Origin of the sequence: Streptomyces sp. NPDC058470 (assembly GCF_042721055.1) — a bacterium.
Classification (GTDB): domain Bacteria; phylum Actinomycetota; class Actinomycetes; order Streptomycetales; family Streptomycetaceae; genus Streptomyces.
Genome location: NZ_JBHXMF010000029.1, coordinates 1 through 55778 on the forward strand (window position 1 = coordinate 1; position 55778 = coordinate 55778).

Here is a 55778-nt window from a genome sequence, read left to right on the forward strand (position 1 = left end):
GAGGTGGCACGTTCGCTGGGGATGAGTACCGCCACCGTGTTCCACCTGGCGTGGGGGCGTGTACTGGCCGCGATCAGCGGTCGGGACGACGTGGTGTTCGGCACAGTGCTGTTCGGCCGAATGAACGCCGGTACCGGGTCGGACCGCGTCCCGGGTCTGTTCCTCAACACGCTGCCGGTACGGGTCCGGGTGGACTCGACGGGTGTGAAGGACTCCCTGTCCGGCCTGCGGGACCAACTGGCGGAGCTGCTGGTGCACGAGCATGCGCCGTTGGCGGTGGCGCAGCAGGCCAGTGGGGTGCCCGGGGGCAGTCCGCTGTTCACCTCCCTCTTCAACTACCGGCACAACGAGCGGACTTCGCCGCCGGCGGCGCGGCAAGGCGGCGCCGGTGCCTTCGAAGGCATCAGGACGATGCACAGCCGGCAGGCGACCAACTACCCGGTGACCGTGGCCGTCGACGACGAGGGAAACGGGTTCGGGCTGACCGTGGACGCCGTGGCCACCGCGGACGCGGAGCGTATCGCCAAGTTGCTGCACACCTGCCTCGACCATCTGGTCACCGCCCTGCTGCACGATCCCGGCAGTGCGATCGGAGCCGTGGGCGTGCTCGACCCGGAGCAGCGTCGCGACGTACTCACCGTGTGGAACGACACGGAGGCGGAGCTCGTCCGGGGGACGATCACGGAGCTGTTCGAGGCGCAGGTGGCGCGCGCCGCCGACGCGGTCGCCGTGGTGGCCGAGGACGCCGAACTGTCGTACGCGGAGCTGGACGCCCGCGCGAACCGGCTGGCACGGTATCTGGTCGCTCTCGGCGTCGGCCCGGAGTCGCTGGTCGGGGTCTGCCTGGAACGGGGTGCCGGCCTGCTGGTGGCGCTGCTGGGCGTCCTGAAGGCCGGTGGCGCGTATGTGCCGTTGGATCCGGAGTACCCGGCCGAACGGCTGGCCTATGTGGTGCGGGACGCGCGGGTGGGGATCGTGCTGACCTCCGCCGTTCTGCACGAGGTCGTGCCTGACGGTGTCTCACGGGTGGTGGTCGACGACGCGGCCGTAGCCTGGGAGGTCGCAGCGCTCGACTCCGCCACGCTGAGCGTCGCGGAGCGCGGTGTTCTGCGGCCCGAGAACCCCGCGTACGTGATCTACACCTCGGGTTCGACGGGCCGGCCGAAGGGCGTGCTCGTCTCCCACGTGGGCGTGGCGAGTCTGATCGAGGGCCATGTACGGAATCTGGGGGTGAGCCCCGGGGCACGGGTGGCGCAGTTCGCGTCGGCGGCGTTCGACACCTTCGGCTGGGAGTGGATGATGGCCCTGCTGACCGGGGCCGCGCTGGTCGTCGTACCGGCCGACCGGCGGCTCGGAGTCGCCCTGCCGCGCTTTCTGTCGGAGCGGGGCGTGACCCACGCGACCCTGCCGCCGGCCGTGCTGGCGACACTCGACGAGGAGTCGCTCGGCTCGGAGACGGTGCTCGTGGTGGCGGGGGAGGCGTGCCCGCCGGAGGTGATGGCGCGCTGGTCCAGGGACAGGGTGATGTTCAACTCGTACGGCCCGACGGAGACCACCGTGGACGCCACGCTGTGGCGCTGCGACACGGAGGCGGAGGTGGTGGCCATCGGTGCGCCGGTGGTGAACACCCGGGTGTACGTGCTGGACGAGCGCCTGGAGCCGGTCTCGGTGGGCGTTGCCGGTGAGCTGTATGTCGCGGGCGCGGGACTGGCTCGCGGTTACGTCGGCCGTGCGGGCCTGACCGCGGAACGGTTCGTGGCGAACCCGTACGCCACGGACGGCTCCCGAATGTACCGGACCGGGGACCGGGCCCGCTGGACGGCCGACGGCCAACTGCTGTTCGCGGGGCGGGCGGACGACCAGGTGAAGATCCGGGGATTCCGGATCGAGCCGGGCGAGATCGAGGCGGTGCTCGCCACGCAGGCGCAGTTGAGTCAGGCCGCGGTCGTCGTGCGGGAGGACACGCTGGGCGACAAGCGGCTGGTCGCGTACGTCGTCCCGTCCGGCGGCGGCGCCGTCGAACCGGCCGTACTCGCCGGAGCTGTGCGGGAGTTCGCGGCGGAGTGGCTGCCGCCGTACATGGTGCCGTCCGCGGTGGTGGTGCTCGACGCGCTGCCGCTCACGGTGAACGGCAAACTCGACCGCAGGGCGCTGCCCGCGCCTCAGCACCTGCCGGGGCCGGCCGCCGGGGAGGCGCGTGGCCGCGGACCCGCCGGGGTGCTCGAGGAGGCGGTGTGCGAGGCGTACGCCGAAGTGCTGGGCGTGCCCTCGGTCGGTGTGGACGACGACTTCTTCGTGCTGGGCGGGCACTCGTTGCTGGCGGTCACCCTGATGGAGCGGCTGCGTGCCCGGGGTGTGTCGGTCTCGATGCGGGAGCTGATCGCGAACCCGACGCCCGCCCGGCTGATGGGCACCCTGAACCTGTCGTCCGTCCAGGACGCGCTCGGCGGGCTCCTGCCGATCCGGACCACGGGCAGCGATCCGGCCTTCTTCTTCATCCACCCCGGTGGCGGCCTGAGTTGGTGCTATCTGCCCTTCGCCAGGTACATCCCGGAGGGACATCCGCTGTACGGGCTCCAGGCGCGTGGTCTCGACGGCACGAGTGAAGTGGCGCACTCCGTCGCGGAGATGGCGGCGGAGTACGTCCAACAGCTGCGCACCGTGCAGGAGTCGGGGCCGTACCACCTCGTCGGATGGTCGTTCGGTGGTACCCCCGCGCACGAGATCGCGGTGCGGTTGCGGGCCGAGGGCGAGGAGGTGTCGCTGATCCTCATGGATGCCTATCCTCCGCTCCCGGCGGCCGGTGCTCCTGCCGACGACGCTTCGGCGGTACCGGCCGGGCCCGCCGTGTCGGCGCACGGTGTCGATGCCGGACTGGTGAGCAGGATCCGCGCCGAACTGGGCCATCTGCTCGCGGGTTTCTCGGACGAGGAGCTCATGCTCATGGCGCGCATCTACCGCAACAACACGGAGATCAGGGCCGAGCACGAGTTCGGCCGGTTCGACGGCGACACGCTGCTCCTCGTCGCGGAGGAGGGAAAGCCGACGGACTTCTCCCCGACGGCGCTGTGGGAGCCGTATCTCAGTGGCGCGGTCTCCTCCGTCGGCCTGCCTTGCGAGCACTCCGACATGGCGCGGCCCGAAGTGCTGGGGCTGGCGTGGGACGCCGTGTCCGCGTGGCTGCGTTCGCGACGGGCTGCGGGGGAGTGACCCCGACGGCTCGCTGAACGTGGGGAGGCGCTGGTCCGGGTGACGGGGTCCCGTCCGATCGTGACGATCGGACGGGACCTTCCGCGTGGGCGCTTCCACGGGGCTCTACTCGGCGCGCAGGGCCGTGGCGGTACGGGTCCGGGCGGCCCAGCCGGCCGGCATCAGCGAGCCGAGGACGGCGATGAGCAGACCGCCGAGACCGAGCAGGACCAGTTCCGGCGCGTGGTAGATGGCGATGACGGAGTCGGGCAGGTTCAGGCCGGCGCTGCGCCCCATGGCCGGCATCACCGCGCCGTGCAGGGCCATACCGAGCGGCACCCCCAGCGCGCCGCCGATGAGTCCGGCGATGACGACCGACGTGACGACCAACGAGATGGTCTGACGGGGTGTCATGCCGAGTGCCTTGTGGATACCGAGGTCACGGATGCGTTCGTGGGTGTCGAGGACGACACCGTTGAGGACACCCAGCCCCGCCACGGCGACCAGCATCAGAGTGAGGATCGCGGTCAGCGAGTTGAGGATGACGACGGTGTCGCTCTCGCTCTCGTTCTTGGCGCTCGTCGAACTGACACCCAGCGGCTGCAGCTTCTGGTTCAGTTCGGAGACGTAACTGCTCAGCGAGGTACCGGACGTCACCGCGATGTACTGGCTGGTGGCCTGCAGGCCCGGTTCGACGTTCTCGACTGTCGCGGCGTCGGTGTAGACCTGCATGCCGCCGTTGCGGGTGTCGAGGACCTCGCCCACGATCTTGACCGTGACCGATTTGCCGTTTGCGTTGAGCGTGACGGTGTCCCCGACCTTCGTGTCGGTGGCGGTCATGAACGGCGTCGGCACGACGGCCTCGCCCGCCTTGCTCATCCAGTGTCCCGAGACCATCGTGTAGCCGCCCCAGGAGGCGTCGCCGTCGAACGCGACGACGTTGGTGTACCCGGCCACGCCCGAGACGGTCGCCTCGGTCGTGGCGCTTCCGTAGTGCTTCGCGGTTCCGGGCTGCGCCTCGATCGCCGCGTCGACGGCGGCGGCGTCGGGTGTCGCCTGGCTCCCGCCGGGAGGGCCACCGGGTCCGGCCTGCGGGCCGACGACGCCGATGGTGACATCGGCGGCGTTGTGGTCCCTCGCGGTGACCACCTCGCTGAGCGAGGACGCCAGGCCGGTGGCGAAGGTGACGGCCGTGGCGCCGAACAGGACCGCCGCGATCATCGAGGCCGTACGGGCGGGGCGGGCGAACGGACGGGCCAGACCGAGGCTGACGGGACGGGGGAGGGGCAGCCGGGCGGCCACATGGGCCGCCCGGCGCCCTCGGCCGGGCGCGGGGGTTCGCCCGACGGCCAGTGCGTCGACGGTCCGCAGTCGGCCGGCACGCCAGGCGCTCAGACAGGCGGCGACTGCCACCACGCCCAACGCCCCGGCGACCACTGCGATGTCGACCCAAGGTTCTACGGTCAGGCCCGTGGTGCCGTACGCGTCCGCGGTCTCGGACAGCACCGGAACGGCCAGGAGGTTTCCGATCACGACGCCGGCCGCGGTCCCGATCGCCGCCGGCAGCAGGGCCTGGCCCACATAGGCGCGTACGACCTGGGCCGGGGTGAATCCGATGGCCTTGAGAACGCCGATCCGCCGCAGCCCCGTACCCACCGTGCCGGCGACCACGTTCCCGACGATCAGCACCGACATGACCAGGCCCAGGACGCCGAACGCGACGAGGAAGGGCACGAACAGCGACGTGTCGCGCGCGGAGACCTTCTTGAGGGCGAGCCAGGACTGCGAACCCGCCATCGACCCCGCGGGAGCGGCCGCCGTGACCGCGGCCCGCCCTTTGCCGATCTCCGCGGCGGTGTCCGCCTTGGTGAAGCGGTAGAGCATCTGGTAACCACCGGTCGCGCCGGTCGGCGTCAACGCGGTGATCTCGGACGGCACCACCCAGGCATCGGCGGTACGGCTGACCGTACGTGCCATGCCGACCACCTTCAGCGTTGGACTGCCGGGCAGGTCCGAGAACTGGAGCTCCAGGCCCATCCGTGCCAGGAGGCCGGAATCGGCCGACAGGACGATCTCGCCGGGGCCCTTGACCCAACGGCCCTCGGTCAGCGAGATCTTGTCGACGTCCCCGCCGGGCTTCGCACGGCCCACGACCGACAACGGCGCGACGGACATGCCGTTGACCTGCGGATTGATCGTCGTGGTGGGGTACGGGCCCGAGGCGGCGTCGACGCCCGGGGCGTCCGCGGACGCGGCCAGCTGCGCGCTTGTCGCCTTGTCGGCCTTGAACTGCGCGGTGAGATGCGAACCGTGCTGCCGGACGAAAGCCTTGTCGAACGGCGCGTCGGACGCCACCAGCAGGGAACCGCCGAGCACCGACGCGGTCACCGCCATCATGACGGCCAGTCCGATCACCAGCGTCTGCACGCGGCGGCGCGCCACACCCGAGCGGACGACGCGGCCCAGGGCGCTCATCGGGCGACCCCCGCGTTCACATCGGCGGTGATCCGGCCGTCGACGAGCTGCACGGTGCGCTTCGTGCAGGACTGCGCCAGGGACAGGTCGTGGGTGACGATGACGATCGTCTGACCCTCGGCGTTGAGCTCCCTGAGCAGCTCGCTCACGTCCTCGCCGGACGCGGAGTCCAGCGCGCCGGTCGGCTCGTCCGCCAGGAGGAGCGGCGGGCGGTTCATCAAGGCTCTTGCCACCGCGACGCGTTGACGCTGCCCGCCGGACAGCCGGCCCGGGAAGGCGCCGCCGTGCCGGGCGATACCGAGCGACTCCAGCAGGTCCGCCGCGCGGCGGTTCGCCTCGCGCCGTCCCATTCCGGCCAGTTGCGCGGGCAGGACGACATTGTCGGCGACGGTCAGATCGTCGAGCAGGTTGAAGAACTGGAAGACCATGCCGATCTTCGAGCGTCGGTAGCGGGCGGAGCCGGCCTCGCCGAGCTGGTCCACGCGTACGCCGTCCACCGTGACGGTTCCGGTGTCGGGCCGGTCCAGGCCCGCGATCAGGTTGAGCATGGTGGACTTCCCGCTGCCGGACGGACCCAGGATCGCGACGGCTTCACCGGCCTGCACGGTCATCGACGCGTTCTGCAGGGCCGGTGGCCCGGCATCGTAGCGGCGGCTCACTTCGCGCAGTTCGATCACCGGTGTGGTCATGGACGCTCCCTCGTTGCTCACATCTGATGGGTGTGACGCTAGGGGCGCGGCCCTGGGGAGCACGACGGTCGGCAGGGGTAATTCCCGTACCGCGTTGGGCTGATGCCGGTCGGTGTCATCCCTGAGATGTAGTCGACCGGTGTATCCGAGAGGCCCTCCGTGTGGATGCCGGTGATGTGGGCCATCGGTGACAATGGCCCGGTGATGGACCGCGTGCGACAGGGAGCCAGGGCGCTGACGCGCCCCAGCGGCCCCACCCCGAGCCCCACCCGGCGGAACAAGGCCTTCGACGCGGCACTCGCGCTGTGCCTCGGTGTCGCCGCGGCCCAATACGTCCTCGACAACCTGCACGGATGGGACAGCCGGCAGGACCGTCCCGTTCCGATCGGCTACCCGACCCGGGCGGTCGACTGGGTCGCCCTGCTGGGCCTGGCGCTTCTGGCCTCCGCACCCTTGGCGCTGCGCCGCCGGTATCCACTGGCCGTGCTGTGGATCGTCATGGGCGCCACCCTGTTCACGCCCGGTGACGCGGCGCGGCTCACGTTCTACGCCTGCGTGATCGCCGCCTACAGTGCCGCCGCCTACAGCCCCTACCGGGTGGCGACGCTGGCCAGCCTGCCCGTCGCGGTCCTCCTGGTCGCCACGGTCGGGGATCCGGGGGCACCCACCGTGCCCACGCAGTACGTTCCCCTGCTGATCGCGGTGCCGCTCGTCGTGGCGGCCAACGGGCTGCGGGCATGGAAGCTCCGGGCCGACGAGAGCAGTGCGCGGCTGTCCGCCGTGGAACGTGAACAGGCGGAGGCGCTGCGCCGGGCGGTCGAGCACGAACGCGCCAGGATCGCCCGCGAACTGCACGACGTGGTGACGCACAACGTCAGCATGATGGTCATCCAGGCCGGAGCCGCCCGCAAGGTCATGAAAGCGGCCCCCGACCAGGCATCCGAGGCGCTGCTCGCGGTGGAGGCCGGCGGCCGGTCCGCGATGAGCGAGCTGCGCCACGTCATGGGGCTGCTCACGATGAACGCGGACGGATCCGAGTCGGCCGACCCCGAAGAGCTCGAGCCACAACCGGGACTCGACCAGCTGGACACGCTGATCGCGCGCATGCGGAGCGCCGGAGTGTCGGTGGAACTGGACGTCTCCGGGACACCGCGCCGCGTATCGGCCGGCGTGGAACTCGCCGCCTACCGCGTGGTGCAGGAGGCGTTGACCAACACGGTGAAACACGCAGTCGGGGCGACCGCGAGAGTGAAGGTCGACTACGGTGGCGACGATCTACGGGTGGAGGTCACCGACTCCGGCGGCAGCCCGAGCCCATCCGCGGCGACCGGCAACGGTCATGGGCTCATCGGCCTCCGCGAGCGACTGGCCGTCTACGGCGGCACCCTGCGAACCGGCCCGTGCCCGCTCGGCGGTTACCGCGTCCATGCACTGATTCCTTTGGAGGAAGCGTGACCGAACCGCTGCGTGTCGTGGTCGCCGACGACCAGGCGCTGGTACGCACCGGTTTCCGGATGATCCTCACCGCCGAGGGCATCGAGGTGGTCGCCGAGGCGACCAACGGCGTCGAGGCCGTCGACGCGGTCCGGCGCACCCGGCCCGACGTGGTGCTGATGGACATCCGGATGCCGGAGATGGACGGCCTGGAGGCCACGCGGCGTATCCTCACCGGCGCCGCGGACGAACCACGGGTCGTCATGCTGACGACGTTCGACCTCGACCACTACGTCTACGCGGCGCTGTCCGCCGGGGCCAGCGGCTTCCTCCTCAAGGACGTCACGCCCGAACATCTCGTCGCCGCCGTCCGCACGGTCCGCTCCGGCGACGCGCTCCTCGCCCCCGTCATCACCCGCCGCCTCGTCGAGCGGTTCGCGCGCCGAACCCCCGACACGACCGCCCTCCATCGCGACCTCGCTGCCCTCACACCACGCGAGTTGGAGGTACTGCGCCGCCTCGCCCAGGGCCTGAGCAACGCCGAACTCGCCGACCGGCTCCACCTGTCGGAGGCGACGGTGAAGACCCATGTCTCCCGCATCCTCGCCAAACTCTCCCTACGCGACCGCGCCCAGGCCGTCGTCATCGCCTACGAGACGGGCCTGGTCAGCCGCGGCGAACGCGAGGACCCGCTGTGCTCCGCCGACCACGAGTAGACACGGGAGGCGCGAGGCGACCGGTGCCGTCGCGCCGACTGCGCCACGGAGAAAGCCGCGTGCCCGGCCGGTCGGTGACCGCGAACTGACGGGATGCCGCACTGGGGCACTTGAGACTCCCGCGGCTGGAGGGTCCAGGATCTCTCCTATGGACTGCGAACCCCCGACGTGCTCACCATCGGCCGGCTCGCACAGCGCACCGGACTCTCTGCGCGCACCAGGCACTTCTGGTCGGACGAGGGAGCGGTACCGCCCGTGGCCCGCTCCAAGAGCCGCTGCCGCCTGTACGACGCCGGGTCTGTGGCCCGCGTCGAACTGGTCCGCACGCTGCGGGAACTGCGGTTCGCGATGGAATAATTCCGCGGAGTCCATGCGCAGGTGTCAAACTACCATCGGTGCCTCATGCTGAAATCGTGCCACTAACGGTGGACCAAGTGGGCATTTTGGCTAATGCTGTACAGCGCCGATATCGCGCCCTGGTTATCCTGGGCGCGGGCACCGGTCTCCGCCCTGGAGGGCTTTTTGGGCTGAAAGTGAAGCATATCGACTTCACTCACCGCATGGTCAAGGTGGAGCAGCAGATTCAGCGAGTTCCGGGTGAAAAGGGGGTTCACGTGTGTCCTCCGAAGACGAGAAGGTCTCATCGCAGGGTCCCGCTGTCCGGCATTATCGCGACATCACTCAGGGGGCATCTCGACAATTTCCCTGCCCATAGGGAAGATTTTCTGTTTCGGAATGAAAAGGGCGAGCCAATCCACTCGTCCCGCTTCTACGAGCAGATCTGGCGTCCAGCCATCGCCAAGGCCAAGCTCCCCAATGGCACCGGACCCCACGCCCTACGGCATGCCTACGCATCTCTGCTGATCGCCGCGGAGGAGTCCGTTAAGGTCGTGGCGGAGCGACTGGGGCATACCAACGCTGCGATGACCTGAACGTGTACAGCCATCTCTTCCTTGAGTCGGAGGAACGGACCAGGGTCGCGGTGGACCGGGCATTCGGTGCCCTGACGGGGGAATGTGCCCCGGATGTGCCCTCTCCGCCGGAGGACTGAGAGAACGTGCAGGTCAGAGATGCCATGGGGGCATAGTGAGATTGAGAGTGGAGTTCACGACCGAGCCCTTCGACCTCGACGAGGCGCCGCCGCACGCGCTGGTCGCCCGTGAGGTCATCGAGGCCGCCGAGCTGGACGCCGTGGATGTCGGCCCGTTCGGCAACACCGCGGAGGGTGGTGCGGACGCGGTCCTTGGCGCGGTCGACGCGCTGCTGCGCAAGACCCTGGCGGCGGGCGCCACCCGGGTCTCGTTGCAGGTGAACGTCGTCGGCGCCGTCGAGGAGGGCGATAAGTGACCGGTTTCGGGGACGACCCTTTCGTCTCGGCCGTCAAGCCGCTCGTCGACGCCATGGGGGGCGAGATGCTGCCGGTGGACCAGGCGGGCGCCGATGACGTCGTGCTGTCCTGGGAGGGCGCGGACGTCGTCGCCGTACGCCTGCCCCAGCTCGCCGACTCCCTCGACCACATCCTGGCCGCCCTGGAGCGCAAGCGGGGCAGGCCGCTGGCCGACCTCGACCGCAAGGCCAAGCAGGAGGTCGTACGGATACTGGAGGCGCGCGGCGCCTTCTCCGTGCGGCACGGCGTGGAGACGGTGGCGAGCGCCCTCGGGGTGAGCCGCTTCACCGTCTACAACTATCTGAACCGGGAGAAGGACTCCTGACCTGGGGATATGTCGTAGGCCTCGCTGAAGGCCTCCCGGTTGTGACCCGCCGCCGTCCGGACGATCCGGGCGGCGGCTTTTGTTACCCGAAGTTTTCAACAAAGTGTTGACGTGAAGTTTCCGAGGGCGTTAGCTATCCGCAGCCCGTCCAGCAACAAGGCCACGGAGGCTCCCGTGACTTCGAGTTCCTCGACACCGGGCCTCGCCCGGTTCAACGCCCTGGAGGAGCATGCGGCAGCCGCCGCCCTCCACGAGGCGTGCGCCTCGTCAGCATGGGGGAGCGGTCTGCTCGCCCGCCGCCCCTTCGCAAGTCTCGCCGACCTCCTCGCTGCCAGCGACGCCGCCATGGCCGACCTGACCACCGCAGACCTGGCGGAGGCGATGGCCGGGCATCCGCCGATCGGCCGGCCCAAGCCGGGGGACCCGACCTCCTCTCGGGAGCAGCGCGGCATGGCCGGCGCCTCCGAGGAGCTCAAGGAGGAGATGCTCGAACTGAACCTGGCCTACCAGGAGAGGTTCGGCCACGTCTTCCTGATCTGCGCCACCGGCAGGACCGGCGAGCAGATGCGCGACGCGGTCAAGGAACGGATCGGCAACGCGCCGGGGCAGGAGCGCGAGACCGTCCGCGCCGAGCTCGGCAAGATCAACCGCATCCGTCTGGCCAATCTCGTACAGCAGGAAGATGACGTATGAGCACCGACAGCACAGCTTCCGTGTCCACGCACATCCTGGACACCAGCGTCGGGCGCCCCGCCGGGGGTGTCGCGGTTCAGCTCGCGGCCCGCTCCGGGCGTGACGCGCACTGGCAGGCACTCGGCGGCTCCGCGACCGACGCGGACGGCCGGTGCAAGGACCTTCCGGCGCTGCCGGAGGGGACGACCCACGTACGGCTCGACTTCGCGGTCGAGGAGTACCAAGAGAAGAAGCAAGCCGATGCGCAGCAGGACGCCCCCGCGAATCGGGACAGCGGTGCGACCGGAGTGTTCTTCCCCGAGGTGATCATCACCTTCGCCGTCAGGCCGGGCGAGCACTACCACGTACCGCTGCTGCTCAACCCGTTCGGCTACTCCGTTTACCGAGGGAGCTAGCAGACATGACCGACAATGCCCGTCCTGCCCGTCCTGTGATCCTGGGGCAGAACCAGTACGGCAAGGCCGAGAACCGCGTCGTCAAGATCACGCGGGACGGCGACACCCATCACATCAAGGACCTGAACGTGTCGGTCGCGCTGAGCGGCGACATGGAGGAGGTCCACTACTCGGGCTCCAACGCGAACGTCCTTCCGACGGACACCACCAAGAACACGGTGTACGCCTTCGCCAAGGAGCACGGCATCGAGTCCGCCGAGCAGTTCGGCATCCACCTCGCCCGGCACTTCGTGACGAGCCAGGAGCCGATCAGGACGGCGCGGATCCGGATCGAGGAGTACTCCTGGGAGCGCATCGAGACCTCGGACGCCGACTCGAAGTTCATCGGCGCCGACGAGGTCAAGCACTCCTTCGTGCGCAAGGGCCAGGAGACCCGGGTCAGCCAGATCACGTATGACGGTTCGTCGTGGGAGATCATCTCGGGGCTGGAGGACCTCGTCGTGATGAACTCGACGAACTCCGAGTTCTGGGGTTACGTCAAGGACAAGTACACGACGCTGCCCGAGGCGTACGACCGCATCCTGGCCACCCAGGTCGCCGCCCGCTGGCGCTTCAACTGGTCGGCCGACGACCAGCAGATGCCCAACTGGGAGAAGTCCTACGACAAGGTCAGGAAGCACATGCTCCAGGCCTTCGCGGAGACCTACTCGCTCTCCCTTCAGCAGACCCTGTACCAAATGGGTTCGCGGATCATCGACAACCGCAGCGAGATCGACGAGGTCCGCTTCTCGCTCCCGAACAAGCATCACTTCCTGGTGGACCTGAAGCCGTTCGGCCTTGAGAACGACAATGAGGTCTACTTCGCGGCGGACCGCCCGTACGGGCTCATCGAGGCCACCGTCATCCGCGACGGCGTCGAGCCGCGGATCCCGGTGGACCTCACCAATCTCTGATCCCTGCCCGGTGTCCTCGTCCGGCCGGCCGGGGGCACCCCCTCCTTCGGCACCCGTGGCCTCCCCGCCGCGGTACTCAAACCTCCTAGGGTCCTGCCGTGCCCACCCCCGGATAGGAAGAAGGACGCACCATGGCAGCATCGGCGGAAGTCCAGCGGATCGTCATCGAGAACTGTGCGATCGCGACGGTGGACGCGGATGACACCGCGTACACGTCGGGCCACATCGTCGTCGCGGGCAACCTCATCGAGTCTCTCGGTGCGGGCAGGGCCCCGCAGGGCCTGGAGAACGTCGTGCGCCGCATCGACGGCACCGGGCACCTGGTGACCCCGGGCCTGGTCAACACCCACCACCACTTCTACCAGTGGATCACCCGGGGTCTGGCCACCGACCACAACCTCTTCAACTGGCTCGTCGCGCTCTACCCGACCTGGGCGCGCATCGACGAGCAGATGACGTACGCGGCAGCGCAGGGCTCCCTCGCCATGATGGCCCGCGGCGGCGTCACCACTGCCATGGACCACCACTACGTCTTCCCGAAGGGGTCCGGCGACCTGTCCGGCGCGATCATCCGGGCCGCGCGGGAGACGGGCGTCCGCTTCACCCTGGCCCGCGGCTCGATGGACCGCAGCGAGAAGGACGGCGGGCTGCCGCCGGACTTCGCCGTCGAGACACTGGAAGGGGCCCTCGCCGCGACCGAGGCGACGGTCGACGAGCACCACGACGCCTCCTTCGGCGCGATGACGCAGGTGGCCGTCGCGCCCTGCTCACCGTTCTCCGTGTCCACCGAACTGATGCGGCAGGGCGCCGAGTTGGCCCGCCGTAAGGGCGTACGGCTGCACACGCACGGCTCGGAGACCGTGGAGGAGGAGCAGTTCTGCAAGGAACTGTTCGGCATGGGCCCGACCGAGTACTTCGAGTCGACGGGCTGGCTCGGCGAGGACGTGTGGATGGCGCACTGCGTCCACATGAACGACTCCGACATCGCCGCCTTCGCCCGTACGAAGACGGGTGTCGCCCACTGCCCGTCCTCCAACGCCCGTCTGGCGGCCGGGATCGCGCGCGTCCCCGACATGCTCGCGGCCGGCGTCCCGGTCGGCCTCGGCGTCGACGGCACCGCGTCGAACGAGTCCGGCGAACTCCACACCGAACTGCGCAACGCGCTCCTCATCAACCGCCTCGGCGCACACCGCGAGGCCGCCCTCAACGCCCGTCAGGCGCTGCGTCTCGGCACCTTCGGTGGCGCCCAAGTCCTGGGCAGGGCTGCGGAGATCGGCTCCCTGGAGCCAGGCAAGCTCGCCGACCTCGTGCTGTGGAAGCTGGACACCCTGGCCCACGCCTCGATCGCCGACCCGGTGACCGCGCTGGTCTTCGGCGCGGCGGCCCCGGTCACCCTCTCCCTGGTCAACGGCCGGCCGGTCGTCGAGGACAGCCGGCTCCTGCACGTCGACGAGGACGCCATCGCCCGCTCCACACGGGACCAGGCACAGCGCCTCGCGCGCATCGCCGCGCGGGCCTGACGGTTCGGCTCGACGCACACCGCCGTACAGGCCCGAACAACCGAAGATCTCCGGCCGAGGGGGACGGCCCCCGGCCGGTAGCCGTGGACCCGAGCGGGGTCCATGGCGGCCGTGTCCGGGGCGTGCGTGGACGTGCGCGCCCCGGAGCGGTCTCCGTTCCCTCAGGCGGTCTCCGTTCCTCCCGAACGATGTCTGTTACCCCCGCCCGCGAACGGTCTCCGTCCCGGTCCCGCACGACCGCGCACCACCTCCCTGAACCCCGCGTCAACGCCGACGTGTAACCGACCGGAGGAGCCGCCGTGGCCGCCCAGCAGCCCGAGCCCAGCACCGACGCACAACCAACTGGCCAGCAGAAGCACCCGGTTGACGAGAAACTCCCGCCCCTGAAGATGGCGACCAGTGGCCTCCAGCACGTCGCCGCCATGTACGCCGGAGTCGTCGCGCCGCCCCTGATCGTCGGTGCCGCCGTCGGTCTGAGCGCCACCGAGCTGACCTTCCTCACCGGCGCCTGTCTGTTCACGGCGGGCCTCGCCACCTTCCTGCAGACGATCGGCTTCTGGAAGATCGGCGCCAGGCTGCCGTTCGTCAACGGCGTCACCTTCGCGGGTGTCGCCCCGATGACCGCGGTCGTCGCCTCCACCAAGGACAAGAGCGATGCACTGCCCGTCATCTTCGGCGCGGTCATCGTCGCGGGCGTCCTCGGCTTCATGGCCGCCCCGTTCTTCAGCAAGGCGGTCCGCTTCTTCCCGCCCGTCGTCACCGGCACCGTCATCACACTCATCGGCGTCTCGCTGCTGCCGGTCGCCTTCGGCTGGGCGCAGGGGCCCAACCCCGGGGCGGACGACTACGGTTCGACGACCTATCTGGGCCTGGCCGCCGCCACGCTCCTCATCGTGCTGCTGCTGCGCCGCTTCACCCGCGGCTTCGTCAAGCAGATCGCCGTACTGCTCGGCCTCGTCATCGGCACGCTCGTCGCGATCCCCTTCGGCGTCACGGACTTCGGACCGGTGGCTGACGCGGACGTCGTCGGCTTCCCGTCGCCGTTCCACTTCGGTGCACCACAGTTCCAGATCGCCGCGATCCTCTCGATGTGCGTGGTGATGGTGGTCTCGATGACCGAATCGACCGCGGACATGCTGGCGTTGGGGGAGATCGTCGAGCGCCCGGCCGACGAGCGGACCATCGCGGCCGGCCTGCGCGCCGACACCCTCGGCTCGGCGCTCAGCCCGCTCTTCAACGGCTTCATGTGCAGCGCCTTCGCGCAGAACATCGGCCTGGTCGCGATGACCAGGATCCGCAGCCGGTACGTCGTCGCCACCGGCGGCGGTTTCCTCGTGCTGATGGGCCTGTGCCCGATGGCCGCGTCGCTGATCGCCGTCGTACCGCGTCCCGTTCTCGGCGGCGCGGGCGTCGTCCTCTTCGGCTCGGTTGCGGCCAGCGGCATCCAGACCCTCGTACGGGCGGGCCTGGAGAAGGACAACAACGTTCTGATCGTCGCCGTGTCACTGGCCGTCGGCATCATCCCGATCACCGCGCCGGAGTTCTACCACGCCTTCCCGGAGACGGCGAAGATCGTCCTGGACTCGGGGATCTCGACGGGGTGCGTGGCCGCCGTCCTCCTCAACCTCGTCTTCAACCACCTCGGCAAGGGGCAGGACGCGGACGACGTGACCCATCCCATGGAGGCGGGCGACGATCTCAAGGCGGTCCCGGCCCACTGACGCCCCGGGCATACGGAGGGCGCGGCACCCCAGGGGTGTCGCGCCCTCCGCCGTACGTTCGGTCAGGCCGCCGTGCCTTCGGTCAGATCAGCCGATGTGGAAGCTGTCGCCGTACACCTTCCAGTCCAGCGGCGGATTCAGGCTCAGGTTCCGCTTCTGGAGGAAGACCCGCTGCGCGGTGTCGACCCGGCTGGTGTCCGAGTGCGCCTCTTCCTGTTTCATCGCCCAGACGCGCGCATCGAGGAACGCGTTCAGGTACGTCACCTCGTCGCCACCTTGGGCCGGCGGCTTGGCCTTCGCCAGGGCACGCCGCCGGATGCTGCCGAAGCTGGTGCTGTCGCCGCCGTTGCCGTGCATCACGATGGCGTCGTAGTAGGTGAACTGGCCCAGGACGCCGATCCCGTCGGCCTTGCCCTGCTGTACGGACGGGTTGAAGTAGACGCGGTCGCGCTCGTCGTTCTGGGCCTGCTGGAACGCCGAGTCCTGGGCCGCCCTGGCCCAGTCGCCGGGGAACCCGGGGTCCAGGCCCTGGTGCGAGTCGGTGCCGTCCACGGTGCGCAGGGCGGGCAGGTACTTGGCCAGTACGTTGCCGGGCTTGCGCTGTGCGTACAGCTCCACGAGGTCGAGCATGTCGCCGGTGCCGGAGCAGAAGCCGATGATCCCGGCCGTGTAGCCGCGCCCGTCGCCGATGTCCTCGATGTACTTGTACTGCGCCTTCCAGTCCAGCGAGGAGTTCTCCGCGCTGGACACCAGCTTCATGGCGATCTCCTTCTTCGCCGGGTCGTCCAGACCGACCGCCGCCGCGCTCGCGGACTGGGTCGCGATGACAGGACCTGCCACCAGTGAAGCTCCGATCAGGGCGAGCAGGGTGCGGCGTGACGTGTGTATGTGGGGGGTGTGCACGGTACCTCCGTTGGGGAGAGTGACGCTTCCACGTACTGTTAGGAAAGTTTCCTACCAGAGATCGCGGTTGTCGTATACCCGTCAGGAAGGGATGGGATGTTCCATGGCCGTACGGCGCCGGGTGGTCGTATCCGGGTTTCAGGCGCGGCGGTAGGCCTGGCAGGGCTGGGGCCCGGGGAGGCGGCCGGTGAAGAACGACGTGGGCGGAACGCCCATCAGCGTGCGGAAGTCGGCGGTCATGTGTGACTGGTCGTAGTAGCCGGTGGCGATGGCCAGTTGGGCCCAGGGGGTGTCCGGCGCGCTGCGCGCGTGCGTGAGGATGTGGCGTACGCGGGTGATGCGGGCGTAGTGCTTGGGGGAGACGCCGATGCCGTCCGCGAAGAGATTGCGCAGCTGGCGTTCGCTGACGGCGAGGCTTGTCGCCAATTCCCCCACGCCCACGGGTAGATGGCCCACGTCCGTCGACATCGCCGCGAGCGCCGCGCGCAGCAGTCGCGTACGCGACGGGTCGGCCGGGGCGAGCCGTTCGGGCAGCGCCTCCGCCAGATGGGGCACCACCTGCGCGGGCTCCAACGGAAAGAGTTCGTCGGCCAGTTGGCGAGCATGGTCGCCGGGGAAATCTCGCAGTGGTGTGACCCGGCCGACGAGATCGACCGCCGGTACGCCGAACAACTGGCGGGCCGCGCCAGGTCCGAGGCGCAGTTGCACACACGAGGCAAGCCGCTTGCTCGCATGGTAGGAGGCACGGGTGCGCGGTCCGACGACCAGGACATCGCGGCGGCCGTTTTCCTCGACCCGGACCACCATCTTCGTTGCGGCGTCCGGAACATGGGTGAACGGTTCGTGCAACTCGCCCTCGACGGACGTGAAAGCAGCGCCGACGAACCAGGGACGCAGCACCCCGGGCAGCGCCAGACGCTCCTCGGCGAGACCGCTCGCGCCCGGCCTTGTCTCATACGGGGTGGTCACCCCTCCACGGTAGACGCGCCGGGGCCTTCGCCGGGCCCGGGAACCGTGCCGGAATCTCCTAGCGGCCGACCGCACCGGCTCGACACGGTGGAGGACATGATTCTAGTGACCGGTGCCACGGGCACCATCGGCAGTGAACTTCTGCGGCAGCTCGCGGCGCGCGGCGAGAAGGCCCGCGCGCTGACCCGGGACCCCTCCCGCGCTCAGGTGCCCGCCGGCATCGAGGTGGTGCGCGGCGACTACCACGAGCCCGCGTCCGTCGAGGCCGCCATGTCCGGGGTGTCCGCCTTCTTCTCCGTGGGCGTCCTCGGCCCCGGCGACGCGGACGCCGACGCGGACTTGGTCGCGGCGGCGCGGGCGGCGGGCGTACGGCGGGTCGTGAAGCTCTCCTCCATCGGTACGGGCGACCCTGCCCTGGGCAACTGGCATGTCGGCGGTGAACAGGCTGTCCAGGCCAGCGAGTTGGAGTGGACCGTGCTGCGCCCTTCGTCGTTCGCCTCCAACACGCTGAGGTGGGCGGAGGCGATCCACTCCGGCAGCCCGGTGCCCAACATGACCGGGACGGGCGCGCAGGGTGTCATCGATCCGCGTGACGTGTCCGAGGTCGCGGCCGAGACCTTGCTCGCGCCGGGGCACTCAGGCCGCACGTACACCCTGACCGGACCCGAGCTCCTCACCACGTCCGACCAGGCCGCCACCCTCGCCGAGGTCCTCGGCAGCCCGGTCACCACCGTCGACGTACCCCCGGACGTGCTCCGCGCGCAGTTCCTCGAGGCCGGAATGCCCGAGACCCGCGCCGAAGGCGTCCTAGCGGGTACGGTGTACGTCCGCAAAGGCGGGAACGCGGTGCTGACCGAGGACGTACGCCGGGTACTGGGCCGTGATCCGCGTACCTACGACCGGTGGGCGCGCGATCACCGGGAGGCGTTCGCGCGGGGCTGAGGCTCGGCCTCGGGTGCCTCCTCCACCGTGCCCGCGGAGGAGGAGACACGCCCCGGCCTCAGCAGCACCGCCGCCAGTACCAGCGCGGTCGCGGTGATCCCCATGGCGACCGTGAACGCCAGCCGGTAGCCGTCCGCCGTCGCCGCGACCAGTTGCCCACCCTCGCCGAGCAGCCGTTCCGTGCGGCTCGCCGCCAGGGTCGTGAGGACCGCCAGACCCAGTGAACCGCCCACCACCTGGGTGGTGTTGAAGAGCCCGGAGGCGAGTCCCGCGTCCTCCTCGCGGGCGCCCGACATGGCGAGTCCCGTCACCGCGGGCATCGCGGCGGCGAAGCCGGCGGCGAGGAGGAGCAGCGGAGGCAGCACGTCGGCGAGGTACTTGCCGTCGGCCGGGGCCCGGCTGAGCAGCGCCATGCCCGCCGTGATGAGGACGAGCCCGACGAGCAGTACCCGGTACGGGCCGAAGCGGGCGATCGTGCGCGCCGACAGGCTCAGCATCAGCACCCCGATCGCGATCGGCGCGGGCAGGAACGCCGTGCCGGTGAGCAACTCGTTGTAGCCCAGGACGCGTTGAAGATAGAGCGCGCCAATGAACTGGAAGCCGAACATCCCCGCGATCATCAGGATCTGGACGCCGTTCGCACCCGTCAGGGCGCGGGAGCGGAAGAGCCGCAGCCGCAGCAGTGGGCGAGCGGCCCGTGTCTGCCGCAGGGTGAAGCCGGTGAAGAGGACCAGCGATACGGCGGCGAGGGCGAGGGTGGCGCCCAGCGTGCGGTCGCCGGCGCCGATGATCGCGTACACGGTCAGCATCAGTGCGCCCGTGACCAGTGCGGCTCCGGGATAGTCGGCGCCCTTGCCGAGGCCGACTCCCTGATCGGAGGCGAGGATGCGGAGCGCCGCGAGCAATGCCGCCGCCCCGATCGGCAGGTTGATCAGGAAGATCCAGTGCCAGCCGACCGCCTGCGTCAGCGCCCCGCCGAGGAAGGTGCCGAGTGCCCCGCCCCCCGCGCCGACAGCGCTGAACACCGCGATGGCGCGGGCCTGTTCGCGCGGCTCAGCGAACAGGGCGACCAGCATGCCGAGGACGACCGCCGAGGTCATCGCCCCGCCGACACCCTGCAAGGCGCGGGCGGCGACCAGCATGCCCTGGCTGGTGGCGACCCCGCACAGGACGGACGCCGCGGTGAACACGGCGAGCCCGGCGACGAACATCCGCTTGCGGCCCACCAGATCCCCGAGCCGCCCCACGAGCAGCAGCAGCCCGCCGAAGGGAATCAGATACGCGTTCACGACCCAGGCGAGGCCCGGGCCCGAGAAGCCGAGGTCGCTCTGGATCGCGGGCATCGCGACCGTGACGATGTTCCCGTCCAGGACGGTCATCAGCGTGCCCGCGCAGAGCACGACCAGGGAGGCCCAGCGGGAGTAGGTTCGTGGTGCCGGTGGCACGGTGTGGGACTGCATGGCGATGACCTCGACGTTCTCCATAGGTGCACGACTTGTAACGGGGTCCATCGTGAGTGACCATGGAGACCGGCATAAGGAGGCACTTCGATGTCCCAGGGGAACACCGGTGTTACCCCGCAGGCAGTGCACGCGCAGGCCTGCCCCGTCCGCGAGGTTCTTGACAGGGTCGCCGGAAAATGGAGCGTGCTGATCATCGTCGCCGCCGCGCACGGGCCGATCCGCTTCACCGAACTGGAGCGCAGCGTGGAGGGCATCAGCCGCCGCATGCTCTCCCTCACGCTGCGCAACCTGGAGCGCGACGGACTGGTCACGCGCACCGTCCATCCCACGGTGCCACCGAAGGTGGAGTACGAACTCACCCCGGTGGCCCATGAGTTGTACGAGACGCTGCTGTCCCTCACCGACTGGGCCGAGCGGCACCGCGGCACGATCGCCGAGTCGCGCGCGGCCTACGACGCCCAGCACCGGCCGGAGCTGCTGGACGTGTAGGCCGCGTTCTTGCGATGTCGCACGGTTCGGGTCTTGCGGTACCGCACGGTTCGGGTCTTGCGGTACTGCACGGGGTTCGGGTCTCACGGCGCCGCGAGGTTCGCGTCTCGCGGCGTCGGGAGGTCCGCGTTCTCACGGCGCCGCGAGGTCCGGGTTCCCTCGGCGTCGGGAGGTCCGCGTTCTCACGGCGTCGCGAGTGCCTCCGTCGGGGACAGGCGCGATGCCCGGATCGCCGGGTAGAGCCCGGCCAGGCCGCCGATCACCAGGGTCGCCGCGATGCCACCGGCCAGCGCCCAGGGCGGTACGACGGTCGGCCAGCCCTGGTAGAGGGCGTACCCGGCGGTGACGGTCAGGCCCAGCAGGGCACCCGCCGCACCGCCGAGGGCGGACAGCAGCAGGGACTCCGCCAGGAACTGCGTACGGATCTGCCGTCGCGTCGCGCCCAGTGAGCGGCGCAGTCCGATCTCCGCCCGGCGCTCAAGGACCGAGATGACCATCGTGTTCGCCACCCCCACCCCGCCGACGAGCAGGGCCACCGCGCCAAGGCCGAGCAGCAGCCCGGTGAACGCCTCGCCCGCGGCCTGCTTGGCGGCCAGCGCGTCCGAGGGCCGGGAGACCTGGACCTCGCTCGGTGCCTCGGGGTTGGCGGTGGCGCCCAGGACCTCGCGGACCGTCGTCACGGAGGTGTCGGCGGAGCGGGTGTAGACCGTGGTGGCATGCCCGTCGAACCCCAGCTCCGACTCGGCCACCGGCCAGCCGACCAGCGTCGCCGTGTTCAACTCCGGTGTCAGTTCGGATGGTTGGAGAATCCCGACCACCGTGAACCAGCTGCCGCCGACCCGCACCTGGGTGTCCGGACTCGCCTTCCCGATGCCGAGCCGCTGGGCGGCCGTCGCACCGAGCACCGCCGCCGGATAACTGCCCGTTCCCCCGTTCAGCCAGGTCCCGCTCGCCAACTCGGCGCCGATCGTGGCCCGTAGAGATGTGCGGGCCGCGTACACCGCGATGCCGTTCGTCTGTGCCTCGGGGATCCGGTCGCTGCGGTAGACCTTCGCGTCCTCCGCCCTGCCGACCGCCGACACGGACTCCACGCCGTCGATGCGGGACACCATGTCCTCCGCGGTGGAGGGGAGTTCGGCCTCCCCGCCGGTCAGGGTGGAGCCCGGTGACACCGTGAGCAGATTGGTGCCGAGGGCCGCGAGCGCACGGTCGAGATCGGCGCGGGACGAGGACGAGATGCCGACGACGGCAACCATCGCCGCGATACCGATCGCGATGCCGAGCGCCGAGAGGAAGGCCCGCAGCGGCCGGGTGCGCAGGCCGACGGCGCCGACTCTGACGACGTCGGCCGGGCCGAGATGGGCGGGGCGCAGGAGATCCGTGGTCATCGGACCACCTCCGGCGCCCGGTCCCGTACGCCGTGCTCCGTCGTGTCCTCGACCACCCGGCCGTCCCGCATCCGCACCCGCCGTGGCAGCGAGTCGGCGATCTCCCGGTCATGGGTGATGATCACGACCGTGGTGCCGGCGCCGTGCAGTTCGCGCAGCAGCCGCATCACACCCAGGCCCGACACGGAGTCCAGCGCCCCCGTCGGCTCGTCGGCGAGCAGCAGCGGAGGGTCCCCGGCGACCGCGCGGGCCACGGCGACCCGCTGACGCTCACCGCCGGACAACTCCTGCGGCTCGTGGTGCATACGGTGCCCCAGGCCCACCCGCCGCAGGGCCTGCGCCGCGCGACGGCGGCGCTCGGCCGACCGCAACCCGGAGTAGAGCAGACCGTCGGCCACGTTCTCCAACGCCGTTGTCCCGCCCGCCAGATGGAACCGCTGGAAGACGAAGCCGATCCGGCGCGCCCGCAGCGCCGAAAGCCGCGCGTCCGACAGTGCGCCCGCGTCGTACCCCTCGACCCGCACACTGCCCGACGAGGGCCGGTCGAGCGTGCCGAGCATGTGCAGCATGGTCGACTTCCCGGAGCCCGACGGGCCCACGATGGCGACGAGTTCACCGCGCGCGATCGTCAGGGACACCCCGGCCAGCGCGGTGACACCGCCGGGATAGACCTTGGTGACATCGGTCAGCGAGATCATGCGGGCATCCCCACCTTCGTACCCTCGGCGATGCCCTCGCCGGTGATCTCCACCCGCCCGTTCGCGAACAGCCCCGTCTCGACAGCCACGTACGCCGTGGTCGACCCCTGTACGACCTCGACGCCGAAACCGCCCTCCGGAAGCACCATGAGCGCGGCGACCGGAACGGTGAGGACGTTTTTGCGCTCGCCCGCGGTGAAGACGACGTCGACGGCGGCCAGTACGTAGGACGCGGCCGCTTTCTGCGCCTTGGTGCCGTCCAACGCGACGGTCACCTTCACCTTGGTCGTCGGGTCCTGCTGCCCGCCGTCGCCGGGATCGATCTCGGTGGCGACATCCTTGATCCGCCCCTCGACGCTCGTACCGTCCGGCAGCCCGACGGCGACCTTCGTGCCCTTCTCCGCCAACCGGCGGTCGGCGGTGTCGAGTTCGAGCGTGACGACCTGGGCGGTGCCGGTGTACGACAGCACCTTCTGGCCCGGACCCGTGGCGGCGCCCTCCTCGGCCTCCACGGCGTCCACCCGCACGGCCGCCGGCGCGAACACCACCCGGCCCAGCTCGACGGCCCCGGTCTCGTCCAGGCCACGGTCCTCCTGCCACTCCTTCACCGCGTCGGCGGTCGCGTCGGTGTACTCGTCGTCGACCGTGAAGCCCGAGTAGCCGAGCGCGTCGAGGTTCCGCTCCAACGCCTCGACGTCCGCGCCCTCGACGCCGGGCTTCAGATCGCGGTACGCGGGAGTTCCGCCGTACATGAGGGTTACGGGTTTGTCGTCGACCTCGTACAGGGTCCTGCCCCGGGTGATCTTCTCGCCGGCGTCCGGGAGTTCGGTGACGGTGCCAGGGACACGGCCGGTCGCGGTGGTCGCCGTCCCGTAGCCGAGTTCGCCGTCCTCGGACTGGCTGTCCTTGAGGGTCTGGCGGGTCACATCGGCGGTGGCCGGGGGGAGTTGCGTGGCGGACGCGGCACCGGACCCGTCGCGTCCGGCCAGACCGAGACCGGCGGCCGCCGCTCCGCCGACCGCGGCGATGACACCCACGGCGATGACGGCATTGCGGCGGCGGCGCTTGTGGCGCCGGCGACGATTCGGCTCGGCCGGTTCCGAGGGGGAGGACCGGGATTCGGGTTCTATGGTCTCGGACCGGGATTCGGGTTCTGCGATCTCGGGGAGGGGTTCGACATGCGCCTGCGTGGACCGGACTTCGGGCCGCGACCGGTCGCTCGGCGTTTCGGTTGGTGTGCGTTCGGGAGAGGTGTCGTCGGGCACAACTGCCGCCTCACTCATCGCCGGCCTTGTCGTTGGACGGACCTTCGCCGCCGTCAGGGGCGTACTTGTCGCACGTCTTCTGGGCCTTCGCGAAGTCGGGGTCCTCGGCGACGTTCTGCTCGATCCGAAGACCCGAACTGCCGGGTTCCGGGTCGGGGAAGTCCTCCACCCCGTTGTCGCGCATGCACTGGGCGAGCTTGCGCACCCGCTCCTCCGCCTCGGGGTCGGCACTCGCGTCCCCGTTCTGCACGGGGTCGTACTTGCGGCAGGCCTCCATCGCCGCATCGACCTCACCCTTGGGCAGCTGACCGGTGATCCGGAGTCCCTTGCCGGGCTCCGGGTCCTCCACGTCCACGCCGTGCTCACGCAGACACTGCGCGAACTTCACCCCTTGGTCCTCCTGCGCCTTCCTGCTCGCTGCCGCATCCGTCTCCACCGTGTTGCCGCCGGCGCCACATCCCGAAAGGGACAGGGCAAGCGCCAGGGCGAGTGCCGGCGGTAGGGCGGCGAGTGTGCCGCGGGTCCGTTTCCGCATCGCGTCGTCTCCTCGTGTCGGGACCGGAGGAGTTCTCCGGCCACTCGTCAGGAGGGAACAGGGCCGGCTGTTTCTCCAGCGTTTCCATGGCACTTGAGTGTTCTGGGGTGCGGCCTGTCGACGATCACTAACAGAAAGGAAACACAGCTCCCGGCACCCTTGCTGTGCGGAGCACTCCGCCCAGAGAGAGGTGTGACCGGATGCGGGTACTCGTGGTCGAGGACGAACCGATGCTCGCCGACGCGATCGCGGAGTGGCTGCGGGGCCATGCCCACGCGGTCGACACCGCGTACGACGGAGCGGCGGCGCTGGAACGTGCGACGGTCGTCGACTACGACGTGATCGTCCTCGACCGCGATCTGCCGCTCGTGCACGGCGACGACGTGTGCCGGGAACTGGTCGCCTCCGAGTCGAGCGCGCGGGTGCTGATGCTCACGGCGGCCGCCGAGGTCACCGACCGGGTCTTCGGCCTCGGCCTGGGCGCCGACGACTACCTCGTCAAACCCTTCGCCTTCCCCGAACTCACCGCCCGTGTACTGGCGTTGGGACGGCGATCGCGGCCCGCCGCGCCTCCTGTACTGCGTCGCGCGGGGCTCACCCTGGACCCGGCCCGGGGTGAGGTGTTCCGGGGCAGCCGTTACGTCCCCCTGTCGAAGAAGGAGTTCGCGGTGCTGGCCGAACTGCTGCGCGCCGAGGGGGCCGCGGTCTCCGCCGAGCAGCTCCTGGAGAAGGCGTGGGACGAGCACGCCGACCCGTTCACCGGGGCTGTTCGTCTCGCGGTGCTCAAGCTGCGCCGCAAGCTCGGGGACCCGGCCGTCGTGGAGACCGTCACCGGCGTCGGGTACCGGATCCTGTGAACGACTCCGTGAGACACCCGGTGAGCGGGGCCGAGCCGCAGCCGAAGATACGGTCCCGGTGGCCCCGCCGATTGCTTCCGCGCAGGATCACCCTGCGCGCCCGCCTCACCATGATCTACGGCGGCCTCTTCTTCGCGGGCGGTGTGGTCCTGCTCGGTGTCACCTACGCCCTGCTCACCCAGCAGCTCGACCGCTCGGGGCAGAAGGTCGTCTCCGAGTCGCGGGCGGGCGCGGGAACGCCTTCCGCACAGCCGTCCGGTGAACCGCACGGTGAGCGGACACTGATCTCCGGCGGGGGTACGACGCCTCCGCGGGACTTCGACGACCTCGAACGATGGATGGGCGCCGAGAGCGACCGGCTCCGGGACGTCGCCACCAACTCACTGCTCACCCAAGGAGGGTTCGCGCTGCTCGTCGTCGGCGGCGTCGCGGCCGGGTTCGGCTGGCTGATCGCGGGGCGCGTGCTGGCCCCGCTGTACCGGGTCACGGACACGGCGCACCGTATCGCCAGCTCGCCCGCCGCCGACCGGGGCCTGCATGAGCGCATCGCGCTGCGCGGCCCCGACGACGAGGTCAAGGATCTCGCCGACACCTTCGACACCATGGTCGAGCGGCTCGACCGCTCCTTCGACGGCCAACGTCGCTTCGTCGCCAACGCCTCCCACGAACTGCGCACCCCGCTGACGCTGGGCCGCGCGCTCGTCGAGGTGGCCATGCACCGCAAGACGGCCTCCGAGGACGTCCGGCAACTCGGCGAGAACCTGCTGGAGATCAACATCCGGCACGAGCGGCTGATCACCGGCCTGCTGCTGCTCGCCCGCTCGGAGAACGAGATCGCCGAACGGCTGCCCGTCGACCTCGCCGACGTGGTGACCCATGTGACGGACCAGATCATGGGGGAGGCGGGGCGCGCCGGAGTCACCGTTCAGGAGAAGGCGGGGGAGGCGCTCGTCCTCGGCGATGCGCTGCTCCTCGAACGCCTCGTCCACAACCTGGTCGAGAACGGCATCCGGCACAACACCGGCGACGGGGGCTGGGTTCAGGTGGTCAGCCGCACGAACGACGAGGGCCGGGTGGAGGTGGAGGTCACCAACTCCGGTCCCGCCGTGCCGCCGTACGAGCTCCCCGCCCTCTTCGAGCCGTTCCGCCGTCTCGGCGTCGACCGCGTGGTCACCTCCAAGGGCGCCGGCCTCGGCCTGTCCATCGTCCGCTCCATCGCCCGCGCCCACCTCGGAGAAGCCCTGGCCCGCCCGCGCGAGGACGGCGGGCTGACGGTGACGGTGACACTGCCGGAGTGCCCGCAGGACGCGCACCCGTGACACCGGCGCGGCGGCCTTCAGCGCAGGGCCGTGACGTCGGCGGCGGCGGGCTTCAGGGCAAGCCGTGACACCCGCGCGGCGGCCTTCAGCGCAGGGTCATGGCACCCGCGTGAGGGCTTCAGCGCAGGGCCGTGACGCCGGAGCGACGGCTTTGAGGGCAAGTGACCGCGCAGATGCGATGGCCGTCAGGCAAGGCCGGGCGGGTCAGAGGCCGAACCTCTCCGGGTCGGTTGTCAGCGCCCGGAAGTACTCCCGCGGGTCCGCGACCAGCCTGCGCTCCTTGAGGTCCAGCAGCCCGCCGACGCTGGTGAGTTCGGCGGACACCGTGCCGTCCGTCCTGCGTATCGTCTGCTCCAGCCGGAAGGTCTTCCCTTCGCCCCAGACGAAGCCGCACGTCACCTCGACCTCGTCGCCCGCGCGCAGCTCCCGCAGATAGCGGATGTTCGTCTCCAGGACCACCGGGCCCACGCCCTTGCCCATCAGTTCCGTCTGGCTGATCCCGGCCGCGTGCAGTATCGACCAGCGGGCGTGTTCGGCGTACTGCAGGTAGACGCTCTGGTTGAGGTGTCCCTGTACGTCGGTCTCGTATCCGCGGACGGTCACTGGGACGGAGAACTGCTCTGCCACGACTTCCCCTTCAACGACGGTCAGGTCTGATCCAATCGGTCCAACTCCCTTCTACAGCAAGCCATTCCACCTTCGTCACACACGCCGGGGCGAAGCCAGCACATACCGCACACCGGTGCGCGGCTCCGTGTGCTCGCCGACCTGCCACCCCGCCTTCTCCAGCGTGGCCGCGCAGGCACGCAACGCCCCGGGGTCCGGCTCGCGCACGGCAACCGCCTCCGGCTGCGGTGTCGCGCGCACCCGATAGCCGGCGCTCGCGGTGTCCGCGTCGCCGGGTCGGTGGCCCGCCGCCTCCAGGGCGAGCGCCGCGGCCTGCACCAGATGCGTCCGCTCCCACCCGCACGGACGGTCCGTGGATCCGTCCGGATTGGTCATCCGGCGCAACTCCAGCAGCCCCTGCCAGGCGCTGTGCACCTCACGTACGCGGGCGGGCCCGGTGTCGGCCGCCTGCTCGCCGCCGATCCGCGCGGCGAACACCCCCGAGCCGGTGGACGTGGGCGTCTCGGTGACCATGGCCGGTTCGGGCTCGGGAGCCTCACGTATGCGGTGCCCGGCAGGCGTCAGGAAGTGATCGCGCGGCGGCCTTGGATGCCGGAAGGCGAGCCCGCGCTTCACCAGTGCGGCGAGCTGCGTCTCCGTACCCCTCAGCCGCCCGGTCTCGGGGTCGGCGGCGTCGATGACACGCCGCTGTGCGGCGGTCGGCGGTCGTGTCACGGCGCGCTCCCTCCAGGGCCGGTCAGTGCTCCTCGGGCCCCCGTCCCGACGGGGAGAGCGGCTCATGAGAACAGTACGAGCCGGGTCTGACATTCCAGCCGGCCACCACATGCCGCCGGTGCTCCGTGCTCAACCGGCTCATCGTCCCGGTGCCGAGCTGGAACAGCGCGCCGTCCGCGGCGGGCAGCCCCAGCCGCCGCGCGGTCAGCACCCGCAGGAAGTGCCCGTGCGACACGACCACCACAGTGCCCTCCGCCTCGGCGAGCGCCGCGTCGATCTTTGCCAGCATCCGCTCCGCGCGCGCCCCGACCTCCTCCGGACTCTCTCCGGGGTGCTCGGGCGGTCCGGGCGTGACCCCGTCCGTGAACAGGAACCAGTCGGGTCTGCTCCGGTGGATCTCGACGGTCGTGACCCCCTCGTACCCGCCGTAGTCCCACTCGGACAGGTCCGCGTCCACCCGTGCCCCGCCGATCCCGGCCAGTCGTGCCGTCTCCTGCGCCCGCTGCATCGGGCTGACGAACGCCGCCGCGATGTGGTGGCGGGCGATCAGCGGAGCGAGCCTGCGCGCCTGCTCCCGCCCGTTCTCGGTGAGCGGGACATCGGTCGACCCCGTGTGCCGCCCGGACAACGACCACTCGGTCTCACCGTGCCGTACGAGGAGAAGGTCACCCATGGCCGAAACCCTTTCTGTCCCTTCGCACGCAACTGTCCTTCGTACGGTGACACCGGCCGGCGGCGCTCGCAGCACCGGCTGCGCCGGTCGGCCCTACGGCGGGTACCCGCTACTGCCGGTACCCGCTCAGGAACCGCCCGATCCGGCTGATCGCCGCGTCGAGGTCGTCGGCGTAGGGGAGGGTGAGGATGCGGAAGTGGTCGGGGCGGGGCCAGTTGAAGCCGGTGCCCTGGACGACCTGGATCTTCTCGCGGAGGAGGAGGTCCAGGACGAACCTCTCGTCGTCGTGGATCTTGTGGACCTTGGGATCGATGCGCGGGAAGGCGTACAGGGCGCCCTTCGGTTTCACGCACGAGACGCCGGGGATCTCGTTGAGCTTCTCCCAGGCGCGGTTGCGCTGTTCGTGCAGGCGGCCACCGGGGGCGGTGAGTTCGTGGATGGACTGGCGGCCGCCGAGCGCGGCCTGAATGGCGTACTGAGCAGGCGCGTTGGCGCACAGCCGCATGGAGGCGAGCATCGTCAGGCCCTCCAGATAGCTGCGCGCGTGCTGCTTGGGGCCCGTGACGACCAGCCAGCCGGAGCGGAACCCGGCGACGCGGTAGGTCTTCGACAGGCCGCAGAAGGTGAGAACGACCAGGTCGGGGGCGAGTGCGGCGGCGGTGTGGTGGACGGCGTCGTCGTACAGGATCTGGTCGTAGATCTCGTCGGCGAAGACCATCAGGCCGTGGCGGCGGGCGAGGTCGAGGATGCCCTCGATGATTTCCTTGGGATAGACCGCGCCCGTCGGGTTGTTGGGGTTGATGATGACCACGGCGCGGGTCCGGTCGGTGATCTTCGCGGCCATGTCGGCCAGGTCCGGATACCAGTCGGACTGTTCGTCGCAGAGGTAGTGCACGGCCTTGCCTCCGGCGAGCGTGGTCACCGCCGTCCAGAGGGGGAAGTCCGGGGCGGGGATGAGGACTTCGTCGCCGTCCTCGAGCAGTGCCTGTACGGCCATCGACACCAGCTCGGAGACACCGTTGCCGAGGAAGACGTCGTCGACGCCGACCTCCAGGCCGCGGTCCTGGTAGCGCTGGGCCACCGCGCGGCGGGCGGAGAGGATGCCCCGCGAGTCCGTGTAACCGTGTGCCTGCGGGAGCATCCGGATCATGTCCTGGAGGATCTCGTCCGGCGCCTCGAAACCGAAGAGCGCGGGGTTGCCGGTGTTGAGGCGCAGCACGCTGTGGCCCGCCTCCTCCAGCGCGTTGGCGTGCTCGATCACCGGGCCCCGGATCTCGTAACAGACCTCGCTGAGTTTGCTCGACTGCCGGAACTCCATGCGCTGTGCCCTCCGGTTCGTTGTGATGCTTGGTTTTACCAAGCAGGCACTTGGAAAGTCCAACAACATGTCTAGACTGCGTCGCATGTCACCTCGCCGAAGCTACGACCAGTACTGTTCCGCTGCCCGGGCGCTCGACGCCGTCGGTGACCGCTGGACCCTCCTGATCGTCCGCGAACTCCTCGGCGGGCCGCGCCGCTACACGGACCTGCACGCGGACCTGCCCGGCGTGAGCACGGACGTCCTCGCGTCGCGGCTCAAGGACATGGAGCGCGACGGGCTGACCACCCGGCGGCGACTTCCACCGCCCGGCGCGGCGTACGTCTACGAACTCACCTCGCGCGGACGGGAGTTGCTTCCGGTGCTGCAGGCACTCGGGGACTGGGGCGCCGCCGAACTCGGCGAGCGTCGGCCCACCGATGCCGTACGGGCGCATTGGTTCGCGTTGCCGCTGTTGCGGGGGCTGGAGGGCGAGGGGCTGGTGGAAGTCCGCCTGGACGAGGGGGAGTTCCATGTGTGGCTGGGAGCCGAGGAGGGGCCCGTGTACGGGGACGGGCCCGCCCGGGAGGAGCCTGACGTCCGGCTGCGCCTCGACACGGCGACGTGCGAGGCCGTGAGCCGGGGGGACTTGACCTTGCTGGACGCCGTGCGCGAGGGGCGGGTCGGGGTGGTGGGGGAGGGGACGTTGGCGAAGGGGCTGCGGGAGGGGTGACGAGAGGATGTTCTTTCGCCCCCGCCGCCCCTTCCCGTCCCATTTCTGGGGGCTGCCGCCCCCAGACCCCCGCTTTCGGCCTGGACGGCCTCGTCCTCGAACACCCGAGGGGCTAAAGATCTTTAGCCCCTCCGGCGTTCGAGGAGCGGGCTCTGGGGCGGAGCCCCAGGAACAGGGGACGGGTAGGGGCGGAGGGGGCGAAAAAGACTCCCCCGCCCCACTACAGGTCAGACGCCGCGCGGCACCCGCGACGGTCGCCCCGACCCGCGGGTCAGTGCGTATCCGCCGATGCCTGCCAGGGCGGCGAGCACGCCACCGAACGCGGTCCACACCCACCGGTCGGACCACCACCCGGAGGCCCACCCGTCATCGGGTTCCAGAGACGACAGCGTGGCCGTGGTCGACTCCTCGGAGTCGTCCGAGGTGTCCCCGGTCGTCGCAACCCCAGGAATCAGCGGCTGCGCGAGCGCCCCGTCCACCGCCGCCGCGCCGCCGATCTCCTTGGAGTCCACCTGGACCTCGGCGCTCAGCGGCAGGCCCAGATCGGAGGCCTGCAGACCGGTCGCGGTCAGCCGGATGTAGTACGTGCCCGGCAACGGGTCATCGGCCCAAGTCTCCGACCAGGCACGGACGTTGCGCAGAGTGCAGGACAGCTCCACGGACGCCGCGTCCTGCGCGGCCGTCCGCGTCTGCGCCCCGTACTGGCACGCCTGACGGCGCCGCAACCCGTCGTACACATCGAGCTGCCAGGTCTGCGCAGCGGTCCGTGTCGAGGCCGCCGGCAGCCGCACCGTCGCCTTCACGGTGGGCCGCTGACCGGCGTCCGCGGGGAACGACCAGTACAGGAAGTCGCTCGTGGACCCGCTCGCGGTGGCCTGCTGACCCTGCTCGATCTCGGTCGCCGTACGGAACGACGTACCGGCCTGGGTGGGTCCTGCGCTGTCGTCCGAGGGGCTCGCCGAGGGCGAGGAGTCGGCGACGGCGGGGGCCGCGGCCACCCCGAGGAGGAACAGGGTGGTGGTCAACACTCGTCGGATACGCATCAGTTGGTCCTCCATACGGCGACCCGCAGGCGCGAGATCCAGCCCCACAGCACCCCGGCGAGGAAGCCGGTGAGCACGAGGGCGCCGAGCAGCCACCAGCCGCGCCCGAGGCCGAACGAGGCCACGTCGGAGGCCTGGTCCGGCGCGTCGACGACATCGACCGTCAGCTCCAGTGGCAGTCCGGGTGTGGTCTTCACGCCCCCGGCGGCCGAGAAGGAGTTGGCGACCTGGATACACACCGTCTCGGCGGTGGCGTTCTCGTCGTCGCTCTCGGCCTTCGGATAGCGCAGCCCCGTCGAGATGACATCGGTTCGGCCGCTGCCGGCCGCCTCACCACGGACGATCTCCCGTCCGCTCAGGGTGACGGCCCGCAGCAACACCCCGTAGTCCGGGCTGACGTCGCGGTCCGCGGCGACGCTCACCGAGGCGCGCAGCTCCTGGCCCGGCTCGACGTCGACGCGGTACCAGCGGTGCTGCGCGAACTCCTCACGGTCGGTGAAGAGCCCCGACTCGATCGTGGGCGCCTTGGCGCACGACTCGGCGCCCTCGACCGCCTGCGGCACGACCACCGGATCGGCGGCGCGGTCCACCAACTGGTTGACCTTGTCGGTGAGTTCGTCGGTGTGTTCCACCGACGTGTATGTGCCGCCGGTGGCCTCGGCGATGCAGCTCAACTGCTCGCGCATCTTGGTGTTCGGCACCAGTCCGAGCGTGTCGATGGTGAGACCGATGCCCTTGGCCGCGATCTCCCGGGCCACCTCGCAGGGGTCGAGCGGGGCGCAGGTGTCCTCGCCGTCACTGATGAGGACGATGCGCTTGGAACCGTTGCCGCCGTCGAGGTCGTCGGCGGCCTTGAGCAGCGCGGGTCCGATCGGGGTCCAGCCGGTGGGGACGAGGGTGGCGACGGCGGTCTTCGCCTCGGTCCGGTCCAGCGGGCCGACCGGGTAGAGCTGTGCGGTGTCCTTGCATCCCGTCTTCTGGTCGTCGCCGGGGTAGTTGGCGCCGAGTGTGCGTATCCCGAGCTGGACTTCCTCGGGCGTTGCGTCGAGCACCTCGTTGAAGGCCTGCTTCGCCGCGGCCATACGTGACTTGCCGTCGATGTCCGTGGCCCGCATCGAACCGCTGACGTCCAGTACGAGGTCGACCTTGGGAGCGGCCTGCTCCGCCGTTTCGTCGGCGACCGCGCCGGCCGGGTAGGCGATTCCGGCCGTCAGGGCGGCGAGCAGAGCGCAAAGCCCTGTCGCCAGCCGTTGTCTTGTGATCATCGGCGGATCCTATTGACCAAAGGTGTCGTGCTTCAAAACGAGACCTCACAACGAGACCTCACAACGAGATTCACAACGAGATTGACAACGAGATTCACAACGAGGTTTTCACAAAGAGGAGTTGAGGAGCGGGTTGGGTAGCTGTGCCCAGGTGTCCCCGGGCGTCTCCGGAGACAGCCGCATCAAGGTCAGCGCCTTGGTGGGGAGCGGCTCGTTCCGGAAGGCCGCGAGGTCCGGGGAGTCCGGCAGATCGGGTACGACCGTCTCCAGCGCCTCGCGCAGAGCGGCCGTCGATCCCGCCGTCGCGCCCAGTGTGCCGCCGACGAGGGCGCCGAAGAGCTTACGGCGCAGGGTGGTCACGTCGTCGGTGACGATACGGCCCGCGAGGTCCGGCACCGGGATGCCGTGGCGGGCCAGGCGGGCCGGGCTGATCCTGATGTCGGCCAGGTCGCGATAGACGAGCCGGAGAGGGGTGCCCGTGGGGGAGAGGACCACGAGGAGGTTCTGGCCGTGCGCCTCCAGGGCCACGCCCAGGTCGAGCAGGCGCAGACCGGCGGTGAGGGCGAGGTGGGTGAACTCGGCCATCCAGGCCGGAGATTGGGGCAACCCGGTGGTGGCGAGGGCGGCCACCGGGACGACCCGCTCACCGGAGTTCGCGTACATGTCCGGGGACTCCCTCAACACCGCCGCGAGATCAGGGCTGTTGGCGGTGGCGGCGCCCAGGGTCCGGGTGATGTGCAGCGGCACGTCCGGACGTTCCGCCATCGCCTCCATGAACGCCGAGACCGTCGCGGCCGTCTCGATCGAGTACACCGAGATGTCCCGCACGGAGGAGGTCAGCCGGGCGCTCAGCGCCGTCTTCACATGCGGCCCGTCCGGCAGGGCGAGGGTGCGCAGGGACATCAACGGGTGCGCGACGAAACCCTCTTGACGCAAGCCGTCTTCGCCGGAGCCCCCCTTGCTGAACCCGCCTTCGCCGAAGCTCCCCTCGCCCGAGTCCCCCGCCGCGCCCGTCTTCTCCTGGCCCGGACCGCCCAGCACATGCGCCGTCTGCCAGGGGTGGACCGGAATCAGCACCCGCTCCCCGTCCCGCAGCCACTTCGGCCACTCTCCCGTCACGAGACAGTCGTCCGAGGCCACCAGTCCCAGCTCCACCAGCGGCCGGTGCTCCGGCCCGTACGCCAGCTGCTCGGCCACCGAGAAACCGGGCCGCGAACGGCAGTTGGGGTGGTAGGGGTGCCCGTCGACGACCCGCTGCTCCCACTCCCAGCCTGCGACCGGCCCCTGGTCGGCGGCAGGCTGACCTGCGCGGGACAGGGCCAACGAGGCGACGCTGTTGCCGAGTTCAGCGGCGAAGGAGGCGGCGTGCGGGACGGCGAGGGCTGTCAGGAGCCGGTCCGGACGGTCGTGCCAGGTGCCGTCGAGCCGTACCTCGGTGACGTACGCGGCGGTGGCGTACGGATCAGCGCGCGGGCCGTGCAGCCGGCGGCCGTCGGCCAGCCGCAAGGTGAGACCGTCACGCCCCGCCTCGCGGCGCGCGACCCAGGGCATCGGCTCGTACGCCAGCGCACGCCACAGCCGGGTCAGTACGGCCGCCCGCGCGCCGGGCAGCGCAGCCGCGTACGAGGCCGACAAGCTGGGCCGGACAACACTCAGTTCCTCCGCGAGCGTGACCTCGGCCTCGGGTGTGGGGGGACGGTGCACGGTGGAGCTCCTTGCGTACGGGGACGTTCGTCGAGTGATCGCTCGCGACGAGGGTCTGTCGCCGCGGTCGCCGACGCCCGACGTCGACACACATAATGATCACCAGAGCACCGTATGGAACGTATGGAACGAATGGATCGCGTGGCCCCCATGCCCCCCATGCTCCCCCCGCCCGGAAACGACCTGAACGACGGCCTTCCCGGGGACCGCACGGACGACAGAGAAGAAGCCGCCGACGAGTATGCCGCGGCGCCGTTGCTCAATTGTCTGCTGCGGGAGGTGGGAGAGCCCGCCGGGGCCCCCGGCACATACCGCCTCCGTGCCAGTGGCCGCCTGATCAGGGTCCGCGGCACGCGCCGACCCACCCGCCCCGAGGTGTACGCCGACGACACCTGGCACCGGCTCACCCACACCGAGCTGATCAAACTCACCGCGGAGGAACTGCGCGCCTACACCGGTCTGGCCAACTCCGAACTGCCCACCGAGATGACCGACAGCCGGGACGCGGTCGCCGCGATCCTCACCGCGCGCGCCGGTGCCACGCCACCCTCGGACCCGTATATGCGCTCCGAGCAGTCCCTGATCACCGGGCATCCGCACCATCCGGCCCCCAAGGCCCGCGGCGGCGGCCCGGTCACCGGCTGGCTGCCGTACGCACCCGAGGCGTACGCCCGTTTCCCGCTGGAACTGCTCGCGGTACGCGAGGACGCGGCCGTCGAGGAGGGCGACACGACAGCGCTCGACAGCCTCGGTGTCCCGCCGCCCGGCTACCGGATGCTCCCCGCCCACCCCTGGCAGCTCGACCTGGTCGCCGCCCGCCCGGCGATCCGGGACGCCTTCGCGGACGGCCGGCTCGTCCGCCTTGGCCGCACCGCGCACCCGCTCTGGCCCACCGCCGCGATCCGCACCTTGTACGCCCCCGCCCCCGACGCCGACCTCTTCCTCAAGTTCAGCCTCGATGTGCGCATCACCAACGACATCCGCCGGCTGTGGCGCCACGACCTGCTGAAACTGCGCCGCACGGACGAGGCGACCGCGACGGCGTTCGCGGCCCTCCCCGGCCCCGCGGCGTGGCTGAGCGACCGCGGCTACCGCACCGCCGACTTCGCCTTCGAGGAACTCGCCGTCATGGTCCGCGACGGACTGCGCGCCCATGTCGTCCCCGGTGCGACCCCGCTCCTCGCGGCCGCCCTGGTCGAAGGCTTCGACGGCAGCCCCCTCGACCGGCTCACCGACCCCGCCGCCTGGTGGGCGGCGTATCTGCGCCAGGTCGTGCCCCCGGCGCTGGAGGTGTTCGCGCGTCACGGCGTGGTGGTCGAGGCACACCTGCAGAACACGGTGGTGGCGGTGGACGCGGGCGGCATGCCCGTGCAGGCAATCTTCCGGGACGCGGAGGGGGTGAAGCTCCTGGCGGATGTGGACCGGGCCGCCGGGTGGGAGCGGCTGGTCTACTGCCTGGTCGTCAACAACATCACCGAGGTCGCCGCCCGGCTGGAGGAGGACCACCCGGGTTGGGATCCGTGGCCCGCCGTACGGACCGAGCTGGCCCGGCACGACCTTCCCGAGATCGCGGACCTGCTCTCCTCGCCCACCCTCCCCGGCAAGACGAACCTCCTGCTGCGATGGACGGGCGCGGACGGGGCGGACGCCCGCTATGTGCCGCTGTCGAATCCACTCGCGAATACACCGGCCGGTGAATAGTCTCGACGCCCCGGGTGACCGACCGTTTCAGCGTGGCCGGTTTCAGCCCATGCTGACGGCCTGCGACGGCCGCACCCTCCGCCCGAAGATCCTCGTCCGCGAGGAACCGGTGTCGGCACTCCACGTGTCCGCGCGGGCGCAGGCGGTCAACCCTCCTCAAGGAGCCGCAAGGAGCTTCGGACTCGGCTACGTCCTCGTCGCGCATGACCTGACCGTGGTCCGGCACGTTTCCGACGAGGTCGCCGTCAGGTATACGGGGCGGATCGTCGAGAATGGCGAACGAGACACCGTCAACTATCGCCCCGCGCCTCCCCGCCCACCCGGATCAGCGGATCAGCGGATCAATGGCCTGTTCCGGCCACGAAGCCGACGCTCGGACCACAACAGGTGGCGTGCCACTTCGCCGAGCACCGACGAGCCGTGCCACACCGAGCACCACCGAGCACCGACGAGCACCAACGAGAACGGAAACACAGCGCATGCTCCAGCACGAGATCTTCCGGGTCGACGACCTCGGATGGATTCGTGATCTCACGCGGGCCCACCCCTTCCTCGGCCACCTCGCCAGAACCGACGCGGAGGAGCACGAACTCGGCTCCCACGAGGTCGTCGTCGTGCTCCAGGGGCCGCACGGCTACATCTCGCCGCGCTGGTACGAGGAGACACCGCACGTTCCGACGTGGAACTTCACGGTCCTGCACGTCCACGGCCGTCCCGAAGTCCTCGACCCGGCGGACACCTACGACGTACTGTCTGCCACCGTCGACCACTTCGAGGACCATTTTCCGGAGCCGTGGCGGCTGGCCCGGGTGGAGACCTACGCCCACCGGATCGCCGCCGCCACCGGATTCCGGTTGTCCGCCACCAAGGTGACGGCCAAGGCGAAGCTCAGCCAGGACGAGTCCGAGGACATCGTGCTGCGCCTTGCCGACGCCCTCGATTCCGACTGGCCGTACGCCGGTCCCGAACTCGCCCGCGCCATGCGCGACACCCGGAGGAAGCCGTGACCAGCACGAACACCGCCAGCGCCGAGCCGATCACCCTGTGCCGCGTCCACCTCGGTGCGGGCGGACCGCTGAGCGATGTCCGTATCGAGTCCGGTCTCGTGGCGGCCGTCTTTCCGGCGGGCGAATCACCGCGCGCCGACGGGCGGAGCATCGATCTCGACGGCCGCACCCTGCTGCCGGGCCTGTGGGACTCGCACGTACACATGGTCCAGTGGGCGGGCCTGCGCCGTCGGCTCGATGTGTCCGGCGCCGGTTCGGCGCGGGAGGCCGCCGACGCGGCCGGCGAGCGAGCCGCCGTCCTGCCGCCCGGTGAGCCGGTGATCGGCCACGGCTTCCGCGACGGACTGTGGCCGGACGTGCCGCACAAGGACCTCCTCGACGCCCTTGTTCCGGACCGCCCCGCCCTGCTGATCAGCATGGATCTGCACTGCGCCTGGCTCAACTCGGCCGGCCTCGCCCTGCTGGACCGCGGTGACCACGCCACCGGCCTGCTGCTGGAGAACGAGTGCATGCAGGCCATGGCCGAACTCGCCACCGCTTCGGCGGAGTTGACCGACCAATGGGTCCAGGACGCCTGTGTGGCCGCCGCCGCGCGGGGGATCACCGGCATCATCGACTTCGAGTTCGCCGACAACATCACGGACTGGACCCGCCGAATGAACGGCGCCGCGGTGCCGCTCCGGGTGGCGGCCTCCATCTGGCCCCCGCACCTGGACGCGGCGATCAGCCGCGAGCTCCGCACCGGCCGGCCCCTGGACACCCCCGGCGGGCTGCTGGAGGTCGGACCGTTCAAGCTGTTCACCGACGGCTCGCTCAACACCCGCACCGCGCTGTGCCACGAGGCGTACCCGGGCGCGATCCCCGGCGCTCCCGGCTCCCACGGACTGGAGCAACTGTCCCCGCAGGAACTGGTGTCCCTGCTGCGTCGCGCCTCCTCCCACGGGATCGAACCCGCCGTACACGCGATCGGGGACCGCGCCAATGAGATGGCCCTCGACGCCTTCGAGGCGGTGCGCTGCCGCGGCCGGATCGAGCACGGCCAGCTACTCGCCGCCAAGGACATCCCGCGCTTCGCCGAACTGGGCGTCATCGCGAGCGTCCAGCCCACCCACGCGGTCGACGACCGGGATGTCGCCGACCGGCACTGGGCGGGCCGGACCCACCGGGCCTACGCCTTCGCCGACCTGCTTGAGGCCGGGGCCGTCCTGGAGCTGGGCTCCGACGCCCCCGTCGCGCCCCTCGACCCCTGGCTGACCATGGCGTCCGCGGTGACCCGGACCGGCGACGAGCGCCCCGCGTGGCACCCGGAGCAGCGGATTCCGGTGGCGGCCGCCCTCGCGACTTCGTCCCAGGGGCGGCGGCTGATCCGGGTCGGCGACCGGGCGGACCTGGTGGTCACCGACGCCGACCCGCTCACCGCGGACGCCCGGACACTGCGCGAGATGCCGGTGCACGCCACCATGCTCGCCGGTGCCTGGACCCACGGCCCCTCGCTCTGACATGTCGGCGGTCACCCTCGGTCACTATGCTGACTTCATGCCGGAGGCCGGAAGCAAAGGGCACACCGCCACTGACGGGCCGCTCGGAGGACAGGGGACGTGCATGCCGGTCGAATCCTCGCGGACGCTGCGAGAGGTCACCGCGACCCGCTACGTCGCGCCCCTGCACTCCGGTGGTTCCGTGCCCGGAGTCGTCGAGGCGGATGACCTGGGGACGTATGTCGTGAAGTTCACGGGTTCCGCGCAGGGCACGAAGGCCTTGGTCGCCGAGGTGATCGTCGGTGAGCTCGCGCGCGCCCTCGGGCTGCGGTTCCCCGAGCTGGTCCTGGTGCACTTCGATCCGGCGGTCGCCGCGCACGAGCCCCACCAGGAGGTCCAGGACCTGCTGCGCGCCAGCGCCGGGCTCAACCTCGGTATGGACTATCTGTCGGGCGCAAAGGACTTCACCCCGGAGATCGCCGAGACGTTCGCCGTCGACCCGCTGGAGGCGGGCAAGGTCATCTGGCTGGACGCCCTCACGGTCAACGTCGACCGCACGGTGCACAGTTCGAACCTGATGATCTGGCCCACGCTCGGTTTCGCGCCCGCGCGCCTGTGGCTCATCGACCACGGCGCCGCCCTCGTCTTCCACCACCGCTGGGACACCTCGGCGCCGGAGAAGTCGTACGACTTCAGACGCCACGCCCTCGGCGGCCACACCCCGGACACCCGCGCGGCGGACGCTGCACTCGCCCCCCTCGTGACCGAGGAGCTGCTGCGTGGGATCACGGCCGAGATCCCCGACGCGTGGCTCGCGGACGAGCCCGGTTTCGCGACCCCCGACGAGGCGCGTGAGGCGTACGTCCGTTATCTCGTCGCCCGTGTGCGGGCCTCCGCGCAGTGGCTTCCCACCGGCTTCCCCAAGGGGGAACAACTCGCCGCGGAGGACGCGGACCGCGCGGCAAAAACCCGGCGAGGGCGGCCGAACTGGCTCAAGCAGGTCCCTGACCTGCACGGCAAACCGGCAGCGGAACAAGATTGGTCGGTACACCTCGGATGACCACGGAGAAGACGGAGAACATGGCGGACGTCACGGACACGGAGCCCTCGGACACCCTTCACCGCGTCCAGATCGAGTACTGCACTCAGTGCCGCTGGCTACCCCGTGCGGCCTGGCTCGCCCAGGAACTCCTCACCACCTTCGAGACCGAGTTGACGGAACTCGCCCTCAAGCCCGGCACCGGCGGTGTCTTCGTCGTACGTGTCGACGACGAGATCGTCTGGGACCGCCGTGAGCAGGGCTTCCCCGAGCCGACGGCCGTCAAGCGCCTCGTACGCGACCGAGTGGCCCCGGAGAAGTCCCTGGGCCACTCGGAGAAGTGAGCGTCAGCCGACCAGTTGCTCGTACGCGGGCAGCGTGAGGAAGTCCGCGTAGTCCTCGTCGAGGGCGACCTTCAGCAACAGGTCGTGCGCCTGCTGCCAGTTGCCCGCGGCGAAGGCCTCGTCGCCGATCTCGGCGCGGATGGCGGCGAGTTCCTCGGCGGCGATCCTGCGCGCCAGCTCGGGCGTCGCGGTCAGGGCCTTGCCATCGTGCTCGAACACGACCCCCGCGTTGATCCACTGCCAGATCTGTGAGCGCGAGATCTCGGCGGTGGCCGCGTCCTCCATGAGGTTGAAGATGGCGACCGCGCCGAGCCCGCGCAGCCAGGCCTCGATGTAGCGGATGCCGACCTGGACGGCGTTGACCAGGCCGTCGTACGTCGGCTTGGCGTCGAGGGAGTCGACGGCGATCAGGTCACCGGCCGCCACCGAGACGTCCTCGCGCAGCCGGTCCTTCTGGTGGGGCCGGTCGCCGAGGACCGCGTCGAAGGAGGCCATGGCGATCGGGACGAGGTCCGGGTGGGCCACCCATGAGCCGTCGAAACCGTCGTTCGCCTCACGGTCCTTGTCGGCCTTGACCTTCTCGAAGGCGACCTTGTTGACCTCTTCGTCGCGGCGCGAGGGGATGAACGCCGCCATGCCGCCGAGCGCGTGGGCGCCGCGCTTGTGGCAGGTGCGGACGAGGAGTTCGGTGTACGCGCGCATGAACGGGGCTGTCATCGTCACCGCGTTGCGATCCGGCAGCACGAACTTCTCGCCGCCGTCACGGAAGTTCTTGACGATGGAGAAGAGGTAGTCCCAGCGGCCGGCGTTCAACCCGGAGGCGTGGTCGCGGAGTTCGTAGAGGATCTCGTCCATCTCGTACGCGGCGGTGATCGTCTCGATCAGGACGGTCGCGCGGACGGTGCCCTGCGGGATGCCGACGTAGTCCTGTGCGAAGACGAAGACCTCGTTCCACAGGCGCGCCTCCAGGTACGACTCCGTCTTCGGGAGGTAGAAGTACGGGCCCTTGCCGAGGTCGAGCAGGCGCTGCGCGTTGTGGAAGAAGTACAGGCCGAAGTCGACGAGCGCGCCGGGGACGGGCGTGCCGTCGGCGTCGACGAGGTGGCGCTCGTTCAGGTGCCAGCCGCGCGGCCGCATGACGACGGTCGCGAGTTCGTCGGCCGCCTTGAGCGCGTACGACTTGCCGGTGCGCTCGTCCGTGAAGTCGATGTTCCCGGTGTACGCGTCGGCCAGGTTGACCTGACCGAGGACCACGTTCTCCCAGGTGGGCGCCGAAGCGTCCTCGAAGTCCGCGAGCCAGATCTTTGCGCCGGAATTGAGGGCGTTGATGGTCATCTTGCGGTCGGTGGGGCCGGTGATCTCGACGCGGCGGTCGTTCAGGGCCGCCGGGGAGGGGGCCACCCTCCAGGAGTCGTCCGCGCGGATCGCGGCCGTCTCCGGGAGGAAGTCGAGCGTGGAGGTGCGGGCGATCTCGGCGCGGCGCTCCGCACGGTGGACGAGGAGCTCGTCACGCCGGGGCGTGAACAGCCGGTGCAGCTCGGCCACGAAGGCGAGGGCCGCGTCGGTGAGAACCTCTTCCTGCCGGGGCAGGGGCTCGGCGTCGACGATGGCCAGCGAGGACGGCGCTGGTGCGGACATGAGCTGTCACTTCCTTCAGCGAGCGTGGCACCGGGTGCCAGTCAATCTGAGTACGGCTGTGAGCGCCTGCGGAGCCGCCGGGCGCTTCTGAACAGTGGATACTAGTTTTCTCATGGTGGAAGTTCAATGGTTTCTTGATGTCGAGATTCTCTGAGTCGAGGGAAGCTGGCGCTCAGTGCCACCCCGTTTACTCAAGGTGGACCAGGTCTTCCGCCGTGTCGATGTCGTACGGCTGTGCGACGTCTCCGCACTCGACGAGAGTGATCGCCTCCGCGTACTCCTTCAGGTAGGCACGTGCCCCGCGATCCCCGGCGGCAGTCGCGGCGATACCCGCCCAGTGGGCGGCGCCGAAGAGAACGGGGTGACCGCGCACCCCCGCATAGGCGGCCGAAACCAGCGACGATTCGCCCTGATACGCGGCAAGGACCCGGCCCACCGCCTCGGGGCCGATACCGGGCTGGTCGACGAGCGACACCAGTGCGGCCCGCGCTCCCGTGCCCGCCAGCGAGTCGAGCCCCGCGCGCAGCGAGGAACCCATGCCCTCCTCCCACTCCGGGTTGTCGACGAGCACGCAGCCGGGCAGCGACGCCTGCTTCCGTACGGCGTCGGCCCCGGCCCCCAGGACCACGTGGATGCGCGTGCAGCCGCCCGCGCGCAACACCGCGGCCGCGTGTTCGACAAGGGGTCGCCCCCGGTGGGTCAGGAGCGCCTTGGGCCGCCCCCCGAGGCGCCGGCCGCCGCCGGCTGCCAGCAGCAGTCCGGCCACCTGGTCTTTGTTCACCGTCATGTCCCCTGCATACCGGACCCGGCCGGGACGCGCTCCGGGACCCCGGCGGACCGCACGAATTCCGAGGGCTGAATTTCGGTCAGGGGAGTGGCGCCCACCGCGCCGGGTGGCGTTTACTGGCCCGCGTCCCTCGGCGCCCGACCACCGCCATGGGGTGTCCGACGGACGTACGAAGGACTTGCGCACAAAGACGTGCGAGGGGGGAGAGCTGTGTTGCGGAGCTTGGGGCAGAGGCCAGTGACCGGCAGCGACGAGGACCCGAGAGTGGCGGAACTGCGTACCGCCGTCGCTCGGCTGCGCCGTCAACTCGCCGCACATCCCGCCGAGTTCCCCGACCGGGGCATCGCGGAGGACGAACTCGCGGCCCTCGCCGCGATGACCATCAGCGGCATCCCCGAAGTCCCGCGCCTACGCCGCTCTTTGCTGCTGGTCGCCGGCTCGATCGGTTCGGTCAGTGCACTGGCCACCAGCCTCGCCGATGTCCGCAGCGCGGTGGAACTGTTCGGGGAACCGCCGGGGCGGTAGGTCGGGTGGGCCCGCGGGGCGGCCGTGAGGGTGGGCCTGGTGGGCTCGGGGGACCGTCGTTACGGGTAGGGATCCGGTGGGCTTGCGGGGCGGCCGTGACGGTGGGTCCGGTGGATCCGGGGATGGCCTTGACGGTGGGTCTGGTCGGCCTGGGAATCGCTGTGACAGCGGGTCTGGTGGGCCTAAGGATGGCCTTGGCGGTCGGTCTGGTCGGCCCGGGAATCGCTGTGGCAGCGGGTCCGGTGAGCCTGGGAATCGCTGTGACGGTGGGGCTGGTGGGTCCGGGGAAACGCCGCGACGGACAAGGGCTGGCGGATCCGGCGAAGCGCCGGGACGGGTAGGCCCCGTGGAGGGGGTGAACCCTCGCGGTGGCGGTCACGCCACCCAGTGTGGGCGCCCCGCGTCCGTACCGGCCGCGTCGAGTCCGCTGTCCAAGGCGGTCGCCACACGGCGTACTGCGTCATCGAGGACGTCCGGCGACAGTGTGTACGGGAAGCGCAGGCGCTGTTCGTGTGTGCCGGGATCGGCGCCGAAGCGGGCGCCGCCCTCGACGCGTACCCCCTGCGCCAGCGCCGCACGGGCCAGCGCCGAGGCGATCGGACGGCCCAGGTCGATCCACAGGGTCAGCCCACCGGGCGGCAACTGCCAGCGCCAGTCCGGTAGATGACGGCCCAATGACTCGGCGAGGGCGTCCCGCTGGGCCCGCAGCCGTGGCAGCCGCTCGCGCAGTACGTCGTCGGTGCGCGCCAGCAGACCGAGCGCGACCAACTGGTCGAGGACCGGGCCGCCCATGTCGGTCGGCACCCGCGCCGTCGCCAGCTCCGTGATCAGCCGGGACCCCGCCCGCACCCAGCCGACCCGCAGCCCGCCCCAGTGCGTCTTGCTCAACGACCCCACGGTCACGATCTGTTCGGCCATCCCGCGCGGCGCACGTGACGCGAAGGGCGCGGGCGACGGAACGTCCAGCGCGATCTCCGACATCGTCTCGTCGATCAGCAGCCAGGTACCGGTCGCACGCGCCGACTCCATTACGGCCAGGCGCTGTTCGGACGGCATCAGCCGCCCCGTCGGATTGTGGAAGTCCGGGATCAGATAGGCGATCCGGGGCGCCGCCTGCCGCAGAGCGCAGTCGATCAGAGCCGAGTCCCAGCCCATCTCCGTGACCGGCACGGGAGTTGTCCGCAGCCCGGCGCGGCGGATCGCATCGAGGGCGTTCGGGTAGGAGGGGTTCTCCACCAGCACGCGGTCGCCGGGCCGCCCGAGCAGACCCAGCGTCAGGGACAGGGCTTGCTGCGCCCCGGCCGTGATGAGGATCTGGTCCGGCAGCGTCGGCAGCCCGCGCCGGGTGAACCGCTCGGCGACCGTGGCCCTCAACTCCGGGATTCCGTACGGGTGATAGCCCGGCGTCGACGCGTGACGGGCCAGCATCGTGCCCGCCGCGGCGACCGCCTCCGCGAGCTCCACCTCGGGCGCGCCGGGCGCCGCGAAGGCGAGGTCGATCACCCCGTCGTCGACAGGGAACGACGCCACGTTGGTCGGGCGGTGCCCCTCGGGGAGCTCCGTCCAGGTACCGGCACCCCGACGGCTGCGCGCGAACCCGCTCTCGCGCAGGAGGTCGTACGCCGCCGTCACCGTGGCCCGGCTGATCCCCAGGGCCGAGGCCAGCTCCCGCTCGGCGGGCAGCCGGATGTGCAGCGCGATCCGGCCGTCGAGGAGCAGCTTCCGTACGCCGTCCGCGAGCGCGCGATAGCCGGGACGGCCGTCGGTGTGGGGTGCGGCGGACAGCAGCCCCGCCAGCTGCCGGCTCCCCAGCGTCCTGTCCGCGGAGTGGACCACCGGTCCGTTCACCATGCCAAATCCCTCGTATTGGCCCTGTGGGGCAGGCCAATCAGCCTACAGACTTCCTGGAGACACGGATTCGGCTCGTCTGATTGGCCTGGGAAGGGGAGCAGTGAGATGAAAGCCGGGAAAACCAGCCTCCACGAGAAGGAGGCCGCCGACGTCACCGACCGCCTGGAGCGAGAGCTGCAACGGCGTCAGGAGGCGCGCATGCCAGGTGTGCCTCTGCGGGAGTGGGCGCGGGTGCTGCTCGTCAGGTCGCCGAGGCGAGGGGGCGGGCGCTGATGGCCGCCGGCGGAGGGCGCGTCGTCGTCGGGGTCAGCGGCTCGCTCGCGAGTCTCGGCGCGCTCCGGGTCGCCGCCCACGCCGCCCGCGAGAGCGGCCGTACGCTTGTCGCCGTCCTGGCCTGGGAGCCGCCCGAGGGTGAGGCCCTCTACGTCAGGAATCCCGAGAGCGCCTGGGCCGCCCAGTGCGAACGCGAGGCCCGAGCACGTCTGGACCGGGCCTTCGACGAGGTCTTCGGCGGTGCACCCCAGGGGGTCACCGTCCGCCGACGAGTGATCCGCGCCCGCCCGGACCGCGTCCTGTGCGCATGGGCCGCGGACCCGGGCGACCTGCTCGTCCTCGGCACCCGCACCGGCCCGCGTCGGGCGGCCGTCCGCCGACGGGTCCTGGCGCGGGCCCGTTGCCCGGTCCTGTTGGCCCCCGCCCCCGCGTTCCCGAGGTGGGAGCGCCGAGCGCTGCGGCGCGCGACGACGGGGGACTTCGAGATGCCGGCCTGAACGAGCCAGGGTCTGATCAGGCCGCCGGGCCCGAGCTCGCCAGCGCCGCGGAGAGTTCCACCGCGACCTGCTGCAGCACGGGCACGATCTTCTCGGTGGCCGCCTCGGTGACACGGCCCGCCGGGCCGGAGATCGAAATGGCGGCGGCGGTGGGGGAGTTGGGTACCGGGACGGCGAGGCAGCGGACCCCGATCTCCTGCTCGTTGTCGTCGATCGCGTAGCCGAGCCTGCGCACCTCTTCCAGTGCGGTCAGGAAACCGTCCGGCGTGGTGATCGTCTTTTCCGTCGCGGCGGGCATACCGGTCCGGGCAAGGAGTGAGCGCACCTCGTCGGCGGGAGTGTGTGCGAGCAGTGCTTTGCCCACGCCCGTGGAGTGCGGCAGCACACGGCGGCCCACCTCGGTGAACATGCGCATCGAGTGCTTGGACGGCACCTGGGCGACGTAGACGATCTCGTCGCCGTCGAGCAGCGCCATGTTCGCGGTCTCGCCGGTCTCCTCGACCAGACGGGCGAGGTAGGGGCGGGCCCAGGTGCCGAGGAGCCGGGCGGCCGATTCCCCGAGCCGGATCAGGCGGGGGCCCAGCGCGTACCGGCGGTTGGGCTGCTGACGTACGTAACCGCAGGACACCAGTGTGCGCATCAGGCGGTGGATGGTGGGCAGCGGCAGACCGCTGCTCACGGCGAGCTCACTCAGGCCGACCTCGCCCCCGGCGTCCGCCATCCGTTCGAGCAGATCGAAGGCGCGCTCGAGAGACTGGACACCACCGCTCGGCGAGGATGACTTGGCGGCGTCGGTGGTGCTGGCGCTGGACGACGGCACGGGCGCGGTCCTTTCACGGCTCAGAATCAGGAGGAGCGGCCCGCAGGGCCTCGAAGGGGGCGCTGGCGGGCGACAGGCGGGCAGTGGTGCAGCCTATCGGGGGAGCCGGCCGGCTCCCCTCTAGTGCATACCTACGTTCTGCTGGGCGGAATTGTAATTCCACTTTGTGGAAACGTCCAGAGTGGGCAAGTGGGGAGCAGAGTGGAGAAGTGTCCCCTTGACGGCGCGTGGGTCGAAGTGAAGACTCCTTCAACAGAACGTTGAATTTCGTTACGCGGAAGTAAACAGCCGCGTCGGGAGTCAACAGGGCAGAGAGAGGGGTCCGGGTGTCCGACGTCGAACTGGTGCTGCGCTCGACGCGCGTCATCACTCCCGAAGGTACGCGCGCCGCCTCGGTCGCGGTCGCCGGGGGAAAGATCACGGCCGTACTCGCGCATGACGCGGAGGTGCCGGCCGGTGCCCGCATCGAGGACTTCGGCGACGACGTCCTGCTGCCCGGCCTCGTCGACACCCACGTGCACGTCAACGATCCGGGGCGTACGGAGTGGGAGGGCTTCTGGACGGCCACGCGTGCGGCGGCCGCCGGCGGCATCACCACCCTGATCGACATGCCACTCAACTCCCTCCCGCCGACGACGACGGTCGACAACCTCCGTACGAAGAAGGACGTCGCCCGCTCCAAGGCGCACATCGACGTCGGTTTCTGGGGCGGCGCGCTGCCCGACAACGTCAAGGACCTGCGCCCGTTGCACGACGCGGGCGTCTTCGGTTTCAAGGCGTTCCTGTCGCCGTCGGGCGTGGAGGAGTTCCCGGAGCTCGACCAGGAGCAACTCGCCCGGTCACTGGCCGAGATCGCCGGCTTCGGCGGCCTCCTGATCGTGCACGCCGAGGACCCGCACCACCTCGCCGCCGCCCCGCAGAAGGGCGGCGGGAGGTACACCGACTTCCTCGCCTCGCGCCCGCGTGACGCCGAGGACACCGCCATCGAGAACCTCATCGCCCAGGCGAAGCGCCTCAACGCGCGCGTGCACGTGCTGCACCTGTCGTCGAGCGACGCGCTGCCGCTGATCGCCGCAGCGAAGGCGGAGGGCGTACGGCTCACGGTCGAGACGTGTCCCCACTACCTCACGCTCACCGCGGAGGAAGTCCCGGACGGCGCCAGCGAGTTCAAGTGCTGCCCGCCCATCCGTGAGGCCGCCAACCAGGACCTGCTGTGGCAGGCCCTGGCCGACGGCACCATCGACTGCGTGGTCACCGACCACTCGCCCTCTACGGCCGACCTGAAGACCGACGACTTCGCGACCGCCTGGGGCGGCATCTCCGGGCTCCAGCTGAGCCTGTCCGCGGTCTGGACGGAGGCCCGAGCGCGCGGGTACCGCCTGGAGGACGTGGTGCGCTGGATGTCCGCGCGCACGGCGGAACTCGTCGGCCTCGGTGACCGCAAGGGCGCCATCGAGGCGGGCCACGACGCCGACTTCGCGGTCCTCGCACCGGACGAGTCCTTCACCGTCGACCCGGCCGCGCTCCAGCACCGCAACCGCGTCACGGCGTACGCCGGCAAGACCCTCAGCGGGGTCGTCAAGTCCACCTGGCTGCGGGGCGAACGCATCGTGTCCGCAGGGGAGTTCGGCGAGCCGACGGGGATCCTGCTGAGTCGCCGACCCTAGTTGCACCACCCGCACCCGCAGCGGCCGACCTTCGAAAGGCAGACCTGATCATCGTGACGGCGCAGCAGCAATCCTCTCCGGACCGGTTCACCGGCGACGCGAACCCCTATGGAGGCGGCGACCCGTACGCGGACTACCGCACCGCCGACTTCCCCTTCACCCGGTACACCAACCTCGCCGACCGGCAACTCGGCGCCGGGGTCGTCGCCGCGAACGACGAGTTCTTCGCCGAACGCGAGAACCTTCTCGTGCCCGGGGACGCCGAGTTCGACCCGGAGCACTTCGGCCACAAGGGCAAGATCATGGACGGCTGGGAGACCCGCCGCCGGCGCGGTGCCTCGGCCGAGCACCCGTGGCCCACAGCCGAGGACCACGACTGGGCCCTCGTGCGCCTGGGCGCGCCCGGCGTCGTACGGGGCATCGTCGTCGACACGGCGCACTTCCGCGGGAACTACCCGCAGGCGGTGTCGGTCGAGGGCGCCTCCGTTCCTGGCTCTCCCTCGCCGCAGGAGTTGTTGGCGGACGACGTGAAGTGGACGACGCTCGTCCCGCGCACGGCGGTCGGCGGCCACGCGGCCAACGGCTTCGCGGTGTCGGTGGAGCAGCGCTTCACCCACCTGCGCGTCAACCAGCACCCCGACGGTGGCATCGCGCGCCTGCGCGTCCACGGCGAGGTCGTACCGGACCCCGAGTGGCTCGCCGCGCTCGGTACCTTCGATGTCGTCGCCCTGGAGAACGGCGGCCGCGCCGAGGACGCCTCGAACCTCTTCTACTCCCCCGCCTCGAACACCATCCAGCCCGGCCGCTCCCGCAAGATGGACGACGGCTGGGAGACCCGTCGCCGCCGCGACCAGGGCCACGACTGGATCCGCTACCAGCTGGTCGCCCGGTCGGAGATCCGCGCGATCGAGATCGACACGGCGTATCTGAAGGGCAACAGCGCGGGCTGGGCCTCGGTGTCGGTGAAGGACGGCGACGGCGGCGGGGGAGACGGTGACTGGACGGAGATCCTGCCCCGTACCCGTCTCCAGCCCGACACCAACCACCGCTTCGTCCTCGACACCCCCGCCGCGGGCACCCACGCGCGCGTGGACATCTTCCCCGACGGCGGGATCTCACGACTGCGCCTGTTCGGCTCGCTGACGGAGGAGGGGACGGCGCGACTGACGGCCCGCCATCAGGAACTGGGCGGCTGAGGAGATCTTTCAGCCCGTCCGGCGTTTGAGGACGAGGCGGCTCAGGCCGAAGCGGGGGTCTGGGGGCGGTAGCCCCCAGCTACGGGACGGGTAGGGGCGAAGGGAGCGAAGAAAACCCGCCCCTACGCCGCATGCCCCCCGTCCACCGAGAACTCCGCCCCCGTGACATATCCCGCCTCGCCCCCGGCGAGATACGCGACCATCGACGCCACCTCGTCAGCCGAACCGAACCGCCCCAGCGCGGTCATCGCCGCCTGTCCAGGCCCGTACGGCCCACCAGCCGGGTTCATGTCCGTGTCCACGGGCCCGGGGTGGACGATATTGGCCGTGATCCCCCGCTCGCCCAGCTCACGGGCAAGCGCCTTCGTGAGCCCGACCAGGGCCGACTTGCTCGTCGCGTAGAGCGTGCCGCCCGGCCCGGGCACACGTTGCGTCATACACGTACCGATCGTGATGATCCGCCCGCCACGGCCGAGGTGGAGCGCCGCCGTCTGGGAGGCCAGGAAGACCCCGCGTACGTTGACGGAGAGGACCCGGTCGATGTCGGCGAGGGACAGCGAGTCCAGTGGACCGAGCAGCCCGACGCCCACGTTGTTGACCAGCACGTCGAGCCGTCCGAACGCCTCGGCCGCCCTCCGTACCGACTCGACGGCCTCCGCCGCTTCCGCGGAGTCCGCCCGCAGGGCCAGCCCACGTCTGCCGAGCGCCTCGATCCGCCGTACGACGTCCTCGGCGGCGTCCTTGTCCCGCACATAGGTGATGGCCACATCGGCGCCCTCCTGGGCAAGCCGCAGGGCTGTGGCGGCCCCGATCCCCCGGCTGCCGCCGGTCACCAGGGCCGCCGCGCCGCTCATGTTCTCCCGTGAAGTCATGAGTCCATTCCACCGGCCGCGCTGCCCGGATGCTGGCGGTAAACGGACGATGAGCTAGCTGCGGCAGCAGGCCCCGCGGATGGCCGGAACGCTTCGCTCCGCCTCCCGCGTTTCCCTTTTGTAACCCTTCAGGAGGAGATCGTCGGCGACAGGCAGGGACCGACGGGCGGATTGTTCTCGACGAACGCCGGACGAAGCGATGAGTTTCGGGTGCGGGTGGGGTCTGAACTGATGACAACAGACCCCACCCGAAAGCGCAGGCACCCGTCATGGGCAAGCTCGTCTCCCAGATCTTCGTCAGCCTCGACGGCGTCTACCAGGGGCCGGGCGGCCCCCAGGAGGACCCCAGGGGCGGTTTCGAGCAGGGCGGCTGGACCGTCCCGTTCAGCGACGAGGACTTCGGCCGGTTCGTCACCGAGGTCTTCGGCGGCGTCGACGCGTTCCTCCTCGGCCGTCGTACGTACGACATCTTCGCCGGGTACTGGCCGAAGGTGACCGACCCGGCCGACCCCGTCGCCTCGAAGCTCAACGCCCTGCCGAAATACGTCGCCTCGTCGACCCTGACCGACCCCGCCTGGACCGGCACGACCGTGATCGGCGGAGACCTCGCCAAGGAGGTCGCCGCCCTGAAGGAGCGCACCGAAGGTGAGATCCAGGTGCATGGCAGCGGCGCCCTCCTGCAGTCCCTGCTGGCCCTTGACCTCGTCGACACCGTCCACCTGCTGACCTTCCCGGTCGTGCTGGGCGCCGGCCTTCGCCTCTTCCCGGAGGGCTCCGTGCCGACCGCCTTCCGGCGCACCGGCGGACGCGTCACCTCGACGGGCGTCTCCATCCAGTCGTACGACTTCGCGGGCCGCCCGGAATACGGCTCCTTCGAACTCCCGGAAAACGCCTAGCCGCAGGTCAACTGCCCCGGGACAGTGATCGATCCAGGCGCGGGCCGCCGACGTCTCCACCCTCTCGACGGAGGTCGGGAGAACCGTGGGGACGTCGGGCGGCGGGTTAACTCCCGGAAAATTCATCGGACTTGGCGGAAGAAAACGCTTGACGTGTTCTTGACATGCCATGGTCTACGCGCGTCATCCTAGGTCCATGAGATTCCCCCCACGCACCACTCGCACGGGCGCCGTGGTCGCCCTCATGTCCGCCCTGCTCATCGGCGGCACCGCCGCGGTACCGGCCAACGCGGCGGCGACCGCCGTGGGCAGCGTCTGCTACGGCGCGCTGCCGTCGCAGGCGTACACCACGCTCCGCCTGATCGACTCGGGAGGACCCTTCCCGTACTCCCAGGACGGAATCGTCTTCCAGAACCGGGAAGGCGTCCTGCCCGCGCAGTCCACCGGCTACTACCACGAGTACACGGTCGTCACGCCCGGCGACTCGACGCGTGGCGCCCGGCGCATCGTCACCGGCAACAAGACCAACGAGGACTACTACACCGCGGACCACTACGTCACGTTCAGGCTGATCAACTACGGCTGCTGAACCGAGGGTGATCGGGTCCGTCGTGCGTCCGGAGTCCGGTCCGTGTTCAGCCGGGCTTTCGGCTCTCGGCCGCGGCGAACAGCGCGAATGACAGTACGAGCAGGGCTACGCTCACGTAGATCTCGTAGCCGTCGAAAACACCGAACCGCTGCACGAGGCCCCACCCCTGCGGCCAGCCGGTGATCGTGTGCAACAGGCCCAGAGCGCCCTGGACCAGGGCGAGGAAGCCGAGAATCTCCAGAAACTGCTTCATGAAGAAAATCCTCGCCCCGCGGACCTCCCCATTCATCGGCCGCGGGGCGAGGCATGCCCGACCTAGGTGCAGACCGCGGCGTGCGGGTCGGTACCAAAGTCTGAAGAGGTACGACTTTGGTCGGTGATCCCGGCTGTGTACGGGGCGCGGTTCAGGGAGGATCCGCATCCCGTGTATGCCGAGTTGCGCGCGCTCGGGCCGGTGCACCGGGTGCGGTTACCGGCCCCCGATGCCCACCACGAGACCTGGCTCGTCGTCGGATACGAGGAGGCGCGGGCGGCGCTCGCCGATCCGCGGCTGGCCAAGGACGGGGAGAAGATCGGGGTCAGGTTCCTCGACGAGGAGCTGATCGGCAAGTATCTGCTGGTCGCGGACCCGCCGCAGCACACGCGACTGCGGGCGCTCATCGCGCGCGAGTTCACCATGCGCCGCGTGGAGACACTGCGGCCGCGCGTCCAGGAGATCACCGACGAGCTGCTCGACGCGATGCTGCCGCTCGGGCGCGCCGGCCTCGTGGAGTCGCTCGCGTATCCGCTGCCGCTCACCGTCATCTGTGAGCTGCTCGGCGTGCCCGAGATCGACCGGGACGCGTTCCGCACGCTGTCGAACGAGGCCGTCGCGCCCAGCAGTACGGCGCGCGAGCACGACGCCTTCGTCCAACTCGCCGCGTATCTGACCGACTTGATCGAGGACAAGAGATGTTCCGCTCCGGCCGACGACCTGCTCAGCAGTCTCATCCGCACGACCGCGGAGGACGGCGACCGGCTCTCGCCCCAGGAACTGCGCGGCATGGCCTTCGTGTTGCTCATCGCCGGACACGAGACGACCGTCAACCTCATATCGAGCGGCTTCCACGCGCTGCTCACCCACCCCGTCCAACTCGCCGACCTGCGCGCCGACAGGACGCTTCTGGGCGGCGCCGTGGAGGAGACGCTCCGCTATGAGGGTCCGGTGGAGAACGCGACGTTCCGGTACGCCGCCGAACCCCTCGACATCGGTGGCAGGGCCATCGATGCGGGCGACGCGGTGATGATCGGCCTCACCGCCGCCGACCGCGACGGGGTGCGGTATCCGGCGCGCGACCGCTTCGACATCCGGCGTGATGCCCGCGGTCACCTCGCCTTCGGGCACGGCCTCCGCTACTGCCTGGGCGCGCCCCTCGCCCGCCTTGAAGCCCGCGTCGCCCTTCGCTCCCTGCTGGACCGCTGCCCGGACCTCGCCCTCGACGGCCCGCCCGGCGACTGGCTGCCCGGCATGCTGATGCGGGGCGTGCGCAGCCTGCCCGTGCGGTGGTGAGTGAGCAGCCTGCGGGGTTTCGATCCCGAGAGCCGGGGCCGGGGTGCCGAGCGAAGGAGCCCGGCCCTGAAGCCTCGCGCCCGGCCGTCAGTTCCGTACGCCCGAAGTGTCCGCGGTCAGTCCCGGCCGCCGGGAATCTCCGCCAGTCGGACCATGCGCCGCTCGTGTCGTGACAGTTCGCACGCCTCCGCGATGCGCAGGGCGTGCAGGGCCTCGCGGCCGTCGCACGGGTTGGTGCGTTCGCCGCGCACGAGGTCGACGAAGGCGGCGAGCTCGGCCTCGTACGCGGGGGCGAAGCGCTCCAGGAAACCCGTCCACGGCTTGTCGGCGGCCGGCGGCCCGGCAGGCTCCGTGGACGCGATCGGCGTACGGTCGTCGAGGCCGACGGCGATCTGGTCCAGCTCGCCGGCGAGCTCCATGCGGACGTCGTAGCCCGCGCCGTTCAGGCGGGTCGCCGTCGCCGTGGCGAGGGTGCCGTCGTCGAGGGTGAGGACGGCGGCGGCTGTGTCGATGTCCCGCGCGTCGCGGAACATCGCGGGTCCGGCGTCCGACCCGGTCGCGTACACCTCGACGACCTCTCGGCCCGTGACCCAGCGCAGCATGTCGAAGTCGTGGATCAGGCAGTCCCGGTAGAGGCCGCCCGAGAGCGGGAGGTAGCCGGCCGGGGGCGGTGACTGGTCGGACGTCATCGCCCGGACCGTGTGCAGTCGCCCCAGCCGTCCGGAGCGCACCGCCTCGCGCGCGGCCGTGTAGCCCGCGTCGAAGCGGCGCTGGAAGCCGAGCTGGAGCACGGTTCCGGCCGCGTCGACCTCGGCGAGGGCGGCGAGTGTGCCGGGCAGGTCGAGAGCGATGGGCTTCTCGCAGAAGACCGGGAGTCCGGACCGCGCCGCGCGGCCGATCAGTTCGGCGTGGGCGGAGGTCGCCGCGGTGATGACCACGGCGTCCACGCCCCAGGTGAAGATCTCGTCCACGCTGGGCGCTGCCGTGGCACCGAGGCGGTCCGCGAGCTCCTGAGCCCGTGCGGTGTCCGCGTCCGTGACGATGAGAGAGCCGCCGACCTCGCGGTGGCGGCTCAGAGTGGTCGCGTGGAATGTCCCGATACGACCCGCTCCGATGAGTCCGATGCGCATGGCTACAAAGTGAGGGTGGACCCGGCACCCTGTCAATGGTTTGTCCGGACAATCGAACTTCACAACTTCCCGTCAACATCTCCCGGAGCTACGCTCGGGGCCGTGCCCAAACCAGATGTGGACCCGACCGTGTCGCTCCAGCTCAGCGTCGACCGCAGCAGCCCGGTCCCGCTCTACTTCCAGCTGTCCCAGCAGTTGGAGGCCGCGATCGAGCACGGAACGCTGACCCCGGGCTCCCTCCTGGGTAATGAGATCGAGCTCGCCGGACGGCTCGGGCTGTCCCGGCCCACCGTCCGCCAGGCCATCCAGTCCCTCGTCGACAAGGGCCTGCTCGTGCGGCGCCGGGGCGTCGGCACCCAGGTCGTGCACAGCCAGGTCAAGCGCCCGCTGGAGCTCAGCAGCCTGTACGACGACCTGGAGGCGGCCGGGCAGCGGCCCGCGACCCGGGTGCTCGTCAACACCGTCGAGCCGGCGTCCGCCGAGGTCGCGGCCGCTCTGTCGGTGGCCGAGGGCAGCGACGTACACCGCGTCGAGCGGCTACGGCTCGCCCACGGGGAGCCGATGGCGTACCTCTGCAACCACCTGCCACCGGGGCTGCTGAAGTTCGACTCCGCCCAGCTGGAGGCCACCGGCCTGTACCGGCTGATGCGTGCCACGGGTATCACCCTGCACAGCGCCCGCCAGTCCATCGGCGCCCGCGCGGCCACCGCGGAGGAGGCCGAGCGGCTCGGCGAGCCCACCGGAGCACCCCTGCTCACCATGCAGCGCACCACCTTCGACGACACCGGCCGCACGGTCGAGTTCGGGTCCCACACCTACCGGGCCTCCCGCTACTCCTTCGAGTTCCAGCTCCTCGTACGGCCCTGACGCGCGGCGGCTCCGCCGACAGTCCCTGCCTGAAGATCGTCACCGAGAAGGGCGTACGGCAGCGGCAGAAGTACGCCGCGCGCGGGACCCGCTGGTGGGGTGCATGATCCCCGTGACTGATACTTGGGCGTTTGGGCCGGTGAGATGCCGGCCCCCGGGATCCATGGGACGGCCCTCCGGGCCGGTCCGCGGGGCCCCGCGGACCAAGCAGCACGGCAAGAAGGGCACGGCCTCGTGGCACGGACTCGGACCTGGGTAAGCATCGCGCTCGCAGGGGCGCTGGGGATGTCCCTCGCGGGATGCAGCGCCACCGGCGGGAAGCGGGCCGAGGACGCCCGGCAGGCGGCGGCAGCCCAGGGCCGGGCCGCGGTGAACACTCCCGAGTGGACCTTCGCGATGATCACCCACTCGGGCGATGGCGACACCTTCTGGGACATCGTCCAGAGCGGCGCGAAGCAGGCCGCGATCAAGGACAACATCAACTTCCTGTACTCGCACGACGACGAGGCACAACAGCAGGCGCAGCTCGTGGACGCCGCGGTCGACAAGCAGGTCGACGGCATCATCGTCACGCTCGCCAAGCCCGACGCCATGAAGGCGGCGGTCGCCCGCGCCGAGAAGGCCGGCATCCCGGTGATCACCGTGAACTCGGGTTCCGAGGAGTCCAAGGC

Annotated in this window: 54 protein-coding genes and 1 pseudogene (1 of these 55 running past the window's edge); 32 read left to right on the top strand and 23 right to left on the bottom strand. The window is 70.5% G+C overall.

Going from position 1 to position 55778, the window contains the following annotated elements; all coding sequences use genetic code 11:
* The first annotated feature begins 3 nt into the window (after nucleotides 1-3).
* Entirely contained in the window at nucleotides 4-3210 is a 3207-nt protein-coding gene (locus ACFWP7_RS21655) for an amino acid adenylation domain-containing protein (protein WP_384383384.1), read from the top strand.
* A gap of 105 nt (nucleotides 3211-3315) precedes the next feature.
* Here ACFWP7_RS21655 and ACFWP7_RS21660 read toward each other — a convergent pair whose 3' ends face one another.
* Entirely contained in the window at nucleotides 3316-5664 is a 2349-nt protein-coding gene (locus ACFWP7_RS21660; RefSeq protein ID WP_384383204.1) for an ABC transporter permease, read from the bottom strand.
* Entirely contained in the window at nucleotides 5661-6353 is a 693-nt protein-coding gene (locus ACFWP7_RS21665) for an ABC transporter ATP-binding protein (RefSeq protein ID WP_384383206.1), read from the bottom strand. The genes ACFWP7_RS21660 and ACFWP7_RS21665 overlap by 4 nt, the downstream gene beginning before the upstream one ends.
* A 204-nt stretch (nucleotides 6354-6557) precedes the next feature.
* Between ACFWP7_RS21665 and ACFWP7_RS21670 the strand changes: the two genes are divergently transcribed.
* From ACFWP7_RS21670 to ACFWP7_RS21720, 11 genes and pseudogenes are all read left to right on the top strand, one after another.
* Nucleotides 6558-7808: a sensor histidine kinase gene (locus ACFWP7_RS21670; protein ID WP_384383387.1), complete on the top strand. Its 1251-nt coding sequence runs from the start codon at nucleotides 6558-6560 to the stop codon at nucleotides 7806-7808.
* Entirely contained in the window at nucleotides 7805-8503 is a 699-nt protein-coding gene (locus ACFWP7_RS21675; protein WP_384383208.1) for a response regulator, read from the top strand. The genes ACFWP7_RS21670 and ACFWP7_RS21675 overlap by 4 nt, the downstream gene beginning before the upstream one ends.
* Before the next feature lie 153 nt (nucleotides 8504-8656).
* A pseudogene (locus ACFWP7_RS21680) lies at nucleotides 8657-8857 on the top strand (MerR family transcriptional regulator); the annotation flags it as partial.
* 41 nt (nucleotides 8858-8898) lie between these two features.
* Nucleotides 8899-9435, top strand: a complete 537-nt coding sequence (locus ACFWP7_RS21685) for a tyrosine-type recombinase/integrase (RefSeq protein WP_384383210.1) — start codon at nucleotides 8899-8901, stop codon at nucleotides 9433-9435.
* A gap of 154 nt (nucleotides 9436-9589) precedes the next feature.
* Nucleotides 9590-9850 carry a hypothetical protein gene (locus ACFWP7_RS21690; protein ID WP_384383212.1) on the top strand — a complete coding sequence of 87 codons (261 nt, stop codon included), beginning with the start codon at nucleotides 9590-9592 and terminating at the stop codon, nucleotides 9848-9850.
* Nucleotides 9847-10215, top strand: coding sequence for a helix-turn-helix domain-containing protein (locus ACFWP7_RS21695; RefSeq protein WP_384383214.1), 369 nt, complete (start codon nucleotides 9847-9849; stop codon nucleotides 10213-10215). The genes ACFWP7_RS21690 and ACFWP7_RS21695 overlap by 4 nt, the downstream gene beginning before the upstream one ends.
* 174 nt (nucleotides 10216-10389) lie before the next feature.
* Nucleotides 10390-10908, top strand: coding sequence for a 2-oxo-4-hydroxy-4-carboxy-5-ureidoimidazoline decarboxylase (uraD, locus tag ACFWP7_RS21700; protein WP_384383216.1), 519 nt, complete (start codon nucleotides 10390-10392; stop codon nucleotides 10906-10908).
* Nucleotides 10905-11303: a hydroxyisourate hydrolase gene (gene uraH, locus ACFWP7_RS21705; protein ID WP_384383218.1), complete on the top strand. Its 399-nt coding sequence runs from the start codon at nucleotides 10905-10907 to the stop codon at nucleotides 11301-11303. The genes uraD and uraH overlap by 4 nt, the downstream gene beginning before the upstream one ends.
* A 5-nt stretch (nucleotides 11304-11308) precedes the next feature.
* A complete protein-coding gene (gene pucL, locus ACFWP7_RS21710) occupies nucleotides 11309-12256 on the top strand; it encodes a factor-independent urate hydroxylase (protein WP_384383220.1) in 948 nt (315 codons plus the stop codon).
* 131 nt (nucleotides 12257-12387) lie between these two features.
* The gene (locus ACFWP7_RS21715) at nucleotides 12388-13776 is read left to right on the top strand and encodes an 8-oxoguanine deaminase (RefSeq protein ID WP_384383222.1); all 1389 of its coding nucleotides are present in this window, start codon (nucleotides 12388-12390) and stop codon (nucleotides 13774-13776) included.
* 389 nt (nucleotides 13777-14165) lie between these two features.
* Nucleotides 14166-15497 carry a nucleobase:cation symporter-2 family protein gene (locus ACFWP7_RS21720; RefSeq protein ID WP_384383389.1) on the top strand — a complete coding sequence of 444 codons (1332 nt, stop codon included), beginning with the start codon at nucleotides 14166-14168 and terminating at the stop codon, nucleotides 15495-15497.
* Nucleotides 15498-15584: 87 nt separating this feature from the next.
* Here ACFWP7_RS21720 and ACFWP7_RS21725 read toward each other — a convergent pair whose 3' ends face one another.
* Nucleotides 15585-16400, bottom strand: coding sequence for a chitosanase (locus ACFWP7_RS21725; RefSeq protein ID WP_384383224.1), 816 nt, complete (start codon nucleotides 16398-16400; stop codon nucleotides 15585-15587).
* Nucleotides 16401-16538: 138 nt separating this feature from the next.
* On the bottom strand, nucleotides 16539-17369 hold the full coding sequence (locus tag ACFWP7_RS21730) for a helix-turn-helix domain-containing protein (RefSeq protein ID WP_384383226.1): 831 nt from the start codon (nucleotides 17367-17369) through the stop codon (nucleotides 16539-16541).
* 96 nt (nucleotides 17370-17465) lie between these two features.
* Between ACFWP7_RS21730 and ACFWP7_RS21735 the strand changes: the two genes are divergently transcribed.
* Nucleotides 17466-18311: an NAD(P)H-binding protein gene (locus ACFWP7_RS21735; protein WP_384383228.1), complete on the top strand. Its 846-nt coding sequence runs from the start codon at nucleotides 17466-17468 to the stop codon at nucleotides 18309-18311.
* On the opposite strand, the gene ACFWP7_RS21740 is transcribed toward ACFWP7_RS21735, so the two are convergent.
* Nucleotides 18284-19795, bottom strand: coding sequence for an MFS transporter (locus tag ACFWP7_RS21740; RefSeq protein WP_384383229.1), 1512 nt, complete (start codon nucleotides 19793-19795; stop codon nucleotides 18284-18286). The two genes, ACFWP7_RS21735 and ACFWP7_RS21740, sit on opposite strands and share 28 nt — an antisense overlap.
* Before the next feature lie 66 nt (nucleotides 19796-19861).
* On the opposite strand from ACFWP7_RS21740, the gene ACFWP7_RS21745 reads away from it, so the two are divergent.
* Nucleotides 19862-20263: a winged helix-turn-helix transcriptional regulator gene (locus tag ACFWP7_RS21745; protein WP_384383231.1), complete on the top strand. Its 402-nt coding sequence runs from the start codon at nucleotides 19862-19864 to the stop codon at nucleotides 20261-20263.
* A 182-nt stretch (nucleotides 20264-20445) separates the two neighbouring features.
* Here ACFWP7_RS21745 and ACFWP7_RS21750 read toward each other — a convergent pair whose 3' ends face one another.
* The 4 genes from ACFWP7_RS21750 to ACFWP7_RS21765 are packed head-to-tail and all read right to left on the bottom strand — an operon-like array spanning nucleotide 20446 to nucleotide 24149.
* Nucleotides 20446-21651, bottom strand: a complete 1206-nt coding sequence (locus ACFWP7_RS21750; protein ID WP_384383234.1) for an ABC transporter permease — start codon at nucleotides 21649-21651, stop codon at nucleotides 20446-20448.
* Nucleotides 21648-22349, bottom strand: a complete 702-nt coding sequence (locus tag ACFWP7_RS21755) for an ABC transporter ATP-binding protein (RefSeq protein ID WP_384383236.1) — start codon at nucleotides 22347-22349, stop codon at nucleotides 21648-21650. The genes ACFWP7_RS21750 and ACFWP7_RS21755 overlap by 4 nt, the downstream gene beginning before the upstream one ends.
* Entirely contained in the window at nucleotides 22346-23632 is a 1287-nt protein-coding gene (locus ACFWP7_RS21760) for a peptidoglycan-binding protein (protein WP_384383238.1), read from the bottom strand. Before ACFWP7_RS21760 ends, ACFWP7_RS21755 begins: the two co-directional genes overlap by 4 nt.
* Nucleotides 23625-24149: a hypothetical protein gene (locus ACFWP7_RS21765; protein WP_384383240.1), complete on the bottom strand. Its 525-nt coding sequence runs from the start codon at nucleotides 24147-24149 to the stop codon at nucleotides 23625-23627. Before ACFWP7_RS21765 ends, ACFWP7_RS21760 begins: the two co-directional genes overlap by 8 nt.
* Before the next feature lie 200 nt (nucleotides 24150-24349).
* Between ACFWP7_RS21765 and ACFWP7_RS21770 the strand changes: the two genes are divergently transcribed.
* Both ACFWP7_RS21770 and ACFWP7_RS21775 read left to right on the top strand, forming a co-directional pair.
* Nucleotides 24350-25006, top strand: a complete 657-nt coding sequence (locus tag ACFWP7_RS21770; RefSeq protein WP_384383242.1) for a response regulator transcription factor — start codon at nucleotides 24350-24352, stop codon at nucleotides 25004-25006.
* A gap of 71 nt (nucleotides 25007-25077) precedes the next feature.
* The gene (locus tag ACFWP7_RS21775) at nucleotides 25078-26325 is read left to right on the top strand and encodes a sensor histidine kinase (protein ID WP_384383244.1); all 1248 of its coding nucleotides are present in this window, start codon (nucleotides 25078-25080) and stop codon (nucleotides 26323-26325) included.
* 204 nt (nucleotides 26326-26529) lie between these two features.
* Here ACFWP7_RS21775 and ACFWP7_RS21780 read toward each other — a convergent pair whose 3' ends face one another.
* The 4 genes from ACFWP7_RS21780 to ACFWP7_RS21795 form a co-directional block, all read right to left on the bottom strand.
* Nucleotides 26530-26952 (bottom strand): acyl-CoA thioesterase, encoded by a 423-nt coding sequence (locus ACFWP7_RS21780; RefSeq protein ID WP_384383246.1) that lies wholly within the window; start codon nucleotides 26950-26952, stop codon nucleotides 26530-26532.
* A gap of 75 nt (nucleotides 26953-27027) precedes the next feature.
* Entirely contained in the window at nucleotides 27028-27666 is a 639-nt protein-coding gene (locus ACFWP7_RS21785) for a hypothetical protein (protein ID WP_384383248.1), read from the bottom strand.
* A gap of 22 nt (nucleotides 27667-27688) precedes the next feature.
* Nucleotides 27689-28339 (bottom strand): histidine phosphatase family protein, encoded by a 651-nt coding sequence (locus ACFWP7_RS21790; RefSeq protein WP_384383250.1) that lies wholly within the window; start codon nucleotides 28337-28339, stop codon nucleotides 27689-27691.
* A 109-nt stretch (nucleotides 28340-28448) separates the two neighbouring features.
* On the bottom strand, nucleotides 28449-29657 hold the full coding sequence (locus ACFWP7_RS21795; protein ID WP_384383252.1) for a pyridoxal phosphate-dependent aminotransferase: 1209 nt from the start codon (nucleotides 29655-29657) through the stop codon (nucleotides 28449-28451).
* Nucleotides 29658-29742: 85 nt separating this feature from the next.
* Here ACFWP7_RS21795 and ACFWP7_RS21800 point away from each other — a divergent pair, with 85 nt between their 5' ends.
* Entirely contained in the window at nucleotides 29743-30369 is a 627-nt protein-coding gene (locus ACFWP7_RS21800) for a winged helix-turn-helix transcriptional regulator (RefSeq protein WP_384383254.1), read from the top strand.
* A 227-nt stretch (nucleotides 30370-30596) separates the two neighbouring features.
* On the opposite strand, the gene ACFWP7_RS21805 is transcribed toward ACFWP7_RS21800, so the two are convergent.
* The 3 genes from ACFWP7_RS21805 to ACFWP7_RS21815 all read right to left on the bottom strand — a co-directional run bounded on the left by ACFWP7_RS21805 (nucleotide 30597) and on the right by ACFWP7_RS21815 (nucleotide 34381).
* A complete protein-coding gene (locus ACFWP7_RS21805; RefSeq protein ID WP_384383256.1) occupies nucleotides 30597-31412 on the bottom strand; it encodes a hypothetical protein in 816 nt (271 codons plus the stop codon).
* Complete coding sequence (locus tag ACFWP7_RS21810) at nucleotides 31412-32677, bottom strand: VWA domain-containing protein (protein ID WP_384383258.1); 1266 nt, start codon at nucleotides 32675-32677, stop codon at nucleotides 31412-31414. Before ACFWP7_RS21810 ends, ACFWP7_RS21805 begins: the two co-directional genes overlap by 1 nt.
* 108 nt (nucleotides 32678-32785) lie before the next feature.
* Nucleotides 32786-34381, bottom strand: a complete 1596-nt coding sequence (locus ACFWP7_RS21815; RefSeq protein ID WP_384383260.1) for an IucA/IucC family protein — start codon at nucleotides 34379-34381, stop codon at nucleotides 32786-32788.
* Between the two features lie 159 nt (nucleotides 34382-34540).
* Between ACFWP7_RS21815 and ACFWP7_RS21820 the strand changes: the two genes are divergently transcribed.
* From ACFWP7_RS21820 to ACFWP7_RS21840, 5 genes are all read left to right on the top strand, one after another.
* The gene (locus tag ACFWP7_RS21820; RefSeq protein WP_384383392.1) at nucleotides 34541-36082 is read left to right on the top strand and encodes an IucA/IucC family protein; all 1542 of its coding nucleotides are present in this window, start codon (nucleotides 34541-34543) and stop codon (nucleotides 36080-36082) included.
* Between the two features lie 479 nt (nucleotides 36083-36561).
* Complete coding sequence (locus tag ACFWP7_RS21825; RefSeq protein WP_384383262.1) at nucleotides 36562-37089, top strand: FMN-binding negative transcriptional regulator; 528 nt, start codon at nucleotides 36562-36564, stop codon at nucleotides 37087-37089.
* Complete coding sequence (locus tag ACFWP7_RS21830) at nucleotides 37086-38588, top strand: amidohydrolase (RefSeq protein WP_384383264.1); 1503 nt, start codon at nucleotides 37086-37088, stop codon at nucleotides 38586-38588. The genes ACFWP7_RS21825 and ACFWP7_RS21830 overlap by 4 nt, the downstream gene beginning before the upstream one ends.
* A gap of 103 nt (nucleotides 38589-38691) precedes the next feature.
* Nucleotides 38692-39627, top strand: coding sequence for a HipA family kinase (locus tag ACFWP7_RS21835; RefSeq protein WP_384383266.1), 936 nt, complete (start codon nucleotides 38692-38694; stop codon nucleotides 39625-39627).
* Nucleotides 39628-39647: 20 nt separating this feature from the next.
* Nucleotides 39648-39950, top strand: coding sequence for a SelT/SelW/SelH family protein (locus ACFWP7_RS21840; protein WP_384383395.1), 303 nt, complete (start codon nucleotides 39648-39650; stop codon nucleotides 39948-39950).
* Between the two features lie 3 nt (nucleotides 39951-39953).
* Here ACFWP7_RS21840 and aceB read toward each other — a convergent pair whose 3' ends face one another.
* Both aceB and ACFWP7_RS21850 read right to left on the bottom strand, forming a co-directional pair.
* Complete coding sequence (gene aceB / locus ACFWP7_RS21845) at nucleotides 39954-41588, bottom strand: malate synthase A (RefSeq protein ID WP_384383268.1); 1635 nt, start codon at nucleotides 41586-41588, stop codon at nucleotides 39954-39956.
* 187 nt (nucleotides 41589-41775) lie between these two features.
* Nucleotides 41776-42375 (bottom strand): NTP transferase domain-containing protein, encoded by a 600-nt coding sequence (locus tag ACFWP7_RS21850; protein WP_384383270.1) that lies wholly within the window; start codon nucleotides 42373-42375, stop codon nucleotides 41776-41778.
* Nucleotides 42376-42612: 237 nt separating this feature from the next.
* On the opposite strand from ACFWP7_RS21850, the gene ACFWP7_RS21855 reads away from it, so the two are divergent.
* Nucleotides 42613-42900 (top strand): DUF5955 family protein, encoded by a 288-nt coding sequence (locus ACFWP7_RS21855; protein WP_384383272.1) that lies wholly within the window; start codon nucleotides 42613-42615, stop codon nucleotides 42898-42900.
* Nucleotides 42901-43275: 375 nt separating this feature from the next.
* On the opposite strand, the gene ACFWP7_RS21860 is transcribed toward ACFWP7_RS21855, so the two are convergent.
* The gene (locus ACFWP7_RS21860) at nucleotides 43276-44751 is read right to left on the bottom strand and encodes a PLP-dependent aminotransferase family protein (protein ID WP_384383273.1); all 1476 of its coding nucleotides are present in this window, start codon (nucleotides 44749-44751) and stop codon (nucleotides 43276-43278) included.
* A gap of 105 nt (nucleotides 44752-44856) precedes the next feature.
* On the opposite strand from ACFWP7_RS21860, the gene ACFWP7_RS21865 reads away from it, so the two are divergent.
* On the top strand, nucleotides 44857-45024 hold the full coding sequence (locus ACFWP7_RS21865; RefSeq protein WP_384383275.1) for a hypothetical protein: 168 nt from the start codon (nucleotides 44857-44859) through the stop codon (nucleotides 45022-45024).
* Nucleotides 45024-45521 (top strand): universal stress protein, encoded by a 498-nt coding sequence (locus ACFWP7_RS21870; RefSeq protein WP_384383277.1) that lies wholly within the window; start codon nucleotides 45024-45026, stop codon nucleotides 45519-45521. Before ACFWP7_RS21865 ends, ACFWP7_RS21870 begins: the two co-directional genes overlap by 1 nt.
* Before the next feature lie 16 nt (nucleotides 45522-45537).
* Here the strand turns inward: ACFWP7_RS21870 and ACFWP7_RS21875 are convergent, their stop codons facing one another.
* Nucleotides 45538-46341 carry an IclR family transcriptional regulator gene (locus ACFWP7_RS21875; RefSeq protein ID WP_384383279.1) on the bottom strand — a complete coding sequence of 268 codons (804 nt, stop codon included), beginning with the start codon at nucleotides 46339-46341 and terminating at the stop codon, nucleotides 45538-45540.
* Between the two features lie 326 nt (nucleotides 46342-46667).
* Between ACFWP7_RS21875 and allB the strand changes: the two genes are divergently transcribed.
* Both allB and alc read left to right on the top strand, forming a co-directional pair.
* Complete coding sequence (gene allB / locus ACFWP7_RS21880) at nucleotides 46668-48008, top strand: allantoinase AllB (RefSeq protein WP_384383281.1); 1341 nt, start codon at nucleotides 46668-46670, stop codon at nucleotides 48006-48008.
* 53 nt (nucleotides 48009-48061) lie between these two features.
* Complete coding sequence (alc, locus tag ACFWP7_RS21885) at nucleotides 48062-49204, top strand: allantoicase (RefSeq protein ID WP_384383283.1); 1143 nt, start codon at nucleotides 48062-48064, stop codon at nucleotides 49202-49204.
* Nucleotides 49205-49326: 122 nt separating this feature from the next.
* Here alc and ACFWP7_RS21890 read toward each other — a convergent pair whose 3' ends face one another.
* Nucleotides 49327-50076 (bottom strand): 3-oxoacyl-ACP reductase family protein, encoded by a 750-nt coding sequence (locus ACFWP7_RS21890; protein WP_384383285.1) that lies wholly within the window; start codon nucleotides 50074-50076, stop codon nucleotides 49327-49329.
* Between the two features lie 269 nt (nucleotides 50077-50345).
* Between ACFWP7_RS21890 and ACFWP7_RS21895 the strand changes: the two genes are divergently transcribed.
* Nucleotides 50346-50972, top strand: a complete 627-nt coding sequence (locus ACFWP7_RS21895; RefSeq protein WP_384383287.1) for a dihydrofolate reductase family protein — start codon at nucleotides 50346-50348, stop codon at nucleotides 50970-50972.
* A gap of 196 nt (nucleotides 50973-51168) precedes the next feature.
* Nucleotides 51169-51561: a ribonuclease domain-containing protein gene (locus ACFWP7_RS21900; RefSeq protein WP_384383289.1), complete on the top strand. Its 393-nt coding sequence runs from the start codon at nucleotides 51169-51171 to the stop codon at nucleotides 51559-51561.
* Between the two features lie 46 nt (nucleotides 51562-51607).
* On the opposite strand, the gene ACFWP7_RS21905 is transcribed toward ACFWP7_RS21900, so the two are convergent.
* On the bottom strand, nucleotides 51608-51814 hold the full coding sequence (locus tag ACFWP7_RS21905) for a hypothetical protein (protein ID WP_384383291.1): 207 nt from the start codon (nucleotides 51812-51814) through the stop codon (nucleotides 51608-51610).
* A 171-nt stretch (nucleotides 51815-51985) separates the two neighbouring features.
* On the opposite strand from ACFWP7_RS21905, the gene ACFWP7_RS21910 reads away from it, so the two are divergent.
* A complete protein-coding gene (locus ACFWP7_RS21910) occupies nucleotides 51986-53110 on the top strand; it encodes a cytochrome P450 (protein ID WP_384383293.1) in 1125 nt (374 codons plus the stop codon).
* Nucleotides 53111-53226: 116 nt separating this feature from the next.
* On the opposite strand, the gene ACFWP7_RS21915 is transcribed toward ACFWP7_RS21910, so the two are convergent.
* Complete coding sequence (locus ACFWP7_RS21915) at nucleotides 53227-54240, bottom strand: Gfo/Idh/MocA family oxidoreductase (RefSeq protein ID WP_384383295.1); 1014 nt, start codon at nucleotides 54238-54240, stop codon at nucleotides 53227-53229.
* 129 nt (nucleotides 54241-54369) lie between these two features.
* Between ACFWP7_RS21915 and ACFWP7_RS21920 the strand changes: the two genes are divergently transcribed.
* Both ACFWP7_RS21920 and ACFWP7_RS21925 read left to right on the top strand, forming a co-directional pair.
* Entirely contained in the window at nucleotides 54370-55107 is a 738-nt protein-coding gene (locus ACFWP7_RS21920) for a GntR family transcriptional regulator (protein WP_384383397.1), read from the top strand.
* A gap of 234 nt (nucleotides 55108-55341) precedes the next feature.
* Nucleotides 55342-55778: the beginning of a sugar ABC transporter substrate-binding protein gene (locus tag ACFWP7_RS21925; protein WP_384383297.1), read on the top strand. The gene runs 568 nt beyond the window's last position; only the first 437 of its 1005 coding nucleotides appear in the window; it begins with the start codon at nucleotides 55342-55344; its stop codon lies off the right edge, out of view.

Bases quoted from the DNA above. Each gene is read 5' to 3' on its own strand.
- ACFWP7_RS21660 (WP_384383204.1), bottom strand. From the start codon at position 5,664: ATGAGCGCCCTGGGCCGCGTCGTCCGCTCGGGTGTGGCGCGCCGCCGC.
- ACFWP7_RS21665 (WP_384383206.1), bottom strand. From the start codon at position 6,353: ATGACCACACCGGTGATCGAACTGCGCGAAGTGAGCCGCCGCTACGAT.
- ACFWP7_RS21670 (WP_384383387.1), top strand. From the start codon at position 6,558: ATGGACCGCGTGCGACAGGGAGCCAGGGCGCTGACGCGCCCCAGCGGC.
- uraH (WP_384383218.1), top strand. From the start codon at position 10,905: ATGAGCACCGACAGCACAGCTTCCGTGTCCACGCACATCCTGGACACC.
- pucL (WP_384383220.1), top strand. From the start codon at position 11,309: ATGACCGACAATGCCCGTCCTGCCCGTCCTGTGATCCTGGGGCAGAAC.
- ACFWP7_RS21715 (WP_384383222.1), top strand. From the start codon at position 12,388: ATGGCAGCATCGGCGGAAGTCCAGCGGATCGTCATCGAGAACTGTGCG.
- ACFWP7_RS21720 (WP_384383389.1), top strand. From the start codon at position 14,166: ATGGCGACCAGTGGCCTCCAGCACGTCGCCGCCATGTACGCCGGAGTC.
- ACFWP7_RS21735 (WP_384383228.1), top strand. From the start codon at position 17,466: ATGATTCTAGTGACCGGTGCCACGGGCACCATCGGCAGTGAACTTCTG.
- ACFWP7_RS21740 (WP_384383229.1), bottom strand. From the start codon at position 19,795: ATGGAGAACGTCGAGGTCATCGCCATGCAGTCCCACACCGTGCCACCG.
- ACFWP7_RS21745 (WP_384383231.1), top strand. From the start codon at position 19,862: ATGTCCCAGGGGAACACCGGTGTTACCCCGCAGGCAGTGCACGCGCAG.
- ACFWP7_RS21750 (WP_384383234.1), bottom strand. From the start codon at position 21,651: ATGACCACGGATCTCCTGCGCCCCGCCCATCTCGGCCCGGCCGACGTC.
- ACFWP7_RS21755 (WP_384383236.1), bottom strand. From the start codon at position 22,349: ATGATCTCGCTGACCGATGTCACCAAGGTCTATCCCGGCGGTGTCACC.
- ACFWP7_RS21760 (WP_384383238.1), bottom strand. From the start codon at position 23,632: ATGAGTGAGGCGGCAGTTGTGCCCGACGACACCTCTCCCGAACGCACA.
- ACFWP7_RS21765 (WP_384383240.1), bottom strand. From the start codon at position 24,149: ATGCGGAAACGGACCCGCGGCACACTCGCCGCCCTACCGCCGGCACTC.
- ACFWP7_RS21770 (WP_384383242.1), top strand. From the start codon at position 24,350: ATGCGGGTACTCGTGGTCGAGGACGAACCGATGCTCGCCGACGCGATC.
- ACFWP7_RS21790 (WP_384383250.1), bottom strand. From the start codon at position 28,339: ATGGGTGACCTTCTCCTCGTACGGCACGGTGAGACCGAGTGGTCGTTG.
- ACFWP7_RS21795 (WP_384383252.1), bottom strand. From the start codon at position 29,657: ATGGAGTTCCGGCAGTCGAGCAAACTCAGCGAGGTCTGTTACGAGATC.
- ACFWP7_RS21800 (WP_384383254.1), top strand. From the start codon at position 29,743: ATGTCACCTCGCCGAAGCTACGACCAGTACTGTTCCGCTGCCCGGGCG.
- ACFWP7_RS21805 (WP_384383256.1), bottom strand. From the start codon at position 31,412: ATGCGTATCCGACGAGTGTTGACCACCACCCTGTTCCTCCTCGGGGTG.
- ACFWP7_RS21810 (WP_384383258.1), bottom strand. From the start codon at position 32,677: ATGATCACAAGACAACGGCTGGCGACAGGGCTTTGCGCTCTGCTCGCC.
- ACFWP7_RS21820 (WP_384383392.1), top strand. From the start codon at position 34,541: ATGCTCCCCCCGCCCGGAAACGACCTGAACGACGGCCTTCCCGGGGAC.
- ACFWP7_RS21825 (WP_384383262.1), top strand. From the start codon at position 36,562: ATGCTCCAGCACGAGATCTTCCGGGTCGACGACCTCGGATGGATTCGT.
- ACFWP7_RS21835 (WP_384383266.1), top strand. From the start codon at position 38,692: ATGCCGGTCGAATCCTCGCGGACGCTGCGAGAGGTCACCGCGACCCGC.
- ACFWP7_RS21840 (WP_384383395.1), top strand. From the start codon at position 39,648: ATGGCGGACGTCACGGACACGGAGCCCTCGGACACCCTTCACCGCGTC.
- aceB (WP_384383268.1), bottom strand. From the start codon at position 41,588: ATGTCCGCACCAGCGCCGTCCTCGCTGGCCATCGTCGACGCCGAGCCC.
- ACFWP7_RS21850 (WP_384383270.1), bottom strand. From the start codon at position 42,375: ATGACGGTGAACAAAGACCAGGTGGCCGGACTGCTGCTGGCAGCCGGC.
- ACFWP7_RS21860 (WP_384383273.1), bottom strand. From the start codon at position 44,751: ATGGTGAACGGACCGGTGGTCCACTCCGCGGACAGGACGCTGGGGAGC.
- ACFWP7_RS21865 (WP_384383275.1), top strand. From the start codon at position 44,857: ATGAAAGCCGGGAAAACCAGCCTCCACGAGAAGGAGGCCGCCGACGTC.
- ACFWP7_RS21870 (WP_384383277.1), top strand. From the start codon at position 45,024: ATGGCCGCCGGCGGAGGGCGCGTCGTCGTCGGGGTCAGCGGCTCGCTC.
- ACFWP7_RS21890 (WP_384383285.1), bottom strand. From the start codon at position 50,076: ATGACTTCACGGGAGAACATGAGCGGCGCGGCGGCCCTGGTGACCGGC.
- ACFWP7_RS21895 (WP_384383287.1), top strand. From the start codon at position 50,346: ATGGGCAAGCTCGTCTCCCAGATCTTCGTCAGCCTCGACGGCGTCTAC.
- ACFWP7_RS21900 (WP_384383289.1), top strand. From the start codon at position 51,169: ATGAGATTCCCCCCACGCACCACTCGCACGGGCGCCGTGGTCGCCCTC.
- ACFWP7_RS21905 (WP_384383291.1), bottom strand. From the start codon at position 51,814: ATGAAGCAGTTTCTGGAGATTCTCGGCTTCCTCGCCCTGGTCCAGGGC.
- ACFWP7_RS21915 (WP_384383295.1), bottom strand. From the start codon at position 54,240: ATGCGCATCGGACTCATCGGAGCGGGTCGTATCGGGACATTCCACGCG.